This is a genomic window from Agrilactobacillus fermenti (genome assembly GCF_021030645.1).
GTDB classification, from domain to species: Bacteria; Bacillota; Bacilli; order Lactobacillales; family Lactobacillaceae; genus Agrilactobacillus; species Agrilactobacillus fermenti.
This window is the reverse complement of record NZ_JACGCJ010000003.1, coordinates 1-55,651: the sequence shown is the minus strand read 5'-3', so window position 1 is coordinate 55,651 and position 55,651 is coordinate 1. Positions and strand designations below refer to the sequence as shown.

Here is a 55,651-nt window from a genome sequence, read left to right as displayed (position 1 = left end):
CGCTGGATTAATCACAAGTGGGTTAATTGCACACTTTAGACAAAAGCCGTTAATGATCATGTTGTTTTCACTCGCCACTTTGGTACTTATCAGCTTATATTTCTGGCATTTTATCGGTCTACTTTTCCTGAGTACCTTTGGCCTTGGCTTTTCCAATTCTGCTTTAAGAGTAGTGACAAATACTGCTCTAATGAAAATCGTTAAGCCGCCCTTTATGGGCCGTGTGACTTCTTTGTGGAATGGACTCGCTCAGTTTATGAATATCTTTGCCTCTACAACAATGGGGCTCACTAATGATAAATTTGGTGCTAACTTTGGCTTCTTATGTATGAGTTTCATTATGAGCCTTGGCATCATTGCAAGCGTCCTCACTTTAAAAGCCAAAAGAACGACCGAACCGTAATATTCAATATCCCTGACTTTGCTGGTAAAAAGCGATAGAAAATGCCACAACTAAAAAGGCAATCACGCTGATCAAAATAATTTTCCGTAATTTACGGCCCAATGGATTATCCGGATTCAACTGAATCCCAAAGCCAAAATGTTTGGGAATCCATAAAGGCGTTTTTTGTTTTTTCATAGGCTACACCTGAGATTGACGCATATGCTTGGCTAAACGGACCACAATTTCCGTTAAAATGAATAAAGAGCCTACTGAAAAAAGAACCAACCAACCGGCTAGTTTCAAAGTCATTTGCCGATTCCAAAAGAACAACGCAACCAGAGCCAAATTCGTTAATAAACCATAAGCGGCACTAAATTTTTGAGCGATCAACCAGCTTCTAGGATCTGCTTGCGCCGCTGGTGTTCGGAATCCAACATGATTATGTCCACTATCATGATATTTGGGCGTATGTATCAAGCGAAAGAACATGACAACGACTAGAAAGACAGCAACACTACGATATAACCACATTATAATCACCTCATAATTCATAAACTTGATTTTTCAGTGCTCATTCTACACGTTTCTAATAAAATTGCCATCGAAATTTTTCAATAAGCTATTTATTACGTTATTACGCCTATTTACGGTTGAACTGCGTTTCAAGAATTAATTGAAGCGTTTTCGGTTTCATTCTGTTGTCGCACACGGATACTTAAGCGCCTATAATAGATGGTAAATTAATTAGAAAGGTATGAGGTTGTGCGAGAAATCAAATTACCCTGGTTACTAGCAGGCGCCCTTTTGAGTAGTACGGGTATGAGTTTTATCTGGCCACTAACCAGCGTTTACCTCCATAATCGCCTAGGCATCAACTTAACTCTGGTGGGTCTTGTACTACTCTTTAATTCTTTGGCAAGTGTGATTGGTGATTACCTTGGCGGTTATCTTTATGATCATTACAACCCTTATCGCTTGCTTCTAAGTGGTATTTTACTGACGATGTCCAGCTTATTAGCCTTAGTCTTTTGGCATAACTGGCCTATTTTTGGGGTATTACTTTTTACATTAGGTTTAGGTCAAGGCTGGAACCTGACGCTAGTCAATGCGATTGGAACCAGTATTCATAACCATGATGGCCGTTATGTATTTAATATGCTTTATTTTGCCCAAAATCTTGGGGCCGTCCTAGGTGCCTCATTGGTCGGCTACGTTTATAGCTTTGGGGTGACCTGGTTATTCATCATTGCCTTGGTCCTTTTTATTTTTTTCTACTTAATTGTCGCCATCACTTATCGCCCCATCGCGCATATACAGCGACATCATGCTAAGTCCAATACAAAAAAACCAGTTGTAGCCTTGCCCAAGGGGAATCACTGGTTGGTGCTAACCTTTTTGATTGCATTGCTGTTGATTTGGATCATGTACCAACAATGGGTCTCAAATCTTTCGGTTTATATGACGACATTACATATTCCATTAAGTAAATACAGTTTGTTGTGGACGTTAAACGCTGGCTTGATCGTCATCATTCAATTACTGCTAAATTGGCTAGGCCATCATTTTCAAAATTTATTTATCCAAATCGAATTCGGTATCTTTATGGTTGCCCTTTCCTTCGGCAGTTTGATTTTTGCCAAGGGTTATTCAAGTTTTGTACTCGCCATGATTATTTTGACCATTGGGGAAGCCACTGCCTTTCCAGCCATTCCAGCACTTGTTAACTTACTGACACCCACGGCCAGTAAGGGAAAATATCAGGGTCTGCTAAACGCTTTCGGTGCTGCTGGCCGGGCATTAGGACCCTTATTAGGTGGCATCATTATCGAACACTTTTCTTATATGCATCTGTTTATCATTGCCCTTAGTACCATTATGTTCGTTTGGCTTGGTATCTTTTTGGTCTGGCATCTCGTCCAGCACCACTTGACCTATTACGATCACCTCAAGGTGCCATAATTTTTAGATATAACGGATAGGTGGCTTTTCTGCTGGTCACGACAATTATTTTGATCTTATTGCGTCGCTTTACACACAATTTAAATTTAGACACCGCAATTCACTTGGCCTTTTATTATATTTTTAGCTGAGTGTGACACAAGGATTTTCAACCATCACTTAGTTGGCCGTCCTTAATTGTCAATCGTGGTGCTGAGATCAGCTGAAGTATGGTTGCTTGATGGGTCACTAAAATAATAAGATGTGTCAATTTCAACTGGTTCAACTGATCTACAAAGACCGGAATCGAAGTGCTATCTATGCCACTAAAGACCTCATCTAACAATAACACCTGTGCATTGGCCGCAATGGCCGCAATTAGGGCCAGTTTTTTGATCATGCCTTGTGAATAAGTCCTTATTTGATCATCTAAAAATCGGCTCAAATGAACTTGTTGACACAACTGCCAAATATTGGTCTGATACTTTGCGGGCTGATGCCGTACCTTATAAATCAATTCTAAAAATTCTTTACCCGTTAGCTGCTGATATATGAATGGCTCATGCGGTACTAGATAAATATCATTGCTAGTATTTGTAAAAATAATTTTACCAGTGTCAGCCACCACGTCTTGCATTAGTAATCTAAATAACGTTGTCTTGCCAATACCGTTAGGCCCATTCAATAGAAATAGACCTGTATCCGGGAAAGACCAACTACAGCGATTTAAGATTTTTGTATGGCCTAACGTCAAGGAAACGGCTTCTAAGCGAATCATAATCGTCACCTACTTCCTTTTTCTGCTCAAATTCCGCGCCATAATTACTGGGAAGTGTCCCTGTCGGCTTAACGTCCAAAGTAACGAATAAAGTCTGATCAAATAAAGGCTAACCAAGACCAGCCCCACCCCGTTTTGATTTTGAAATAATTGTACTTGGTTTAAAGCCAGTACCATCGCACCGCCCAAACTTAAAACACCAAATAAAATCATGTGTCGATGAGATAAATTCAGATATTTATTAATCATTAAAAATACAATGATTATTGCATCACTGATAAGCAAAAACAATCCAATGGCGCCCAAAAATATCGGTTGCGTCAGGGACTGGAATTGACTCAATGCTAAAACCATACTAAACATAATCGGTAGTCTTATAAGCTGACTAATTCGACTGCGAATGCGGGAGATATCCCGATTTATGCATTGATTATTTGATGGCAGTACTTGTAAATACGGACTAGTTAAGATTTGAGTACCTAACTGCCCCAGCATCATGATCAACGCCAAAGTTATCATAATTAAAATAATCGAAGCACTTGGCAACAAGCCCACCACAAAAGCAACTATACTTATAACTTCAAAATAACGTACGATTATCCCGGCAATGACTTTATTTAAAAGAAAAGTGAAGTTGGAAACATTGGCCAGCAGTAAAATTTCAGGCGCATTAAATCCGAGGATTTGTTCCACATAAGTATCTTTATGATTCCAAATTAATAGTCCAGTAATTGTTATAAAAGTAAAAACCAGTTTTCCCGATAAACTCGCCATACTGTGCGTCATCATAAACATACCGGTCATTAACAAGAGCGTTTTAAGCATATACCTGCGCCGCGCGCCAAGCTTGCCTATAAACATTTCCTTCAAGTAAACATAAAACAATGTGTTTTGGACAGTTTTAAATCGGTTGAGTAGCCACCGATCTAAAAATATGGGCTGATTTGCGATCACAAAATTTCGTTGTTTGTAGCTACTTACCTGGTTTGCTAAGACATAGCTAAGACTGACTATTACCAACAAGAAAACTAAAATCTTGAAACTATCAACTAGATTTGGTTCGAAAGCATTTCGAATTACAAGAGCGCCAGGATACCAAGCATTAACAGCTATAACAACTGATTGTCCACTTAACAGCAGCGCTTTGACAGCACCAGCAAAATGAAGCCTGTTATTTGTAATAAACGGCTCAATATTTTTAGCAATAAACGAGCTGATTTTGATAACTAACACAAGTAAAACAAAGCCTAGGCCGAAAATACCATATCTTAGCCAAAAATGTTTAACGTTTACGAATACGGCAATTTCATGAACCATCATAAAGAAGAACAGTAAAATAAAATGGAAAAGAATGCCTTGAATGGCAATCAAAATCGTGACAAACACGGGCGTTTTCAAAGCCATACTTGCGCCAACAATTGTCAGCAGCTCACTAAGAAAGGTGTTAAAGAGTGCGTACTCAATAAAGTAAATCAAGCGTAAATACTCGCCTTGAACTTTGGACAGTTTTAAAAGCGACTTTAAAAAATTTAATTCATTATCACTAATTTGCTGATAAGCAATTTGACGCTCAAAGTAAGGTGTCAAAATATAAAAAATCGTAAAATAGCCGATCCAGCTGGTAAATATTGTGAATTGTAAAATTTGATGTTCTAAAAACATGAAGCCAAAGCCGAGTAACCATGAAACACCCAGCCCAACTATCCGCAAGCCTAATCGATATAAGTTGAAATATTTGGACTGATCCGTAAGTGTCATTAAATGAAAATTCTGCCAAACAGATCGATAATCGTTTCGCCATTTATATTTTAGCCACAGACCTAAACTCATAACGACTACCTCACAGTCAAATTGAGTCTTGTGAGCTCTTTCATTAACCTGCTTCTAAGCTAAGTGTAAGACGTTAGCTTTTTTAAAACAATTAAGACCTTCTTTAAAATAAAATTCTGTATAGCTGCATATAAAAAGTCGGGACAAAACTAACATCTTGTCTCCGACTTCTATTAGTTACAAATAGCTTAATTTCAAATGCACGCTATATGCTTATCGCCTAACCATGAATTCCGTAAGCATTAAGGCGATCGGCATTTTTTATATCACGTTCTTGTCCGAAGCTATTATGAATCTTTTTGCCCACTGCCTGGCGTTTCATGGCCTTTTTGAACGGTATAAACCTTCGCACCAGTACCAGCTAAGTGGCCGTCCTGAGCAATCAGATATTCTGGCCGAATGGGTTTGTTTTCTAAAAAGGCTTCTAAAATCTCCCGCGTTCCAGCAGCATAACGAGCCTGCGCTGACAAGGTCGTCCCAGACATATGTGGGGTCATTGCCTCGTTAGGCATTGTCCGCCAAGGATGGTCTTTAGGTGCAGGTTGTGGATACCAGACGTCGCCAGAATAACCACCTAACTGTCCAGATTTCAATGCCCGCACAATGGCGTCGCGATCAACTTCTTCACCACGGCTATTGTTCACAATGTAGGCGCCACGTTTCATCGTATTGATGACGTCATCATTAAATAAATGGTAAGTTTGGGCATGTAGCGGTACCGCCAAGACAGCTGCATCAACGATCTTAACCATTTCATGCACATCAGGATAATAAGTTAAACCTAAACTTTGTTCAACGTCTGCTGGTAACTGATGCCGCTGGTTATAAACTAACTTTACACCAAAAGGTTTTAGCCGTTCCAAAACAGCGCGACCAATTCGGCCAGCGCCAATCACACCAACCGTCATGCCTTCGATATCATAAGCCCGTGAAGCGGCATCAGCAATATTCCACCCGCCATCACGCACGATATCATGCGCAGGGATAAAGTTACGTACTAACGCCAATAATTGCATCACTTCAGCTTCAGCGACACTGATACTATTGCTATAAGTCACTTCAGCCACAGTTACATTGTGCTCATTGGCTGCGTTTAAGTCCACATGATCCGACCCGATTCCAGCGGTGATCGCCAACTTTAAATTTTTAGCCTTATCCAGGCGTTCAGCGGTTAAGTACGCTGGCCAAAATGGCTGTGAAATCACGACATCAGCTGTCGGCAGCTCTTTTTCAAAAACCGAATCTGGTCCTTCTTTGTCCGAAGTGACCACATATTCGATGCCTTGAGATTCCAAATATTTTCTTAAACCTAACCCACCGGAAACACTGCCCAACAGTTCACCAGGCTTAAAATCAATATTTTCTGGTGTGGGTACTGATGATCCATCTGGATAATGGGTAATCTTGGGAATATCGTCCCGCACATATTTTGGCGGAAAACCCGTTACAGGATCTGGATATAAAACTGCTAATACTTTTGTCATAAAACGATCCCCCTTTGACTAGCTGTATCAAGATACACCTAAATTCTAGCACAAAAGTAATCGTTTTCAATTATTGTAAACTTAATAAAATATCATACGGCTATCACTCGCATACTATCTGAATCCAAATATGATAAAAAGTATGACTGAAATGATTAATGCCGCTAAACCTACGATCAGCATACCAATTCCAAACCAACGATATTTTTTATTCGTACGTAAATACTCATCAGCATCACCAAATGTATTGCCAGCAAGAAGATGTAACCATTTACCATGATAAATTTTAAACCCAATTACAAGAAATAAGAGTGCTATCCCAATTAATATTAATTCGCCCATAATTAATCGCTTCTTTATTGGTTATCAATTGACATCATTTGAATATATTTTTTTCAACTTTTCAACTCGATTGTAGCACAAAAAAACAGCCGTCAATTGACAACTGCTCTACTAACCTCACACGCAAACAAACAAAATGATCCCAAAAATAATTAATAACCCATAAACATACTTTACCATCTGTTAATCAAAAATGATTTCATATGTAGCAGTAAAAAGGTCAAAAGTACATATTTTATAACCAAATAATCTCATTTATAAAACCCCTTTCATTCTATACTAAAAACAACGATGCATCGTGAAATGCTACAAACACAGGCTTTCTGTGTCCTTTATCAATCAATAGGCTGCTTAAAAAGTATAGACTGACAATTTAATAAATTCATAGTTTGAGTGTCACAAATAATGACAGCGTTTTACAGGTCATTATATATAAGGGGGCTTTTTGTTGGATACAACAACTCAACATACTTCAAAGAAGAAAAAATTTAGTAAACTCAGTTCATTAATCGCTTTTGCTTCTGGGAATATTGGTGGCTCAGCTGTTTATATGACCTTTGGTACTTACTTCATGTTATATATTACCAGCGCTATGTTCACTGGCGTATCTAAAGCCGAAACAAACAAATTAATTGCTATGATTACCACATTAATCGCCATTATTCGGGTTGCTGAAATATTTTTTGATCCGATCATTGGTAATATCGTCGACAATACCAATACCAGAATCGGTAAATTTAAACCTTGGTTAATCGGTGCTGGGATTGCTTCTTCAATTCTACTTGTTGTTTTATTTACAGGTATTTTTGGCTTGTCTCGAGTAAACTTTACCCTATTTACCATACTTTTTATCATTACTTTTATTGCCTTTGATATATTTTACTCTTTTCGGGATGTTTCATATTGGGGCATGGTGCCAGCCTTAACTGAAGATAGTCGTGAACGTTCCCTCTACACCGCTGCAGCCAACTTTACTAGCTTTGGCCAAAACATTGTCACAATGATTATTGTTCCGATTGTAACTTATTTTACCTTTTTGTTTACAGGTAAAAGTAATGAAGGCCAACCAGGTTGGACTGTTTTTGCAATAATCATTGCCGCTGCGGCGATTATCTTCTCATTAACTGTTGCTTTTGGTACTCACGAAAAACAAAGTGCCGTTCGTCAAATCACTAAGAAAAAAACAAGTCTTAAAGAACTCGTCCATGCGCTAACCCATAATGATCAGATGTTATGGACTGCATTACCCTATTTAGTATACGGCTTTGGAAATGCTGCGACGGCAGGTTTAATGTTTTACATGTTCAAATATGTCGTAGGCCGCCCCGATCTATTTTGGATAACCGGAGCGATTCCAACCATTGCTGGCTTTTTTACCTCACCACTTTTCCCAGTTATCAATAAATGGGTTAGCCGCAAAACCATCTATGCTGTCAGTATGTGCAGTATGATATTAGCGTATGTTCTTTTAATCATCTCCACAGACAGTTTGCCAATGGTTATCACCGCTATGGTCTTATATTACGTCCCTCAAGGATTCATCTTCATGGCAGTCATCTTAACTCTAACCGACACTATTGAATATGGTCAATTGAAAAACGGTACGCGTAATGAAGCAGTTACTCTAGCAATCCGGCCCATGTTGGACAAATTATCCAGTGCCATCAGCACTGAGATCATTGGTTTGGTTGCTGTAGCCGCTGGCATGACTGGTACTGCGACGGCAGCTTCCATGACATCTAGTGGAATTTCCTTATTCAAGTTAGTTGCTTTCTGGGCTGGCTTGTTACTACACATATTGGCACTAATTATTTATGTATTAAAAGTAAAAGTTTCTGAAAAACGTCATGCTGAAATTGTTATCGAATTGCAAAATAAATTGGCTAATGAAGGTATCACTGAAGTAAGCAGTAAAGAGGGCCCAATCGTCTCAGTTACACCAACCACCATTGAGACGACTGTTTGTGCCCCTGTTAGTGGTGTTGTTGAAAAGCTTAGCAACATTACTGACGAGATGAATCATACTGGTATTGTTGGCAAAGGTATTGGTATCAAACCAACAGAAGGTAAAATTTATGCGCCTTTTGACGGTCGTTTACTCCTATTGTTTACAACCAAACAGGTGATTGGCCTCCGTGCCAGTAATGGCCTAGAAATTTTAATTCACATAGGCTTAGGGACTGTTAATATGCGAGGACAAGGCTTCATCACTCATTTCGATGAGCTGCAGACTTTTAAAAAAGGTGACTTATTAATAGAATTTGACCGGGATAAGATTGAACAAAGTGGGTACAAAGATGATGTGATTGTTTTACTAACAAAAACGAGTCAAATTCAAACCATAACATACACTGATCAAGCGGTGGTCCAAACGGGTGACGAATTACTGAAAACTCGTTACAAGCTTAATTCGAAGACAACAGAAAATAAGTTTAAATAAATTTCTTAAACTGTTGTGGTGTGACTCGATAAACTTTTTTGAACTGATGAATAAATTGAGAAGTGTCTTGGAACCCCACGGCTAAACTGATATGTTTTACTTCCCATTCTGGTTTAGCCAACAACAGTTCACGAGCTTTCTGCAAGCGATAATTGGTTAAGTATTGTAATGGCGTGATGTGATAAATTTGTTTAAAAATCCGATTCTGATAAGTAATAGAGTACTGAGTCACGGCAGCTAAGGCCTGATTGGTAATATGCTGAGCATAATGCTGATTGATATACTCAATAATTGGCATGGTAATCTCTTTATTCTGCCGATTAAAAGCCTTTAAAGCTTCATTTTGTTTCAACAGCATTACGAAGCGATAAATCTCAGTAGATTGATCCAGAATTGCCGCAATACTGTGCTGATTAAAAGCCTCGAACTTTTGCATCGGAAATGCCAGCAACTCTGCAGAAGGTTTAGGCACGTAAAGATACTTAGTGACCCCTAAATAAGTAATCAAACTTCTCGCTAAAGTCCCATCAAAAGTAAAAAATGCTGTTTGCCAAGTCTGCCTAGAATTTTGTGACATATAGCGGTGGGGTACACCTTTCAACAAAAATATGCCTTGATCTGGTGCTAAGACGATCTTTTGATTTTCAACTTCAACGACACCAGTCCCTACCTCAGACTGTAACCAATGAAAAGCATAATAACCGTTTTTCCGAATCATCGGACCTTGCTGCCAGTGATAACCAATACTATCGCAATACAAGGGAAAATCCTGAGTTGGTCTATTAAAAGCGATCCGCATAAATACTACCCCATTCACTATTATGTTGTCAGCAATAAGATTAAGCTCATTTGTTAACGCTGCCAATTTATGATTCCTAAACTATTATACAATTATAATTAACTTGCTTGACTGATTCTTAATTACAAAGGAGTTTCAAAAATGTCTCAACAAAATCAACACCAGCCGAATCTCAAGTGGCTGGATGATCCTCAAGTCTTTCGTGTTAATGCTCTTCCAGCTCATAGCGATCATTGCTGGTACCGCTCCAGCCAAGAAGCGGCTGCCCAACAAAGCAGTTTTCGAAAGAGTCTAAATGGTCATTGGCAATTTAACTATGCCAAAGACCCTCGTCAAATCAGCCAGAATTTTGCCGAAGTGACTTTTGACAGCTCTAATTGGGATGATATCCAAGTCCCAGGGCTGATTGAATTTGCTGGTTATCACAAATTTCATTATATCAACACTTTATATCCCTGGGAGGGCCATCACTTCCGTCGGCCAGCTTTTACCACCGCTTCCAAACAAGATGCCCAAGGTCAATTTAGTCAAGCGCCAGATAATCCCGTCGGTCAATATCGTAAGCATTTTCACGTCCCTGTTGCTTGGCAGAACCAGACTGTGCGCGTCCGCTTTGAAGGGGTTCAGACTGCTATGTATCTTTGGCTCAACGGACATTTTCTAGGGTATGCTGAAGATAGTTTCAGTCCTCACGAATTCGATTTAACGCCCTATTTAGCCAAGGATGACAATGTTTTGGCGGTAGCTGTATTCAATGCCAGCACTGCCAGCTATTTAGAAGACCAAGATATGTTTCGCTTCTTTGGTATTTTCCGGGACGTGACTTTGCTAGCACAACCTCAGGTCCACTTGGAAGATATTAGCCTACGCCCTGTCCCATCATCCGATTTACAAAGTGGTACACTTACGATACAAGCTCAAACTGTGGGCACTTTAGCAGGTGTCACCGCTGCTGTAGCGGTTAAAGATGCCACGGGAAAGTCACTCTGGCAGACAGTCACATCTTTGGATCAAATTCAATCTGGTATTTTAGCACAAACAACTTTCCAACAAATTCGGTTGTGGTCCAATGATGAGCCTTATTTATATCAACTGCAAATTACGCTGCATGATGCCACCGGACACGTTCTAGAAGTAATTCCCATGGTCTTTGGTTTTCGTCGAATTGAAATCAATTCTAATAAAGTTATGCTGCTCAATGGTCAACGTCTAATTATTAAAGGCGTCAATCGTCATGAATGGAATGCGACTTCTGGCCGGGTGATCACCTCCGCCAACATGGATCAGGATATAGCCATCATGAAAGCTAACAATATCAATGCCGTCCGGACTAGTCACTACCCCAATCACTTGACCTGGTATGATCGTTGTGATCAGCAGGGCATCTATGTAATGGCAGAAAATAATCTAGAAAGTCATGGCACTTGGCAAAAATTAGGTGTTGTAGAACCTTCAGATAATGTTCCTGGCAACCTATCTCAGTGGCAAGCAGCGGTTTTGGATCGTGCTCAAAACAATTACCAATGGCTCAAGAATCACACTAGTATTCTATGGTGGTCTTTGGGTAATGAATCTTATGCCGGTACAGACATTGCTGCCATGGAAACTTATTATAAGCAGCAAGATCCCAGTCGCTTGGTTCACTATGAAGGTGTCTTCCACCGACCTGAATTTAAAAATCGTATTTCCGATTTGGAAAGTCGCATGTACGCTAGTCCTGATGAAATTGAGACCTATTTGCAAAATAACCCATCAAAGCCTTTTATTCTCTGCGAGTACATGCATAGCATGGGTAATTCTGTAGGTGGCCTTCAAAATTACATGATTTTATTGACTAAATATCCGATGTTCCAAGGTGGATTCATTTGGGATTTTATCGATCAAGCCATTGCGGTAAAAGATGAAATCAGTGGTCAAACCGTTTTCCGTTATGGCGGTGACTTTGATGACCGACCATCAGATTATGCGTTTTCTGGTGATGGTCTATTGTTCGCCGATCGAACTGAAAAACCAGCTATGCAGGAGGTACGTTATTATTATGGCAAATTCTAAACCTTTACAGATTATTTATGGCGATGGCACCTTGGGTGTAACCGGACCCAATTGTCATTATATTTTTAACTACAGTCGTGGGGGTCTGGAATCTTTGGTCTATGCCGGTAAAGAATGGTTGTACCGAGAACCAAAACCAACTTTTTGGCGGGCTAGTACAGATAATGATCGCGGCAATGGCTTTCCTCAAAAAGCATCACAGTGGCTGGGTGCGGAACTATTCAGTGTCGTCAAGGAGATTGCCTTACAAGTTAACCAAAAGCCCATCTCCTTACCTTTGGCACCCGCGAATAACCGCTATACTGCCCAAGAGTTTGCTGAAGAAATCCAAATTAGTTTTACTTACAAAACGTCGACCGTACCAACAACCCAAGTAACCGTCACTTATACTGTACGATCCACAGGACAGCTCCATGTTCAAGCCCACTACCACGGTAACCACCAATTACCGGAATTGCCACGCTTTGGTTTGGAATTTGTCATGCCCACTTTAGCCACTGGCTTTAAATATGCCGGCTTATCTGGTGAAACTTATCCCGATCGCATGGCTGGCGGTGTTTCTGGTACTTATCAGATTCAAGGCTTGCCTGTTACGCCGTATTTAGTACCTCAAGATAATGGGATTCACATGGCCAGCCATTGGCTCCAAATCAGCCGACAATCTACTAAAGATAACAGTGACCTCAATCGGATACCCTTTCAACTGAAATTTAGTCAAGGGCAAAAACCTTTTGCTTTTAGCGCCTTACCATACACCGCTTTAGAATTAGAAAATGCCAGTCATCAAGAAGATCTGCCTTTGCCTCGGCGTACCGTCGTTACCATTTTAGGTGCCGTTCGGGGTGTGGGGGGAATTGATAGTTGGGGTGCTGACGTGGCTCCGGCTTATAGAATTCCTGGTGATCAAGATATTATCTTTGATTTCAATATCGCAGGCGTTTGATATTTTCGACTACTGTAAAAATTTTAAAATCTACCAAAGAGGCTAATATCTTCGGACTGATCCGAAAGTATTAGCCTCTTTGGTACCCCAAAATAACCCACATAATTGACAATTGCAAAAACAACCTCACGCGCGGACAAACAAAATGAGCCCAAAAACAATCAATAATCCATAAATATACTTTACCATTTGTTGATTATTAATTTTATAAGTCAACCAATTGCCTAACCAAATGGTGAATACTAACAATGGTAGACAAATCAACAGAATTTTAACCACTTCCAAGCTCCAAAAGCCAGATACCACATGACTGAAAACGACAATGACACCAACGCATAAGAAATGTGCCTGTAAAATGCCACGTAGTTCTTTAACCGGCCATTTCTTCAGCGCGCCATACACCACAATCGGCACCCCGTGACTATTATAGGCGCTGCCGAGAATACCTGAGATCAGCCCTGCCAAATAATCCCAAGCATCAGCTTGCAAATGTGGTTTACTTTGATGCTGACGCAAAACTTTAATCAAACTATAAGTACCATAAAGTACAAGGAAAATACTTAAGCCCCGCATGATCCAACTGGTTTTCACATAGGTGATCAGTAAAATGCCTACTGGTACACCGAAAATTGAACCGGTCACTAGGCGCCGCACCACCGCAAAATTGATATGTTCCCGATACCTAATTGTTGCGGGTAAAGCGACTAATAATCCCAGCGCCCCGATCAACGCAATCGATGTTTTCAAATCAAAACTAATCAAGGCTAAAAGCGGCATGGTCACCAGTGCTTCACCAAATCCAAAAACAGTACGCATCAAAGCCCCAAACAAAACGATCAAAACAACTAATGCAATCTCCATGTCAAAAACCTCAATCTATTTATACTTAGTTATACTATATCGTTTTGAGTGTGTTTGATGCAAAAACTCAACCTTTATTCCTGGGCAAACTTAACGAGCACCCGGCCTTTTTTCCTGGCAGTCGCGACTTGTCTGAATTTCTGTATATGGCAAGATCCGGTCAATAAAGGGCTGCAATTGCTTTTTGGCAATCAGTTCTAGTATTTGTTGATAACCACTGGGAGCTAATGGTCGATTTGAAAACTGAACCTGAATATCTGGCCTTTGGGCTATATAATCATTGATTGCTGAAGAAAATAAAATACCATTTGTTTTCAAAAATACCTCACTTTGGTGTAACAAAGACTGGACACCTGTTGTATCAAAAATTACGTCCGCTGTTTTCCAAGGTTAACGTGTCTGGATCAGTAACTACCTGTGCCTTTTTTACATAAATACTGACAGTTGCTTGCTCATTTTCATTTTTCAGAATAATTCTGCCTTTCATTTTTTTAATCATCAAATCTGACATATAGAGACCCAAACTGAAGTGCTCTTTTCCATCTTGTTGTTTGTTGACACGAAATGGTATAAATTTTTGCTTCAAATAATCATTAGAGAACAGTGAGCCTGTGTTGCTAATAGTAATCGCAACTTCTGATGTAAACTCAACGACTGAACATATAATCTTTCCCTCTTGATCAACATGTTCAACAGCATTTTTAAGAATATTTTGCACAATTCTTGTAAACATCATTGTATCAACGTAAGCAGCTACTGGACTGTCATTATAGCCAACTTCAATATTTATTTTTTAGATTCAAACAATCCTGAGAATTCTGCGAATACTTCGTGTAAAAAATCGTTTATATCAACTTTCTTACAATTCAAAGTATAGCTATCCATGTTTAATCGCGCCATTTTAAGCAATTCCGTTAATAATTGATCCACTTTAGAAACTTCCGATGTAATAACGGCACACGTTCTTTTTATTTCTGTATTTTCCGACAAAAGTTCAAGCATTTCAGTTTCAGCATTGATCACAGTTAGTGGTGTTCGAACATCATGAGCAATTGAAGAAAATAGATGTTTTTGAACGACTGCTTTCTGTTGAGAGTCGTCTAGCAAATTCTTCAATTCTATTCTCATTTGATTTACTTGCCTAGATAATTCACCAAATTCATTATCTAAGAAAGTAGGCAAGGGTTGTGATAAATCACCCGCTTCAATGTTTGCCAAGTGAGATTCGATGATTCTAAATTTCCACCGAATATTTTTGTACAACTTAGACGTAAAAAAACTAAGGAAGACAATAAAGAAAATAAATGGACTTGCCACTATAAAATACTGAAATAATATATTCAAATAATCCACGAATGGATTTCCAGTCGAAAAAGCTGGATAAATCATCATCACTTTGACACTTGGATTCTGATCAAGCTTTTCAAAAACATATACCTTGTGATTTTCCACAAATGAGTTTGTCTCGCTAGATATCTTGGTTAACCTAATTTTAGATTTTGGAAAATCGCTACTTTTAACCACTTTTCTGCCATCAATTAAAATTAAATATTGAAATTTCGAATCTTTTTCCTGTAACATGCTGGTTCTTGTCGATAATAGATTAGGAATTTCTTTTTTTACATTATTTAAAAAATTCGGTGCATAAATTTTATCATAATAATTTCTAGGAAAAATCGACAACCACAGGAACCACCCAATCAGAACCATTGCAATTGATAATACTGTTGAAATAACTACTTTCACTACTAGCAAGCTAAATGATCGTTTAAGTGAATAGTTATTTCTCATATTTTGGCTCCCAAATATATCCTAGTCCATATTTAGTTTGTATATAAGTAAATTCGTCATCACACTCAGCTAATTTAGCTCTGATTTTTTTAATATGTTCAATAACTGTACTGATATCACTTTCACTATTAAATCCCCAAACAGTTTCAAAAATTTGGTCTTTACTAATGACATTTCCAATATTACTAATCAATTTTTCTACAACCAAGTATTCTTTTTTTGGAAACATGACAACCATATCGTTAATAATAATTTGTTTTTTTTCTTTATTTAAAACAACATTTTGTGTTCTAATCCTTTTCTTAAGCTCATGGTTTCTGTTTTCTCTTCTTAAGTGACTATCAATCTTTGCTTTAAGTTGTTTTAAGCTAAACGGCTTCGTAATGTAATCATCACCACCACTTTCTAGGCCCTGAATAATATCTTCTTCAAGGCCTAAAGCACTTATAAAAATAATTGGGTACGAAACGGCATCACGGATACGTTCACAAATATCAATACCGTTAATATCAGGCAACATGACATCTAGCAGCATTAGGTCAAAAAGGGAAATATCAATGCCATCCAGTTCTTGAAACGAATGGACAATCGTTATGATGTAGCCGCTCATTTCTAAATATTGCCTCACTAATTTCGTAATTTGGATATCATCGTCAACATAAATAATCCTGGTCATCTAAACACACCCACTTCTTAGTAATTAGATTCTACCAAACACATCCCCACAAATCAGCTCTAAATTAATGGTTTTTAGTTTATAAAAACTTTATGGTTCACTGTTAAATTAATCTACATAATCAAGTAAGGAGTAAAAATCAAATGGAACTCATACTAAAAACGGTTAATTTAACAAAAAGATTCGGTACCCAAGTTGCTGTTGCTGCCCTTTCTATCAATGTTAGAAAAAATTCGATCTATGGCTTGGTAGGCCCAAACGGTGCTGGAAAATCGACCATTTTAAAAATGCTTACAGGTAGTATCAAACCAACCAATGGAAATATCTGTTTTATCACTGAAACGCACCATAAACTAAAAATTGGCGCATTAATTGAAACACCGGCACTATACAAAAACCTAACAGCCGAAGAGAATCTCTTAGTTCTGGTAAAATTATTAGGGCTTAAAAAGAGTCAAATACACAAGGTCCTACGTTTAGTAGACTTAGAAAACACAGGAAGAAAGACCGTTGCCAAATTCTCTTTAGGCATGAAACAACGTCTAGGTATTGCCTCGGCACTTATCGGTGAACCGAATTTACTAATTTTAGATGAACCAACGAATGGTTTAGATCCACTTAACATAAAAAAACTCAGAGACTTAATTAAGTCTCTGCCTAGCCTAGGCATCACTGTGATCATTTCTAGTCATAATTTAAATGAAATCCAACATATAACAAATGATATCTGTATTTTAAATGGCGGTCTGCTGAAATATGAGGGAAAACTACCAGATAATACCAACTTAGAAGATTTCTTCCTAACAACACTAAACTCAAAGCACACTGGAGCAATCTAAAATGATAGATTATATTATTGCTGAATACTACAAAGGAAAAAGATCTTTCAGTCATTTCTTTCCAGTGTTTTTCCCACTGCTCATTACTCTTCTATGTATCCCATTTTCACGATTTATGTATTTTGATACTAATTTATTTGTGCCATTAACATATAATTGGTGGCCGGCACTTTTTTTGCCAATGGGCTTAACAATTTTAAGCTATCAAACTGTTCAAAGAGAAAAAGAAGCACATACTTACAATTATATTTATTTGTTAAAGCAAAATATCTTTTGGCGCGCAAAAATCGTTACTTTAGTCATCTACTCATTTGTTGCTAATAGCTTGGTAGCTATTTTGACTATAATTCTAGAGCATATCATCTATGATTCAGAAAACATCATCACAGGTCCCGTTTTACTAACATCGCTCATTCTCTGGCTTACAACATTATTCATCATCCCGCTCTCCCTTCTGATTTCACAGTTAACCATGCCTATTCTTTCAGTTATTACGAATTTGATAGGACTGGTTGCTGCTGCTTTCACGATTACAAAGGCATATTGGTATCTTAATCCCTGGAGCTGGTCATTACGTCTAATTACGCCGATTATTAAAACTAATCCCAATGGTACCCTAATGCAAAAAGGCGATCTCCTTGATACACCTACAATAATTCCACCTAGTCTTTGCCTTGCAACTATTGTTTTTTTCATACTTTACGCAAGTGTACCGTTAATTTTATCTAGAACACGGGGGAAAATTGATTAGATGATATGTTCATTACTTAGTGCAGAATGGCTTAAAACCAAAAGATCAGTTTTTAAATTAATGCTATTCAGTGCACCAATTTTATTCAATTTATTCATTTTTAGTTACCTTTTTTTATCACAGCAAAAGGTCTCCATAAACCATTTTTGCTTTAATTATTTTGCAGTTATAAACTTTCTACTCCCATTTATGCTTAGTTTTACCTTAGCTTTATTAAGCCAAATTGAACAAGATGCAAATCAATTTAACAATATTTTAGGTTTAAACCGACATTATTATCTCCTATTATCGGCAAAATTTGCTTTTTCATTTTTAACCATTAGTGGTTCATTCTTATTCAATATCAGTCTCACGATCATATTACTTAAAATCGCTTTTAATGTGCCAATAGCTTTTTATGTCAGTGGTTTTAGTTACAGTTTTACATTAATTTGGTGTGCTTTTATGACTTGGTTTGTTCTATGCTTCTTCTTAAGTATTTTATGTCGTTTTATTACAATGTTTTTCTTTGGATTAGCCACCTCATTACTAACTGCTATTATTGGTCTTACAGCATTAGGCAACGATATTTGGCCATTTTTTCCATTTACGTGGGGAAGCCGCCTTATTTCAATCAGTTACTTTGATTTAATCGTGCTTTTCAATGAACATATCTTTTTGGGCTTTTTATACCTCGTGTCTCCTCTAATTATCTTTTTTATTTTACTTTTTTCTTGTGTATCCATTCTCAGAAAATAATCATAAAAAAACTACTCACTACCTTGACACGAATCAAGTTAGTGAGCAGCTTTTAATTATGATTGAAAATATACGCTTTGCTGAATGTGCTTTAGCGTCAATGCTTGGGTATCTTTGAAATTAATATTGGCTGCTGATAATACTTGCGGGTCCCCAATGCCAACTGAAACTTCACCGGCAGCATTGATAGCAGCAATACCAGCAATAGCATCTTCAATACCGATCACTTGCGTTGGCGGTAAATGAATGATTTCGGCAGCACGAATAAATATTTCAGGGTCTGGTTTACCTTGATGCAGCGTATTGGGATCCACAATACCGTCAAAGCGATCCGCTATACCTAATTTATCTAAGATAAAGGGCGCATTCTTAGAAGCAGAAGCAATCGACAATAAATAGTGCGCCTGTTGCAATTCATCTAAAAATTGAAGTATGCCCGGTAAAATATCAGCGGGCGTCAATTGTTGGATCAGCGCCTGGTAATTATCATTTTTCTGTTGTGCCAACGCTTCTTTTTGCGCCTGCGTGTAATCTTGTTCGTGACCACCGGTACGTAAAATAAGCTCTAGTGAGTCCATTCGACTAACGCCGCGCAAACCATTAGCCAAAGTCTCAGACCAAGGTGTGCCGACCGCATCAGCCGTCTTATGCCACGCCTGGGCATGGAATCGAGCAGTATCTGTGATTACCCCGTCTAAATCAAATGCAAAACCTTTAATTGTTTTGAAGTCAGCCATTAGTCAGCCTCCTTAGCGATTAATTTCATTGGTTTACCAGCTAAATCTACGGTAATTGGTTCGCCCTGGAGTAACGTTAACTGACTGCCAGTTTTAGTCACTGATACTTGAATCAAACGGCCACGGAATAAAATTCGAAATTCATAGCCCGTCCATTGTTGCGGTAAAAATGGTGCAAAGTGTAATTGCCCCTGACGGACACGCATGCCTGCAAAACCTTGAACAATGGCAAGCCAACTGCCAGTCATACTGGTAATATGCAGGCCGTCATCCGTATCATTATTATAATTATCTAGATCCAAGCGCGCAGTGCGAGCATACATCTCTACAGCTTTGGCTTCATCGTGGAGATCAGCAGCTAAAATAGCATGAACGGACGGTGACAAACTAGATTCATGGACCGTTAATGGTTCATAGAAATCAAAATTTTTGCGCTTCGTTTCAGTATCAAAATCATCAATAAAATACCAAATTCCTTGGAGCACGTCAGCTTGTTTAATGTACGGTGACCGCAGTATTTTATCCCAAGACCAGTGCTGATTGATTGGGCGCTGTTCCCGCGGAATGGTAGATACTGGTTGAAGATCTTTATCAAAGAAATCATCATTTTGAATGAACACGCCAGTCTCAGTATCCACGCCCAAATACATGCGATCAACAATATCCCGCCAATGTGCTTGTTCCGTTTCACTAACTGCCAATTCTGTTTGCTTCTCAGCCGATACTTTCGGTAACTGCGCCAAGGTATATTTTAATGTCCATTGGGCTAAGAAGTTGGTATACCAATTGTTATTGACATTATTCTCATACTCATTTGGCCCGGTCACACCATGAATCACATATTTTCCGCGCCGTTTGGAATAATGTACCCGATCGGCCCAAAAACGGGAAATAGCCACTAAGACATCAACACCTTTTGCCTTAAGGTAAGTTTCATCACCAGTATATTTGGTGTAATTATAGATTGCATAAGCAATCGTCCCGTTACGGTGGATCTCCTCAAAAGTGATCTCCCATTCATTATGATTTTCAATGCCATTGAAAGTCACCATTGGATATAGTGCACCCTTTAATCCTTGCTGTTTGGCATTATGAAAAGCACCTGATAGTTGGTCATATCGGTATTGTAACAGGTGGCGAGCGACACTAGGATCCGCAATGCCCAAGTAAACTGGTAAAGCAAATCCTTCTGTATCCCAGTATGTTGCACCACCGTATTTTTCACCAGTAAAGCCTTTGGGACCGATATTCAACCGCGCATCTTCACCATAATAGGTAGCAAACAGCTGAAATAGATTAAAACGAATGCCTTGTTGCGCAGCGTCATCTCCGCTGATCTGCACATCTGACTTAGCCCAACGTTGCGCCCACTGCTCAGCTGAAGCGGCCAATAGCGCCGCAAAACTCTGACTGGCTACTGTCTTCAAAAGTTCTGCGGCTCGAGTTTTCAACTGCTCTCGCGTATAATCTCGTGAAGTCGTGACGATCGTCTTTTTAACTAATGTCGCCTGACCTTGACTAGCGAGCTCACCAACAAAACGATTGCTTACAGATACACCATTATCTGTCCCAGTTTGAGGGGCTAAACCTTGACAATCATTTGCCATTAAGACCCCCAGCACAAATTGTGGTGTGCCAAAATCATTCGGAATGGTCTCGGTTTGCAAATAACCTTGGGTAGCTTGAGCTTGTAATTCTTGAACAGTCCAAAAGTGCGTGCCATAGTTCGCATCTTCATTTGATACATCTGCATCCAGTACTGAATTGATCTCTAAATGAACAGCCGCTTGGCTCAAATTAGTCACTTGAATACGCTGTGCCGCCAATTCTTTAGTCGCAATACTTAAAAACCTTTCAAATTGAAAAGCTAATTTCACATCGTTACGGATCAAAGTGAAGCGTCGCGTCAATAGCCCTTGGCGCATATCCAAATCTAATTGAAAATCAGTAATCGTATCCTTAGCTAAATCTAAGGGTTCGCCGTTCACCAAAATTTCAACTTTGATAAAATTAACGGCATTGATCACCTTTCCGAAGTATTCAGGATAGCCATTTTTCCACCAGCCAACCCGGGTTTTGTCTGGATACCAGATGCCACCGATATAAATACCTGGTAAACTGTCCCCGCTATATTGTTCTTCGAAAAAACCGCGCATGCCCATATAGCCGTTCCCTAAGCTCGTCATGGATTCTTGTAATCGGCGTTGCGCTGGATCAAACTGACTGGTTCTAATGTGCCAAGGATCAATATCAAAGATTCTTTGCATTTCATACCCCTCCTTTCATCATTGCTTGTTTAAGCTGTAATAACAGCTTCTGTATCTTTATCAAAGAAATGCGCTTTACTCATTTCAAAAGCCATCTGAACATTTTCACCAGGTTTATGGTAATCACGTGCATTCACTTGAGCGACAAATTCGGTTTCGCCAGTCTTGGAATACAACATAGAATCCGTACCTAAGAATTCAGAAACTTCTACCCGCGCGTTCACAACGGCATCTTGCATGGCTTCAAGTGCTACTTCTTCCGTATGAATATCTTCTGGGCGAATACCTACGACCAATTCTTTGTCATTATAACCTTGAGCCACCAAGGTTTTTAGCCAACCTTCAGGTACCGCCACGGTCAAGCCTTTCCCGTTACTAACGATGCCATCATGCAATCTGGCTTCAAAGAAGTTCATGGATGGGGAGCCCATGAAGCCAGCAACGAATTTATTGACTGGCTTATTGTATAATTCATCAGGCGTCCCAACTTGTTGGATCTTACCGTCATTCATGATTACAATGCGGTCAGCCATCGTCATCGCTTCAACTTGATCATGGGTCACATAGATCATATTAGTTCCCAAACGTTGGTGCAGTTGGGCAATTTCTGTCCGCATTTGAACCCGAAGTTTGGCGTCCAAGTTAGAAAGCGGCTCGTCTAACAAGAACAGACTGGCATCACGTACGATTGCACGGCCTAAAGCCACCCGTTGCCGTTGTCCCCCGGATAAAGCGCCAGGTTTACGTTGCAAGTAATCTGTTAAGCCTAAAATTTCAGCCGCCTCATCGACGCGTTTTTTAATCTCCGGTTTAGCCATCTTACGAATTTTTAGCCCAAAGGCCATATTATCAAACACAGTCATTTGGGGGTACAACGCATAATTTTGAAAAACCATCGCGATATTGCGATCTTTAGGATGGACTTTGTTCATGACTTTGCCATCCATCTTTAGATCACCCTTGGTAATGTCCTCCAAACCGGCAATCATCCGTAATGTGGTTGATTTTCCACAGCCGGATGGTCCAACAAACACAACAAACTCATTGTCAGCCATATCTAAATTGAAATCAGTTACAGAATCCTGATCATTGCCAGGATATCTTTTATAAACGTGTTCTAATTGAATCTGCATATTAAACGCTCCTCGTCATATAAGCCGCTGAGACAAAACTAACAGTTTGTTTTCAGCTACCTGTCAATTAAACGTGTTCCAAAAGGCAATGTCCTCACCTAACAACGACTCACTCAAATGGAAAAGCTCACCATTTATCGTGATTCTTGTTAGTGCTCGGCCACTGACCGCCTTTTGTCTCACTCTCATATTAGCCCTAATCAACTTTGATCAACTTGTTGGCACAAAAGGCTGACAGTGACATACTGCATAGCAACAGCAGAAAAATTACCCGAAGTTCTATATTGACCCCCAGTAACAAAATCATAATGACGGTCACTAAGAAAAACCGCAATGGCTGTTTCAACCAAAGATGTAACGGTGCAACATCATATTGAGCGGCCAACACTAGATCGAGCCAAACCATCAACAACAGGATTGCTCCCGCAATTAAGGCAGCGGATAAAAAGACCTGATCTTTAGCGATTTTGAAGAATTGGACCCATAGTGTCCCGACTAATGCGGCAATCAGATTGAAACGCCACTGCTTCAGCGATCGTAAAAAACTCTGCCAAGTCTCTTTAAAATAGGTATTGTGATCCATTGCTTGCCAGTGTATGACACTTGCAAAAACACCCTGACTCGCAGGCATCAAAAAGTTCATGGCACTGAGTAAAACAAGCATCAGTGTAACTAAAGCAACTGGCCCACTGGGTAAAGCTAGCCAAAAGACTAACAAAATCCAAAATGGCAGCGTTACCGCAAACCAAACCAAGTTAATGGAGACCAATGCCGTCAGCCAATTACCGATAGCTAATAATCGTTGCCCAAATTTAGATTGTAAATTAAGCACGGGAAAGACCTCCTTGAATTTTGGCTTGCTTAAACGCGCTCGCCCAGCCAAACTTGTTGCCTAATGCAAGCAGCTTTTGCTTAAACGCGTTCGCAACACCAGCTTCGTCACCTAACTACGAATCTCTTGAATGGCAATCGCCATTCAGCGTGATTCTTGTTAGTGCTCTGAAGCTAACCGGTGTTGCTCACGCTCTGCTCTGCTATTTGACTGCGCCGTCGGTGACGCCTTTGATAATATAACGTTGTGCGAAGGCGTAAAAGATAATGACTGGCAGGATAGAGAGTGCTAGTCCGGCTAGGGCTAAATGCCATTGTTTGGTGTATTGACCAAAGAAGAAGAACATCTGCAATGGAATGGTGTACTGGTGCTGCGGTAAGACAAGTGACGGCAACAGATAGTCATTCCAAATGGCAATAATATTCAAAATACCAACAGTGGTCGTAATTGGTGTTAACATGGGAAAAATAATTTTGAAGAAAGTCTGAAATTTATTGGCACCTTCTAGTTCAGCTGATTCATCCATTGAAACAGGAATAGAGGCAATCGTGCCTTGGTACAAGAAAATCGACAGACTAGATTGAAAGCCAAGGTACATGATGATCAGACCCCACATATTTAACATGTGTACGCGGCCAAAGTTAGCTGTTAAAGGAATCATGACAGTTTGGAAGGGAATCAACATGGCTGACACGAATAACATCAAGATGCCACCAGATAATTTACTTTTATTTCGTTGTAGGGCAAAGGCTGCCATTGATGAAAAAATAATAATCAAAATGACCCCTACGACCGTAATGATCAATGAATTACCCAAAGAACGCATAAAATCTAAAGCTTTAAATGAATCCTGGTAGTTAGCGCCGGTGGCCGGATGCGGCAAGCCCAACACAGAAGCAAAGATGCCTTTTGGTGTTTTAAATGAGTTCGTCAAAATTAAATAAAATGGAAAGATCCACAACAAGCCTAATAGAAGGCCGACAAGTAGTGTTAAAAATTTTTTCATTATAAGTCAACCTCCCGTTTGCGATTGTAGTAGACCTGAACCAAGGATATCGCCCCGACAATGATGAAGAAGATCAATGCCTTAGCTTCGGCCTTAGCAAAATCATTTTCAGAATAGGCCGTATTGACAATATTCATGGCTAACATTTCCGTCGACTTATAGGGTCCCCCATTCGTCAAAGACAAGTTGGGATCGTAAAGTTTAAACCCATTGGATAATGTCAAGAACATGCTGACGGTAAATGCTGGCGCAATCATTGGAAAAGTAATATTCCAGAACCGCTGCCAAGCAGAAGCCCCATCAATTTCAGCGGCTTCAATAACTTCAGTGGGAATATTTTGCAAATAGGCAATGTAGATGATCATAATATAGCCACTCATCTGCCAAATCGTGACAATTACTAAGCCCCAAAAACCAGTTGTTTGGTTGGTCAGCCAACCGGATAAACCGATGGCATCAAAGACTTGAGTAAAAATAAATTGCCAGATGAAACCAAGAATCAACCCACCAATCAAATTAGGCATGAAAAAGATCGTTCTTAATAAATTATTGCCCTTAAATTTACGGGTCACAAGTAATGCTAATGACAAGCCAATCACGTTGAGTAAAATTACGGTGACGACCACAAATTTCACTGTAAACCACAAGGCGGCTAAGAAGCCGCTGTCGTGGAAGATCGCCATGTAATTTTTAAATCCTAATATCGTTGTGTAAGTTAACCCATCCCAGTTCGTGAAAGAATAGAAAATTCCCATAATAGCTGGAATAAACACAACTAATAGTAAGGCAACGAGGGTTGGCATGACAAAAAGCCAAAATGATAAACTACGATTTTTCATCATTATCCCCCTCTTAGAGATAAATCCAGAGTTAAGTTAAGTTATGATTATTTTGTGCTTTGCTGTTGTTTCCAGCCGTCAACGGCGTTCTTAACTGTCTTATTCCAGCTCTGTTTACCAGCTAAATAACGTTGTAAGTTTGGTTGTAACGTATTTGGATCCCATGACGTGCCGGTATATGCAGGAAAGACCCAACCAGTCGTCTGTTTCTTTTGGGAATAATCAAAGACAACTTGTGATAATGGATCAGCCATCTTGAAGTTATCATAGCCCTTGTAAGCTGGAACAAAGTGCAATTTATTAACGACATCTTTCTTGCCGGCATCAGAAGTATAGAGCCAAGCTAAAAAGTCTTCTGCAGCTTTTTGTTCTTTATTAGATTTCTTCTTATTGACAGCCCAGTATAGCGAAGTGCCCACTGGTAATTTACCTTCTTCACCCTTAACTGGAATAGGGATCATGGAAATTTCATTTTGCGCAAAGTTCTTATCGATCTGTTCGACCGTTGGATAGATCCAGTCCCCTTGTTGAATCATAGCTGCTTTACCTTGAGAGAAGTACTGGTTGACTTGTTGTGAATAATCCATCTGCATCACTGGTTTAATCGAATATTGTTTTTGCAAATCGATCATTTGTTTCATTTCTTCATTCGCCGTAAATTTCATACTCTTGGAATCATACATTTTTTTGGCATTGCCATTAAATTCTTGACCCAGATATAAGTTGGCTAAGTGGTCAGACAAAACCCAACTTTCCTTGCCAGGTAAAGCAAAGACACCTTTAATGCCTAATTCAGATTTCTTACTATCTAAGGTTTGTACGGCATTTTGTAGATCTGCATAAGTTTTAATACTGTTTGGATCAATCCCAGCTTTTTGGAAAACTGTCTTATTGATCACAAAACCGTAACCTTCAATATTGAATGGTACCCCAAGTGTTTGGCCATTACGTTTGACTGCGGAAGTTGTGCCCGCTAAAGCTGCTTTAGCAATCTTTGTATTCGACAGATCAGCTGCTTGTGCTGAGAATTGTTTGGCATCTGCTGGGCCAGCCAAACTAAAAATCGTTGGCGCATTTCCGGAAGAAATTCGTGTCTTCAACACGGGATTATAATCTGTACCCCCACCAATTGAGGAGACGGTGATTTTAACGTTAGGATGTGACTTCTCATATTCTTTGGCAATTTGTTTCAATTGCTTATTAACTTCGACTTTCCCTTGTAAAATCGAAATCGTTGTTTTGCCATTATCATTACTGGAACCAGAGCTACTACCACCGCTACATGCTGCTAATAAAGTCGTTGCTACAGTTGCCATGGCCACAACTGCAATTTTTTTCCAACCTAGTTTCATAAGTTAGAGCCTCCCTAACAAATTAAGTATTTTATGACACTTATTATTATGGACCTTTGAAAGCGATTGCACAATCAGAAATGTGAATGTTACCGGTAACAAAAATAAGTTCTCATGCAATTGTTCATAATTGCACTGGTTATATGATACCCATTGCAGTTTTTTGATCTGACAGCCGGCCTACATGGGTTGTAAAATCAGTGGTTGTCCTTCAAATTGAACTTTGCCCTGCTCGATCACCATATCCCTTTGCGTCAATAAATCTCGATAGGTGCCTGGTGCTAATGTCGTCTCTAATTGACCAACAAAAGGTCTTAAAGCAAAAAAGCCAATGAGTTTTTGTTCTGCCTTTTCATAACGCACATTGAGTACACGATCGTTTTCAGCCGTTACAAAATAGGCCCCTGATCTCAGTAAAGGCTGATGTTTTAATTGACTTAATTGTTGCATAAACTGAGTCAGATCGATTTTGGCATCGGTTGCACTTAAATCGATCTTGTCAGAATCAAACAAAGACGGCAAATGCTGTGCGCCAAATTCTTGACCGGCATAGATCAAAAAGCTGCCCTTTTCAAAATATTTGAACGCTAAAGCATTGATCAAAGTCGTATCATCGTGAATATAACTTGTGGCCCGTTCATTATCATGATTCTCTAAGAAACGCATCTTGACATAATTTTTGGGATACGTAATATCTAGCCGTTCCAGCAGCCGAGCATATTCCGCCAAACTGATGTTGCCTGCCAAAGCCGCTTTAAATGCTTCAATCGCATCATATTCATAGGTCATATCAAAGGCTTGGTAGATCTCACTATCGGAAGCTGCGTCAAAACCCATGTCCCGAACGATTTTAATGAATTCTGGATGATTAGTTTCTGCCAACCAGATCGTATCTGGATTCGCCGTATTGATCACTTGCCGCGCTTTCAGCCAAAAAGCCAGCGGCACTAATGGCGCAACATCACAGCGAAAGCCATCCACATACTGCCGCCACAATTTCAAAGTCTCAATTTGATAATCCCACAGTACTTTTTGCCGATAATCTAAATCCACCACATCAGACCAATCAGCAATACGATTACCCATTTTACCGGCGGCTGTCCGGTAAAACCATTCTGGATGTGTTTGTGCCAGCACCGAATCTGGCGCGGTATGATTGTAGACGACATCTAACAAGACACGCATATCTAAATCATGTGCTCGTTTGACGAAGGCCTCAAGATCTGTAAAAGTACCGATAGCTGGGTCAATTTGACGATAGTCACGAATTGCATAAGGTGACCCTAAGGCACCCTTAGCAGCGACTTGCCCGGTCGGTTGAATTGGCATCAGCCAAACAATATCCGTTCCCAAAGCTTTAATTCTAGGCAAGTCTGCCATAGCCGCTGATAAAGTCCCAGCAGGCGTATGATTCCGAACAAAGATTGAATAAATGACAGCATTACGTAAACGTATATCTGTATCTAAAGCCATTATTTGATATCCTCCAAGGCCACCGCAAGACAACTTACTGGTGCCATTTTTATTTTTTGACCATCGATTATAGCTTCACCCCGTTGCAGCCAAATCTCTTTAGCCACACTAGGTAATGTCACTTCATGGGCATCCCCCGACAAATTAGCCACCACAGCAATTTGCTGCTGCCCACACTGACGGCGGTAAGCATAGACATCTTTGGGCACCATCATAAAGTATTGCGCCCCCTGAACAAAAATCTTTTGCTGTCTCAACTGTAAAAGCTGTTGATAAAAGTGTAATAAACTATGGGGCATTTTTGACTCAGTCACCACATCAGCCGTTCCTTCAGTCGTTACCCCGATTTTCCAGGGCCGCGTTTGCGAAAAGCCGTGATATTCTCCCGGCGCCCAATGCATTGCACCACGAGCAGTCATTTTATGCACCCGATTCAAATGAGCTAAGAATTCAGTTGGCGATAAAGACATGCGTGGATCTTGCATGATCCAGTTCAATGAAACGATATCCTCAAAATCATTTAAGTTATCAAATACTTCTCCTGCTTGACCTAATTCCTCGCCATAGTAAATGATGGGAATACCGCGTTGGAGATACATCGCCATCGCCATGGCTGCTAAATAGTCATTTTTATCCCCAAACATGGGATAGCGATCGACTGTACGCGCCATATCGTGATTATTCCAATACAAAACTGGTGGTGCTGGCACCTGAGCACTAATCGCCGCAAATTGCTGCTGCATTTCCAAGACATCAATTTCTTTGCGCTGGACGCGAAAAGGCAAATCCCGATCTTCAACAATCGGTCGGTCTACCAGCGTTCGAAATGTTACAGCAGCATCACAGCGAGATCTAGTTGGATCCGTGTACTGAGCCAGTAAAGTCGTGTCTGCTGAAGCAGCTTCACCTAAAATAAATAAATCAGGCTGTTTGCGTTTCAAAGCACTTACAAAAGCTTCTAAGTATTGATTCACTTCTGGAAGATTAGCTACATAAAACTCCGCCACTGTCAATTGATCTTCTAATCCGGGATAATCCTGATCTAAAGCCGCCTTAGCAATATGAATAAAAGCATCTAACCGTAACCCATCAATGCCCTTATCAACCCAAAATTCAGCGATTTCTAACATGGCCTGGCGAACTTCTGGATTTCGCCAGTTTAAGTCAGGCATTTGCTGATTAAACAAATGAAAATAATATTGCTGCGTTTGGGGTTCTTTTTGCCAAACGGAACCACCAAAAAAAGAAGCCCAATTATTTGGTTCACGATCACCTTGACCATCTGCCCAAATATAGTAATCACGAAACGGGCTATCTCTTGACCGACAAGCATCTAAAAACCAAGGATGCTGATCAGAAGTATGATTTAACACGAAGTCCAAAATCAAATACATACCGCGCTGATGGACAGCTGCGACCAGTGCTTCAAAATCAGCCATTGTCCCAAACATAGGATCAATAGCAAAATAATTTGAAACGTCGTAGCCATTATCTCTTTGTGGTGAAACAAAAATTGGATTAAGCCAAAGTGTCGTGACGCCTAATGTTTTGAGATAATCTAGTTTGGCAATAATACCTTGAAGATCACCGACACCATCCTGGTCGTAATCATAAAAACTTTTAGGATATATCTGATAAATAACTTGATTCTGATGCCAATCAACGGCCAACGCAGTTTCCTCCCTTTATTGAATCATTATAATTATCATTAAAAAAAGTAAATTATCACACCAAACAATGTTATAAATTTACTTTATAGAATCAAACTGAATAATTCAATTTTTAACTGCGTGTTATCGGTAACAAAATATTAAGGCACCATAACAGCTGTCATTCATCGAGTCGACCCGCCAAGCTTCAAACGCGGCTTTAACAAACAATCTTCTAAAGATTGTTCTGGATGGTTGATTTTAGCCAGTAGCATATCGGCACAACGTGTCCCCAAATCAAGCATTGGCTGTTCGATCGTAGTCAACTTTGGTGTCGCAACCTGATCTAGAAAGACGCCATCAAACCCAATGACACCATAATTGTTGCCGACTGATCCAGTCACTTCTAAAATACCCTTTTCAACACCAAAAGCCAAACGATCACTGGCACAAACAAAACAAGTATTGGCTGGGATCGTTGCTAATTGGGTTTGAATATAGTGCATGGCAATACGGCTATGATTATTAAACCGCTTAATTTCTGGCACCATGCCCTGTGCTTGCATCACATGAGTGTACCCTTTTTCCCGGGACAGTTCATAAGGTTCCTGCACAGCCATGCCGATAAAAATAATATGCTCGTAATGGCGACTGAACGCATACTGAGTCGCCATCTGTGTACCCAATTCATTATTGGTATCTACAAAATTAAAGTGCCAGCGGTTTTCCCCAAAAGTAACGAAGGGCAGTTCTAACCGGGATAGCCACTCGTGATCCTTGGCTCGCATCCCGGTGATCAAATAACCATCGCTGCCTCCAATATCCAAATGACGGTCTGTCATTAATTGTAAAGAATACTGCTGTTTCGCCAAACGTTCCGCTAGACCTACCATTAGCTTCATATAATAAGGTTCCGTAATATCAATATCTTCTAAAATAAAAAACTTAATAATTTGTGTACGATTGCGAACAAGAGCCTTAGCTGCAACATTGGGCCGGTAGTCCAATTGATGCATCACTTTAAAAATGTTGATCTTAAGTTCATCCCGCACCTGCTCTGGATGATTGATAGCCCTAGAAACCGTCATCTTAGAAACGTGAGCCGCCTTCGCAATATCTTCTAGTGTTGTCACCATTTTACCTCCCTAAGCTGCTAATTATTGTGTCCACACCGATGATCGTTCAATGATCCGGTGGGGAATGATCAAGTTACTGACGAATGTTTCAGCATGGTCTTGAATGGCTAATCTAGCCACCTCTTCACCTAATTTTACCGGGAAAACTTCCACCGAAGTTAGCATCGGCCGTGCGACGCGGGCAAAAATAGAATTATTGAAACTAATTTGCGAAATATGGCGTTTCAGATCTAGCGGCACCAAAGCCTGTTGAACCGCCAAAGCCTGCATGTCATCAGTTGTGATCAATGCCGTGATCTCAGGTTTCAAGGCCATGATGTGACGCAATTGTGTTTGCAGCTGCTCATAATCATCATTGATTTGAAACGCATGCTGGGGTAGACCACTTTGTTGCATTGCCCGTTGATAACCCAATAAGCGATCCGCTTGAACCATCTGGGATAAATCACTATATAAGAAACCGATCGCCCGATGACCTTGCTTTAAAAGATACGTGGTCACATCTGTGCCAGCGAGGATATTATCGTTGTCCACATAAGGCATAGCTTGGCTATTTTCAAAGGGTTTACCCAAGATAACATAACGTAACCCCAATTGTTGCAATATTTGCAAAATAGGATCGTTTTTTTGTGAATACAGCAAGATAAACTGTCGAATTTTATTTTGCTGGGCCATCATTGTGATCGTTTGTTGTAATTCTTGAATATCATCACCCGTCGCAACTGCCGTTAAATAGTTATTTTGACTGCAAATATGATTGATACCTTGAATCAAAGCCACAAAAAATGGATTTGAAAAAACCATTGCTTGCGTGGCTGGCAGGATTACACCAAGCGTCATCGTATGCTGTAAGGCCAAATTACGCGCATTCGAATTTGGTACGTAACGCAATTTTTGCATTGCTCGTAAAACTTTTTTCTGTGTGGCCGTGCTAATCGCCGGATTATGATTTAACACTCGAGATACCGTAGATGCCGAAACATTAGCCAAACGGGCGACATCTTTCAAAGTTGTCATCTGCTTTACCCCCATATCTTAAAGGTAAGCATAAAACAAGTCAGTCATTAATACAACCGATTTCATAAGCTTAATCATATGAAAAAAGCTAGCAATCGATTCGCAGCTTACGGCTAACAACCAGTCGCCAAATACTAATTAAATCAGCTGCCAAACAAAGCACCATCGAAACCGCAAAAGCTAGCCGCATCCCAGTCAGAAAGACAGCGGGCTGATTCGGTAAATAAGTGGTTACTTGCCGACCCGCAGCCAGACTCATGCCCCAAAAACGTCCAAAAAATAATAACCGGGCACACATAAAAATCAAATAAATACGACCCATTCTGCTTGATTCACTGGAACTTTCAAGCCTTTAGAAATTTGCGGCATCGCAATATTAACAATGCTAGCATCTAAATTAGACATAAAAGAAAACAGCCCGATTGCGACCAAGATCACCCACCGATATTGATGTGTTTCAGTTACTGTTCCAAGAGTATTAGCCATTATTTCATCCCCCACTTATTTATCAGTTCATATTATATAGAGATTTGTAAAATATACATGAACTTTAACTTGTCTATACGGATAATTAGGCAAAAAAATAAGCCCAAGAATAACGATCTATTCTTGAACTTATTTTTACTGTGGCCTATTTTGTTTTTCAACCAAACTTCCTGGTATCACAGAATTATTTTTTCGATGATTTTTTAGCTGTTTTACCAATCTTGCGAATATGCTTAAAATTAACGATTGTCTTGTACTTCAGGTCTTCAGCAATGGTGCGTTGCTCAGGCTCATAGTCATCGATCGTCACTAAAGCAGAATTCGTATAGACTTTAGAAACTGTTCCTTTAAATGACAGCGGAACATCTACACTCTTGCGTACTGTTACTTTATCGCCAATAGAAAACTTTGGGGTTTCTTTTGTTTCGTCATCCATTTGGTAGCCTCCTCTTACTCATATGATAAAAGGAAAACAAATAATAGTAAACTTTTTTGCCATAATTAGTGTCGCACTGGCTCAACATTAATACGCACAGGTGCATTCAAGTCGATACTCTCTGAATAAGCCCGTAACAGGTGCACACGCATTTGCATCTTAGCTTCTTTTTTTGACATATTGTGACAAATGCGTTTCTCAGCAATCGCCTTGCCAAGATTATTTTTAAATAACCCTGTCACTTCATAATCTTGGATCCGTTCACCGAATAACATTGCGATACCTCCTCCGAATTTTTATCCACGAGAGATATTTATAACACCTTTTTGAAGCAAACACAATAGTATTTTCTTTTAACTTTATATTTGTGCTTTAATGCCTCAAAGAAATGGAGAATACAATCATTTTTAACATTAAAAACACTTTTTTAAAATTGTCATCACCATAATGGAACCAATTTTATAATTAATTTAAGCTTAAATTTCAATTTGAATTTCTTAATAATAATCGGTAAGATAAATATTAACTCTTAATTCTATCAATAACGGAAGTGACCTGAATGGATGATGTTTTAGATGCAAGAACGGGCTTGAAAGATACACTACCAACTGTCTTTGGCTATATCGGTATTGGTCTTGCTTTTGGTATTGTTGGCAAGGCTTCTGGTTTAAGTCCTCTATTGGTAGCGTTAATGTCAGCCATCACATACGGTGGCTCGGCACAATTTGTAATGGTTAGTATGTTGGTTTCTCACAGTACCCTGCTTTCAATTATCTTAGCAGTCTTTTTGGTAAACGCGCGAATGATCCTCATGAGTATGACTGTAGCGCCTTATTTCCGGCAAGAACGTACATGGCATGTTGTTTTGATAGGCAGTCTTTTAACTGATGAGACGTTTGCACTCAGTATGAATAAATTAAATCGAACTCAAAATACACTTTCTTTCCCGTGGTTCAATACTGCCAATCTCACCGCCTATTTTACGTGGATCATTGCCTCTTTGATTGGCGCATTGCTGGGTAATTTCATTACTGATCCCAAACGATTTGGTTTAGATTTTGCCTTAGTCGCTATGTTTATTGGTTTATTATATCTTCAAATTATCGCGGATCAGAGTATGAAAAAAGCTTTACAACTGACGGTCGTGCTAGTCACTTGTATTCTGATGTATATCGGTCTGATTTTTATACCAAGTAATTTCTTAGTTTTAGTAGTGACGCTGTTAAGTTGTGGCTTAGGGATGGTGATCAAGCATGTCCTCTTTTGAATTTACCTTTTGGACGATTGTTGGTTGTGGCCTTGTGACCTGGCTATCACGTATTATCTCATTTATTCTGTTGAAAAAATTTAGATTGCCAACCAGTGTCATTGAATTTTTAAGTTTTGTACCCATCGTGATCATGTCTGCCTTATGGTTTGAAAGCCTATTTCATCAAAATCTAGGTCATTTGCCCCAAGTAGATGTGGGCAATATGCTGGCTTCTTTACCCGCCATTTTAACTGCAATTCTGACTAAAAATCTATTGTGGATCGTCATTATTGGTATCTTATCCTTGGCATTGATCCGTTTGGTAATCTAATGAAACAATCCGAACTATCTGTTTCAAAATTAAACAAATATAATCAGATAGCCAAAAGTAGCATACATTAACAGTTATATATCACTTATCATTCGTAAAAATCGCTATATTAACTATGTGCCCAGCACAAATAAAAAACTCAAACACAAGCTAAAAAATGGCTGTTCAACGGATCCTCCCCCCCCGCTGGACAGCCATTTGGCATTGCTATCTTTTAATCACCATGACATTATTTATAAGCTTTATAGCCTAAATATGCCGCTAAACCAAAAGCTGTCAAAGCGATCAATGTGCGTAATAAACGAACATTAACATGACGAACAATAATTGGACCGGTATAACCGCCAACCAGTAATCCAGCACCTAAAGGTAAAACCAATAGCCAGTCAATATGTGATTTAAAAATAAAAATAATCGTTGCCACAAAATTACCGGCAAACGCGATCACGTTTTTCATCGCGTTGATCACTGCAAAACGTTCAGTCGTAATAATAGATAGGATGGCTAGGAAAATAACACCACCAGCTGCCCCAAAATAGCCTGTATAAGCCCCTACAATAAAAATACCGATCATACTTAAGGTGTTAGCCCAACGACCACGCTTCGCGGCCACGGGTGCTGACGTTGCCAAAGAGGTGGACTTATTTTTTTGACGTCCAGAAAGCAATAATAGCAGTCCCGCCACAAAAATAAAAAAGGGTACTACTTTTTCAAACGAGGCAGCTGGCGCAATCAGCAACAACCAACTGCCAAACATACTACCAGCGATGGCAATAATGACTAGTGATACTAATTGACGCCAATGTCCTTTCAATTCACGTAAAGAAGATACCGTTGAGCCAATACCTGAAAATATCAATGCGGTCGTGTTCGTTACATTAGCAATCACAGGTGGTACCCCCACCATCAATAATGCCGGGTAAGAAGCCAACGATGCCAAGCCGGCGATTGAAGCTAACAGACCGGCAATGAATCCGGCCAAAATCAAAAATAAAAATGTTCCTAAAAGTGTCATCAATTTTGCTCCCTAATATCTCAATTTCAAACTTGCAATTAGATTTGTTTATTTTGCGCCAAAAATAGCACCCTTACTTAAACAGGGAATCACTTAAATGGGCCGTCTTTTATCTTACTATTTTTTCAAGGAATCCGCTCTAAAATCCATTGGACAATCTTTGTTTGTTGCCAAATTTGTGGGATCACTTTTTCTTCTGGAATATCCAAAGTGTCGTGAGACAACCACCAACGTTTTAATTCCGCTTCACCAAATTCAGCAATTTTAGCGCGGCCTTGGTGTCGCTGGACAGTTTCTTCAAAAGGCAAATCATAGTAATAGGCCTGTGTATGATCTGCTGAACGCACAAGTTGGCACAACATCTGTCCATAAACCTCCTTAGAAAGGATACCCTCAATGATCGTATTTTGACAATGTGCGAGCCCATAAGCAGCTATCTCTTGTATTAAGTTAATCGACAAATTGCCAGCACGATCATTGGTCGCTAACATCTCGCGTCGAACGACATCTTGGGAAATCAATAATGTCTTTGAACCCAGATGCTTTTGTATCAACTTGGCAGTGGTTGTTTTCCCACTCGCAGAATTGCCACGTATAATAATTAGATTTGCCATTCATCATCATCCTTTGCATTTGAGTATAGCAAAAAGCACCACACTTTTATATCTAAAGTGATCGATTGAATAGACATAAGGTTAAAGCCTTTTGATGAAATAGAGTTATTATTTACTTATACGTCTTGCATGTCCATACCTCGTAATTTTTAGAAGTCCTTTGTACCTAATTGTACAAAAAAACACTTTCCAAAGATTGGAAAGTGCCAAGAGCGTTGATATAAAAGATATTAACGTTTTGAAAATTGTGATGCTTTACGAGCTTTCTTAAGACCTGGTTTCTTACGTTCTTTCATACGAGGGTCACGAGTTAACATGCCTGCACGTTTCAAAGGACCACGAAAATCAGGATCAACATCTAGTAAAGCACGAGCAATCCCATGACGGGTTGCACCAGCTTGACCAGAGAAACCGCCACCTTGAACATTTACAAAAATGTCATAACTACCAGCAGTTTCAGTGATGTCTAAAGGCTGTTTCATATCAGCAATTAAATTTGAATATGGAATATAATCTTCAACGTTGCGATTGTTCATAACGATCTTGCCTGAACCAGGAACAAGACGAACACGAGCAACTGAATCTTTACGACGGCCTGTGCCAGAATAAGATACTTGAGCCACTACAATTCCTCCTTAATTAAATTAATTTAGTGATGTCTAAAGTTTCGGGTTTTTGAGCTTCATGTTTGTGTTCAGCATCTGCATAAACATGTAACTTTAAGAATTGTTGGTGACCCAAGCTATTCTTTGGTAACATCCCTTTGATTGACATTTCAACTAAACGAACTGGATTATTTGTTAACAATTCACCAGCAGTTGTGGTCTTTAAACCACCTGGATGATTACTGTGGTGTTGATACAATTTGTCAGTAAATTTACGGCCAGTTAATTTTAACTTAGAAGCATTGATAACGATCACGTTATCGCCTGTATCCATGTTAGGTGTGAATGTTGGTTTATTTTTACCACGTAAAATTGAAGCCACAACAGCAGATAAACGCCCTAAAGCGATATCAGTTGCATCTACAACATACCATTTACGTTCAATTTCGCTTGGTTTAGCCATATACGTTGTACGCACGATTATTTTCCTCCATTTTTCGAGTCGATGTTTGACACTCAATAAGTTCCGGGGCTTATCGTGGGGCAAACAATACCGTTTACTAGTCTACCTAAAATTGATAACTTAGTCAATGCTTTTTCCCGTTAATAGTAGACTTTTTTCAAATACAAGCCACTAGCTGGTGCTGTGCTCCGTGCTTGCTGCCGGTCTTTAACTGCATATAAACGTAAGAAGTCGTGGACATCGCGGCGGCCATTACCGATTTCTAATAAGGTTGCTACCAAAATACGCACCATATTATATAAAAAGCCATTGCCATAAAACTCAAAGTGCAATTGATTTGACTCAGGAACATCCAGCATCGTTGCTTCATAAATCGTCCGAACTTTATACTTGATCACACCACCGGAAGCTGCAAAGCTTGTGAAATCATGTGTTCCCTGCACATCTGCTAGTGCGGTTTGAATCCGGGTTAAGTCCAGCGGATATGGATAATGTCCGGCATAGTGTCGCGTAAAGGGATTGGTGTAACGTCCCCGATCCACTTTGTAGAGATACCGTTTACCTTGTGTACTAAACCGGGCATGAAAATCTTCACTGACAATTTCACTTTTCAAGATCTCGGTATCTAGTGGCATTAAAGAATTTAGTGCGCGCAACATATTGACCGCCGGAATATTTCCCGGGTAATCAAAATGAACAACTTGGCCGAGCGCATGGACCCCTGAATCAGTTCGCCCCGAACCATGGACAGTCACGGCTTGTCCTTTAGTCATTTTGAACAAAGCCCGTTCCAACACGCCTTGCACTGTCCGCTGATTAGGCTGACGCTGAAAGCCTGCAAAATCAGTGCCATCATATGCTAGTGTTAATTTATAACGTGTCATAAAGCACTCCTAGTTTCGTAAAATAAATAATAGGCCCGTCAAAAGTAGCATGACTGCCCAGGCTATATTATCGCGGCGAGCCCAGGTTAATTTCCGATAACGTGTCCGCTCACCTTCACCGCTATAACCTCTTGACTCCATTGCTGTCCCTAAATCACCTGCACGTGAAAAAGTATTGACGAATAATGGAATCAATACCGGAATCATCGCTTTGATTCGTTTGATCAATCCACCATCGCTAAAATCAACACCGCGAGCACGCTGGGCGTTCATAATGGTGATCGTTTCGTCCATCAATGTTGGCACAAAGCGAAGTGCCAATGAAATCATTAAGGCAATCTGATCAATGGGAAAATGTATTCTTTTCAAAGGACTCAATAAAGATTCAATCGCATCGGCAATCATCAATGGCGCTGTCGTCAACATTAATAATGTGGACATCAAAATGATCATCATAAATCTCAAAAATACGTAAATACTGCTTCTGATGCCATATTGACTTAATGCGAACGGTCCAAATGACCAATAAATATGACCACCCCGAGTAAGAAATAACTGAAAAAAGACGGTGATCAGAATTAACAGAAATAACGGACGTACACCGTTGAAAAAGAATTTCTGATTAATACCGGAGCTAAAAATCACACCAAAGGTAAAAGCTAGCAACAAAGCATAACTTAAGACATTATTAGCGAAAAATATAATAACAATAAAATAAAAACTAATGCTGATTTTGGTGCGGGGATCGAGTCGATGTAACCAAGTATCTCCAGGTAAATAACGCCCTAAGATCATCTTATTCATGTTTGACGCTCCCTTTTCCAAAATACGTCGTTAATGCTTGAACTAAATCTGCTTCTGTTAACGGCAGTGAAGGTAGTTTGAGCCCTCTTTGACGTAAACTTAGCGCAAAACTAGTTGCTTGCGGTACCCCTAATTGGTGTTGTTGAATAAATGTTTCATCAAAGAAAACATCTTCAGGATGACCTGTCCGGATTAATTGCCCTTGTTCCAAGACATAGACTTGCTCTGCAAAATTAGCGACATCTTCCATTTGATGTGTTACCAAAATAATTGTAATGCCTTGTTCCTGATGTAACTGTGCAAATAAAGCCATCATGTCTTTGCGGCTTTGGGGATCTAACCCTGCCGTAGGTTCATCTAGAACCAAGACTTCTGGTTGCAATGCTAAGACACCAGCAATTGCTACTCGCCGCATTTGTCCACCTGATAAATCAAAGGGTGAAATATTAAACAGTTCATCACTTAAGCCAACTTTAGCTAACATTTGATGTGCTAAATCTAAACTGTCTGATTCGGAAACGCCAAAATTTTGCGGTCCAAACGCAATATCTTTGCCAACTGTTTCTTCAAAAAGCTGATGTTCCGCAAATTGAAAAACAATCCCCACACGGTGTCTAATTTCCTTTAGCCGCTTATTGTTCGTCTGAGCCGTTATTTCACGATCCTCGATTTTTACCTTACCCGTTGTGGGCTTCAATAAAGCGTTCAGATGCTGCAGTAAAGTAGACTTACCACTACCGGTATGTCCAATAATAGCCGCGTATGTGCCCTGTTTGATTGTCAAATTGATGTTTTTTAAACCAACACTCGCAATTGGAGTATTTGCATCATATATATAACTCACATTTTGGAATTCAATGTCCATAGTGCTTCTATCAACTCACTTGAATTTAAGTATCCGTCTGGTAGCTTCAATCCTTGATGTATCAAGGCCTGTTTAATTCGTTGCGTAAATGGTGCATCTAAGCCGATCTTTTTTAACAGTTTGGGCTGCGAAAAAACCTTAGAAGGCGTCCCGCTGGCAATAAGCTCACCATTGTTTAATACTAATACACGGTCGGCTAATGCCGCTTCTTCCAAATCATGCGTCACAGAAAGGATCGTATTATGTCGCCGTGCTTGTAGTTGTTGGACAGTGGCGATAACTTGCTTCCGGCCATCAGGATCCAACATGCTGGTGGCTTCATCAAGAATAATAATATCAGGTGCCATCGCAATGATTCCGGCTAGGGCAACTCGTTGTTTTTGACCACCTGATAAATGTGCCGGTTCTTGGCGTTCATATGCCAACATGTCCACAGCCGCCAAGGCGTCATGCACCCGTTGATGCATTTCAGCATAAGGCATCGCACGATTTTCAAGTCCAAAAGCGACATCATCTGCTACAGTTGCCCCAACGAACTGGTTATCAGGATTTTGAAAAACAATGCCAATTTTACGGCGAATGTCCCAGACAGTTGCTTCAGCCAAAGTTACACCCTGAACGATAACTCGACCCTTTGTAGGCGCTAAAATACCGTTTAAATTTTTCGTCAATGTACTTTTGCCACTGCCGTTATGACCAACGATGGCTACCCATTCACCGGCTTCAATTTGAAAATTTATATCTTTAAGAATATAATCTGTTGCCTCACTCGAGTATTTGAAATAAAGATTTTGTACTTCTAAACTATTCATATTAACAAGATATCCCTTTAAGCTTTTACAGTGATTTAGTTAATAATATCATAAAACCCACTGTTGCCGTAAAAATATGCATAAAAAAATCATTCCTGTGAAACATCAAAAGATGCTTTCGAACTAGACTAGGTTGCCCATCATCATAACGTCCTATCACAATTGGAATGATCCATTTATATTATTTAATTGAATACCTTAGACGAATTCAATAATTGCCATTGGCGCACCGTCACCACGGCGAGGTTGTGTCTTTAAGATACGTGTGTATCCGCCTTGACGATCAGTATAACGAGGTGCAATGTCACTGAACAGTTTTTGTAAAGCGGATTGAACGATGACTGAGTCTTCCTCTTCACGAATATCAGCAACTTCGTCACGAACGAAACTTGCAGCCAAACGACGAGCATGCAAGTCACCACGTTTACCTAAAGTGATCATTTTTTCAACAGATTTGCGAATTTCTTTGGCACGCGTTTCTGTTGTTTCAATGCGTTCATTGATAATTAAATCAGTTGTTAAGTCACGTAACAAAGCTTTACGTTGTGAAGAATTACGACCTAATTTACGGTAACCCATGTAGTGAACCCTCCTTTGAAATTAATCTTCCTGTTTGAGTGAAAGTCCCAAGTCAGAGAGCTTGTTTTTAACTTCTTCAAGCGACTTTCTACCCAAATTACGTACCTTCATCATGTCAGCTTCAGTCTTGTTTGTAAGTTCCTGAACTGTATTAATACCAGCACGTTTCAAACAATTATATGAACGAACAGACAAATCAAGTTCTTCGATTGTCATCTCGAGCATTTTCTCTTTATGAGTTTCTTCCTTTTCAACCATGACTTCTGTATTTTTAGCTTCATCAGTTAAATTAACAAAAATATCAAGATGATCCGTCAGAATTTTAGCGGCTAAACTAATAGCCTCTCTAGGATTGATGGAACCATTTGTCCAAACGTCCAGCGTTAATTTATCAAAGTCATTACGCTTACCAACACGCGTACTCTCAACTTGATAGTTAACGCGTTCAATCGGGGTAAAAATAGAATCGACTGGCAAAACACCAATTGGCATATCATCCGACTTATTCTGATCAGCCGGAACATAGCCGCGACCTTGTTTAACCATCATTCGAACGTGAAAATGGCCACCTTCAGCTACAGTACAAATATATTGTTCAGGATTTAGCACTTCAATATCGCTATCGGTGATAATGTCCCCTGCAGTTACTTTTGCTGGGCCTTCAACATCGATCTCAACTGTCCGCTCTTCTTCACTATGTGATTTTAAAGCCAGCTTCTTGATATTCAAGATAATTTGTGTGACATCTTCAAGAACACCATCGATTGTTGAAAACTCATGCAAAACACCATCGATTTGGATACTTGAAACAGCCGCACCTGGTAATGAAGATAACAAAATTCTTCTAAGTGAATTACCAAGTGTCGTGCCATATCCACGTTCTAAAGGTTCGATAACAAATTTTCCATAATTTGTACTTTCATCAACCTTAGCAATAGTTGGCTTTTCAAATTCGATCATTCTTGTCAGTACCCCTTTCAAAATGAGTGGCGTTAATTAGATATACGTTCAGAAATAATATTGACAATCTATAACCGCACCCAACTAAACACGACGACGTTTTGGTGGACGAGAACCATTATGGGGTACTGGTGTAACGTCACGAATAGCCGTAACTTCTAAACCAGTAGCTTGAAGAGAACGAATTGCTGCTTCACGACCTGAACCAGGACCTTTAACTGCAACTTCAACTGACTTCATGCCATGCTCCATAGATTCTTTAGCAGCAGCTTCAGCAGCCATTTGTGCAGCAAATGGTGTTGATTTACGGCTACCCTTAAATCCAAGCGCACCTGCAGAAGACCATGCAACAGCGTTTCCTTGAGGGTCAGTAATCATTACTAAGGTATTATTAAATGTAGAATGGATGTGTGCTACGCCAGATTCAATATTCTTGCGTACACGACGCTTACGAGATGATTTTCTTGTTGCCATTAACGGAATTTCCCTCCTTTATGCTTATTTCTTCTTACCGGCGATAGAAACCTTAGGGCCTTTACGTGTCCGGGCATTATTCTTCGTGTTTTGACCACGAACTGGTAAGCCACGACGATGACGCATGCCACGGTAAGATCCAATTTCTTGAAGCCGTTTAATGTCTAAATTAACTGCACGGCGCAAGTCGCCTTCGACACGATAATTATCAACTTCTGCACGGATTTTATCTTCTTGATCTGGTGTTAAATCACTTGTACGAACATCTTCAGACACACCAGCACTAGCTAAAATCTTTTGTGCCGTTGTGTTTCCGATACCGTAAATGTAAGTTAACGCGATCACAATACGTTTATCTTTTGGTAAATCAATACCTGCAATACGAGCCATATTGCCACCTCCTATTTATTGATGATTAGCCTTGGCGTTGTTTGTGCTTTGGATTAGCAGAGCAAATAACCATAACGCGGCCTTTTCTTTTGATCACTTTACAATGTTCACACATTGGTTTTACAGATGGTCTTACTTTCATGCTGCATCCTCCTTAAATAAATTGAAGCTTAATTACTTGAAACGATATGTGATTCGACCTTTTGTCAAATCATAAGGTGACAGTTCAACAGTTACACGATCTCCAGGTAAAATACGAATATAGTGCATTCTGATTTTACCAGAAACATGCGCAAGAATCGTTGCACCATTTTCTAATTCGACTTTAAACATTGCGTTTGGTAAAGTGTCGATCACTTTACCTTCGACTTCGATTACATCATCTTTAGCCAAGTGGAATCCTCCTTAAAACTGAACGCATAAAAATGGCGAGAGCCTTTGCACTCACCGTCGTGTCATACCGAGTAAGTATACCATATTACAAATCAAATGCAACTGGTATGCCTGCTGGCACGCTACTTGGTAAGGTTTGCCAATACTTTAGAAATATCTTTAAACACATCCGAGATATCTTGTTGGCCATTGATGGTATAAAGTAAGTCACGTGATTTATAAAAGTCGATCAACGGTGTATTCATCTTAATGTTAACATCTAATCTATTCTTAACGGTTTCAGGCTTGTCGTCTTCCCGTTGATAGAATTCATGTCCACCGCAGCGATCACAAGTACCTTCAACTTTTGGAGGATTGTAGATCTTATGATAAGTTGCCCCACAAGTCTTGCAAATAAATCTGCCTGAAAGCCGATCAACTAAGATCTTAGGATCAACATCAATATTGATGACAGCATCCAGTGGCTTGTGTAATTCTTCAGTAATCGTTTCTAATGCGTTAGCTTGGTCAATGTTTCTTGGAAAACCATCAAGCATATAACCAACCTTTGTATCCTCTTGACTCAATCGTTCCTTAACGATTGCATTGGTAATTTCATCAGGAACCAAGTTGCCTTGGTCCATAAACGATTTAGCTTTCATACCAACTTCAGTTTGATTAGCGATTGCATCGCGAAACATATCACCTGTTGAAATATGCGGAATTTCATAAGTATCTACAATTCTTTCAGCTTGTGTACCTTTGCCGGCACCAGGTAGACCCATTAAAATTAAATTCATATAAATCTCCTTAGCTCCTAATAAACCCTACGTATTCACGTTTCATCAATAAACCACTCAATTGCCGGTTCATTTCAATAGCTGCCTGAACGACAATTAAGAGACTTGTCCCACCTAGACCGATTGATTGAGGCAATCCCCAAATATTCGATGCTAACTGTGGTAACAACGCAATAACCCCAAGGAAAATAGAACCTACTGTTGACAACTTCATCAACATTGAAGAAATATATTTCTCGGTCTCTTTACCAGGCCAAACACTTGGAATATAACTGCCTTGCTTTTGCAAGTTTTCAGCAACCTTCTCAGGGTTAACTTGTACAAACGCATAGAAGAACGTAAATAATACAATGAGAACCGTATAGATGATTGCACCAGTTGTCGTCTGCATGCTAAAAACATTTTGCAAAACTTGGAACCAGTGATCTTCACTGTGGTTATTTTGAAACGCCATCAAAATAGTGGATGGGGTCACGATAAACGAACTAGCAAAGATAACTGGGATAACACCTGCAACGTTGATTTTTAGTGGTAGAAAGCTTTCACTACCGCCACCAACGACACGACGTGTATATCTAATCGGAATCTTACGATTAGCCTGTTGTACATAAGTTACAAATTGTGTAATAGCCAAAACTAAAATTACTAAGACCACAAGGAATATATAGCCTTTCCATTGATTACCCTTACCTGCATTAACGACTTGATCACGGAACAACTGATAGGAGCCGCTTGGTAATCGCGCGATAATACCGGCAAAAATAATCATGGTAATACCATTACCTAAACCTCGATCTGTAATTTGTTCGCCCATCCAAGTTAGTAACATTGTACCACCAGTCAAAATGATACCGATAATGACAAATGTTTTTGGCCCTGGATTTTTAACTAGCCCAATGCCACTTAGTGCATTAAAGCCAGCCGTGATCCCAATTGATTGTACGAAAGCAAGTACGATTGTTAAGTACCGAGTAGCTTGGTTCAACTTTCGTCGACCAACCTCCCCTTGTTTACTCCATTCGACAAACTTAGGGACAATATCCATTTGCAACAATTGAATGACGATCTGAGCGGTGATATATGGTGAGACACCCATTGAGAAGATGGAATAGTTCGTCAAACCGCCACCACTAACTGTATCTAACAATGAGATCAGGCCGGTTTGTCCAATCGAGTTCAAAGCCTTCGCATTTACGCCGGGCACCGTCACTTGGGAACCTAGACGATAAATGATTAAAATGCCCAGAGTAAAAAGAATTCGATTACGAATTTCTTTTACTTTGAAAGCATCTCTCAATGTTTTGAACAATTAAATCACCTCAATAGTGCCGCCAGCAGCTTCAACTGCTTCTTTGGCAGCTTGAGAGAATTGATTTACTTTAATGTTCAATTTGGTATTCAATTCACCCTTAGCAAGTAACTTAACACCTGATTTAGTATTTTTAACTACGCCAGATTCTTTTAAAACAGCTGGTGTAACTTCAGTACCTTCATCAAAGCGATTTAAGTCATGCAAATTAACTACTGCATATTCCTTATGGTTAATATTGTTGAACCCACGTTTTGGCATACGTCTGTATAAAGGCATTTGACCACCTTCAAAACCAAGACGTGTTTTACCACCGGAACGTGCCAATAAACCTTTTTGACCACGGCCAGCAGTTTTACCAGTACCAGATGAAGTACCACGACCAACACGCTTACGGTTATGACGTGAACCTTCGCTTGCTTTTAATTCGTGTAGTTTCATTGAGTGCACCTCCTTGTATTTATTAGTCTTCGATTGCTTCAACGCTAACAAGATGTGCGATCTTTAAAACAGCGCCTCTTGTTGCGGCATTATCAGGTTTTACAACACTGCTGCTCACACGGCCAAGGCCTAATTCCTTAACAATTTTACGTTGCGCTGGGATACGGTGAGCGGCACTGCGTCTCAATGTAATCTTTAATTGAGCCATCTGTTATGAGCCTCCTAGCCTTCTAAACTTTCGACAGAAATGCCACGAAGTGCTGCAACTTCGGATGCTGTCTTCAATGATTTCAAAGCTTCCATCGTTGCACGAATAACATTAATTGGTGTGTTGCGGCCAAGTGATTTACTTGTAACATCAGCAACACCGCCTAATTCCATGATGGCACGAACTGCACCACCAGCGGCAACACCAGAACCAGCTTCAGCAGGTTTTAACATAATCCGACCAGCACCAAAACGGCCAATAACTTCATGAGGAATTGTTGTACCAACCATTGGTACTTCAACTAAACTCTTCTTAGCAGCATCTGCAGCTTTACGAATTGCTTCTGGAACTTCTTGAGCTTTACCAGTACCAAAGCCAACGTGACCGTTCTTATCGCCAACAATAACGATTGCAGCGAAACGCAAGCGACGACCACCTTTAACAACTTTGGTAACCCGGTTGATAGAAACAACGCGATCTTCTAAATCTAAATGTGTTGGATCAATGAATGATGCCATTTACCAGTTACCTCCTTGTTAGAATTCTAATCCATTTTCTCTAGCAGCATCAGCTAAAGCTTTTACACGACCATGATACAAGTACCCACCACGATCAAATACGACAGCTTTTAAGCCTTTTGCTTCAGCACGTTTAGCGATTAATTCACCAACGGCTTGTGCTTGTTCAGTTTTGTTACCACTAGCAGTTAATTCTTTGTCTAATGTGGAGGCACTGACTAGCGTCACACCCGCTACGTCATCAATTAATTGCGCGTAGATGTGTTTGTTAGAACGGAATACGTTCAAGCGTGGGCGCTCAGCAGTACCAGAAATCTTGTTACGAACACGCATATGACGCTTTTGACGTGTCTTGTTTTTATCTGGTTTCGTAATCAAATATTTTCACCTCTATAAGTATAGTCAGCGCTAAGCTGCGTTATTTACCAGTTTTACCTTCTTTACGGCGTACATATTCGTCAACATAACGAATACCTTTACCTTTATAAGGTTCTGGTGGACGCACACCGCGGATCTTTGCAGCAAATTCTCCAATGACTTGTTTGCTGATACCACTCAAATTAATCTCAGTATTGGAAGGTACTTCGATTGCAACACCTTCTGGTGCTTCCATTTCTACTGGATGAGAGTAGCCAACATTAAGTACGAGTTTTTTGCCTTGTAATTGGGCACGGTAGCCGACACCAACAAGTGTTAATTTCTTAGTGTAACCTTCTGTTACGCCTAAAACCATATTATTCAAATTGGCACGCATAGTACCGTGTAAAGCTTTATAAGAATCATCTGGACGGTCCAGTTTGATTTCTTGTCCTTCTTGAGTGATTGTAATAGCTGGATCAAAATGACGTGTTAATTGACCTTTTGGCCCTTTAACTGTGTAATTCTCACCATCTTTAGTTACCGTAACACCTTCAGGAATATTAATTACTTTATAACCAATACGACTCACTTAATCTGCACCTCCTTGATTACCAAATGTATGCAAGTACTTCGCCGCCGACGTTCTTTTGACGGGCTTCTTTATCAGTGATAATACCGTTAGATGTTGAAATAACAGCAATTCCTAAACCATTTAATACTTTAGGAACATCATCAGCTTTAACATAATTTCTTAAACCTGGACGTGAAATACGTTTCAAACCAGTAATCACACGTTGATTATCTTTGCCATATTTTAAGAAAATACGGATGATGCCTTGCTTGTCATCGTCAATGACTTCAAAATCACGAATAAAACCTTCACGTTTTAAAATTTCTGTGATTGCAGTTTTTACTTTAGAAGCAGGAACATCTAAAGAATCATGTCTGACCATGTTCGCATTACGAATGCGTGTTAAGTAATCAGCAATCGGATCAGTTAAAGACATGTTGCGTTTCCTCCTTTAATTTAATTTATTTTACCAACTTGCTTTTTTCATGCCAGGGATTTGGCCTTCATGAGCTAATTCACGTAAGCAAATACGGCATAATTTAAATTTACGATAAACAGAATGAGGACGACCGCAACGTTCACAACGTGTATATTCTTGAGTTGAATATTTAGCAGGTCTCTTATTCTTTGCAATGAGAGATTTCTTTGCCAATGTTAAACCTCCTTATTTAGCGAAAGGCATGCCAACTTGTTTCAGAAGTTCCAAGCCTTCTTCGTCTGTATTCGCTGTTGTCACAATGACGACGTCCAACCCACGAACACGATCAACTTGATCATAATCAATTTCTGGGAAAATTAACTGTTCTTTGATACCTAATGTATAGTTACCACGGCCATCAAATGATTTTGGACTAATACCATGAAAATCACGTACACCTGGTAAAGATACATTGATCAATTTATCTAAGAAATCCCACATGCGTTCGCCACGTAATGTGACTTTAGCACCAATAGCCATACCTTCACGGAGACGGAAGCCGGCAATAGATTTTTTAGCTTTGGTGATTAATGGTTTTTGACCAGAAATTAAAGTTAATTCGTCAACGGCTTTATCAAGGTTCTTTGAATTAGATACTGCATCACCAACACCCATGTTTAAAACGATTTTTTCAATCTTAGGTGTTTGCATCACAGATGTATAGTTAAACTTTTCCATCAATGCTGGTGTAATTTCTTTTGTATATTTTACTTTCAAACGGTTTTCCATTCGTTTATTTTCCTCCTTTCAGAATTAGTTATCGATCTGTTCACCAGAGCGTTTTGCATAGCGAACTTTTTTACCATCAACGATCTTGTGACCGATTCTTGAAGGTTTGTTATCTTTAGGATCTAATAATTGTACGTTTGAAACATGAATCGCAGCTTCAACGTCAACAATGCCACCTGAAGGATTTTCATTTGTTGGTTTTTGGTGTTTTTTGATCATATTGACACCTTCAACTACAACGCGATCTTTCTTTGGTAAAACCTTAGTGACAGTGCCTTCTTTACCTTTATCTTTACCGCTAATTACACGGACTTTATCGCCGGTTTTTACAAACATCTATTTCGACACCTCCAAATCCTTTCAAGGTCTACTATTAAAGTACTTCTGGAGCTAATGACACAATCTTCATGAAGTCATTTTCACGAAGTTCACGAGCAACAGGGCCAAAAATACGAGTACCACGTGGGCTCTTATCTGGATTAATAATAACTGCTGCATTTTCATCAAAACGGATGTATGAACCATCTGTCCGGCGTGCACCTGAGCGTGTACGGACGATAACAGCTTTCACAACGTCACCCTTTTTGACAACGCCACCTGGTGTTGCTTGTTTAACAGTTGCAACGATTACATCACCAATGTTCGCAGTTTTGCGGTTTGAACCACCAAGTACTTTGATTGTAAGGATTTCACGAGCGCCAGAATTATCGGCAACTTTTAATCGGCTTTCTTGTTGAATCAATTGTGCAGCCTCCCTTCAATTAGATTATAAAGTAACAGATTTCTCAACAATTTCCAGTAAACGGAAGCGTTTGAGTTTAGACAGCGGACGAGTTTCCATGATGCGGACAATATCGCCAACTTTTGCTTCATTATTTTCATCATGTGCATAATACTTCTTAGAATAACGGACACGTTTCTTGTATACAGGATGTGCCTTGTAAGTTTCAACAACAACAGTGATTGTCTTATCAGTCTTGTCTGAAACTACACGACCTTGATATACTTTACGTTCATTACGAGTGTTTTCTGATTCGCTCAAATTGTGTCGCTCCTTTCGTTGTTTACTTGTTGAGTTCTTGTTGTCTTAAAACAGTTTTGATCCGCGCAATATTCTTGCGAACTTGTTTAAGACGTGCTGTATTTTCTAATTGACCTGTCGCTTGTTGAAAATGTAAGTTGAATAATTCTTCTTTATATTCTTTTTCTTTGGCAAGCATTTCGTCAGTGGTTAATTCTTTAATATCTTTAGCCTTCATCTGATTCGCCACCTACTTCCTCACGCTTAACAAACTTAGTCCGAATCGGCAACTTGTTAGAAGCCAAGCGTAATGCTTCACGAGCAGTTTCTTCAGGCACACCAGCAATTTCGAAAAGAATCTTTTCGCGTTTTACTGGTGCAACCCACCCTGCGGGTGCACCTTTACCGGAACCCATACGTACACCTACACCTTTTGCAGTGTATGATTTATGAGGGAAAATTCTAATCCAAATCTTACCACCACGTTTTGTGTATCGAGTCATGGCAATACGTGCAGCTTCGATTTGACGGTTAGAAATCCAATGAGATTCTAACGCTTGTAAGCCGTATTCACCGAAGTTTACTTCTTTACCGCCTTTAGCAGCGCCGCGCATTTTACCACGGAACTCACGACGATGTTTGACACGTTTTGGTACGAGCATTATTATTTTCCTCCTTCCGTTTTGTTTGTTGCTGGTTTATCAGGTAGTACTTCACCCCGATAGATCCAGGTCTTAACACCTAACTGACCATAAGTTGTTGTAGCTTCTTGCCAAGAATAATCGATATCAGCTCTTAAAGTGTGCAATGGTACTGTACCTTCTGTATGCCATTCTTTACGGGCAATATCTGCACCATTTAAACGACCAGAGATCTGAATCTTAATGCCCTTAGCACCAGCACGCATTGTACGTTGGATAGCTTGACGTTGCGCACGACGGAAAGCAACACGAGCTTCCAATTGACGTGCAACACCTTCGCCAACAAGCTTAGCGTCAAGGTCAGGTTTTTTGATTTCAATGATATTAATGTGAACTTTACGTCCCGTCAAGTTATTCAATTCTTTCCGAAGATTTTCAACTTCAGAACCACCTTTACCAATAACCATTCCTGGTTTAGCAGTGTGAATTGAAATATTAACGCGGTTAGCGGCACGTTCGATTTCAACTTCAGAAACAGAAGCATCAACTAATCGTTTATTGATATATTTACGGATTCTTAAATCTTCATGAAGAAAAGTTGCGAAATCCTTTTCAGCGTACCATTTGGCATCCCAATCTTTAATGACGCCGACGCGGAAACCAATTGGATTAATCTTTTGTCCCAAGTTATTCCCTCCTTAATCTTCTTTTTCGGATACGACAACAGTAATATGACTTGTGCGTTTATTGATTGGAGATGCAGAACCTTTTGCCCGTGGGCGGAAACGTTTCAGTGTTGGGCCTTCATTGACGAAAGCTTCACTGACAAACAGGTTTTCAGCATCTAAATCATAGTTATGTTCAGCGTTAGCAATTGCTGATTTTAACACTTTAGCAACAACGGGTGAGGCACCACGAGGTGTAAACTGCAAAATAGCCAAGGCTTCAGCGACACTTCTTCCACGAATTGTATCAACGACAAGGCGAACCTTACGAGGAGCAATGCGGACAGTTTTAGCTGTAGCTGTTGCTGATGTTACTTGAGCTTGATCTGCCATTTATATTTCTCCTTTCCTAACGGGCTACCTTTGTCTTTTTATCATCAGTACCGTGACCACGGAACGTACGAGTTGGTACAAATTCACCGAGTTTATGACCTACCATATCCTCTTGAATATAAACCGGAACGTGTTTTCTCCCGTCATAAACAGCAATGGTATAACCAATAAAACTAGGGAAAATAGTAGAACGACGAGACCAAGTACGAATGACTTGTTTCTTTTCTTGATCGGCTTGAGCTTCAATCTTCTTTAGAAGATGCTCATCTGCGAAAGGTCCTTTTTTCAGGCTGCGACCCATTATGAAACCTCCTTTTAATAATTACGAACCAGATTATTTAGTACGATGACGTACGATAAATTTCTCGGATTTAGATTTACTATTACGTGTCTTCTTACCGAGCGTCTTCTTACCCCATGGTGACATAGGTGATGGACGACCGATTGGTGCTTTACCTTCACCACCACCATGTGGGTGATCGTTAGGGTTCATAACTGAACCACGAACTGTTGGCCGGAAACCCATCCAACGTTTACGTCCAGCTTTACCAATACTGATTAATTCATGTTGTTCATTACCAACTTCACCGACAGTTGCACGGGCTGCTGATAGAACCATCCGAACTTCACCAGATGATAAACGAACTAAAGTATATTTATCTTCGCGACCTAGAACTTGAGCTGAGGTGCCGGCAGAACGAACTAATTGTCCACCCTTACCTGGTTTCAATTCGATGTTATGAACTAATGTACCAACAGGGATATTAGCCAATGGTAATGCATTACCTGGTTTAATATCTGCTTCAACACCAGATTCAACAACATCGCCAACTTTTAAGTTCTTTGGTGCTAAGATATAAGACTTGACACCATCTGCATAGTGCAGTAATGCAATATTAGCTGAACGGTTTGGATCATATTCAATAGCTTTAACAAGTGCGTTAACGCCATCTTTTGTACGTTTGAAATCAATAATACGGTACTTTTGTTTATGACCACCACCACGATGACGAACAGTAATATGTCCGTGCGCGTTACGACCAGCCGTATGACTTTGTGACTCTAAAAGCGTCTTTTCAGGTTTTGTTTTCGTGATTTCTGCAAAATCTGAAGCGGTCATATTACGACGGCCGTTTGTGGTTGGTTTATATTTAATAATTCCCACGTGACGTCCCTCCTAAATAATTAATCTTCAAAAATCTTGATTGGTTCTGAATCTTCAGTTAAAGTAACAACGGCCTTGCGACGCTTATTTGTCAAGCCTTCATAGCGGCCCACGCGTTTCTTTTTAGGGTGAACATTCATGATGTTAACTTTTTCAACTTTAACGTTGAAAATTTCTTCAACGGCCTTACGAACGGCCACTTTATTAGCATCCACATCAACGTCGAAGGTATATTTGCGATCGTCCATAGCATTCATACTAGCTTCGGTAACGATTGGACGTTTAATGATATCTCTAGCTGTCATTATGCAAGTACCTCCTCAATTTGTTGTAATGCTTTCTTAGTTAGAACTAATTTGTCACTGTTTGCGACATCTAAAACATTGACTTGATCAGCAGCAAGTACTGAAACGCCCTCAATGTTGCGTGCAGACAATGCAACTGTATCGTTGCCAGCTTCAAGTGCTAGCAATAATTTCCCATCAAGTTTTAAGTTTGCTAAAGCTTGTGTAAATTCTTTTGTTTTTGGCTTTTGTAATGACAATTCATCAACGACAACCAAATCACCATCTAACACTTTCTGAGAAAGTACCGACTTAATTGCTAAGCGACGAACTTTTTTAGGTAGCTTGTAGCCGTACTTTCTTGGAGCTGGGCCAAAGACAATACCACCGCCACGCCATTGTGGTGAACGGATAGAGCCTTGTCGTGCACGACCTGTACCCTTTTGGCGCCATGGTTTACGACCACCACCACGAACAGCAGATCTGTTCTTCGTTGAGTGTGTCCCCTGACGTTTACCAGCACGTTGCATGATGATTGCATCATAGACAACGTTATCGTTTGGTTCAATGCCGAAAATTTCATCTTTCAAATCAACTGTTCCGTTTTCAGAACCATCTTGTTTGAATAATTTTACGCTTGTCATTATTTAGCCTCCCTTCGTTTAATTATTTAACTGTTTTCACGGCAGATCTGATCGTTACAAATGAATGTTTTGAACCAGGCACATTACCTTTAATCAAAATTGCATTTTTGTCAGTATCTACACGAACGATTTCAAGATTTTGCATTGTAACAGTGTTGTTACCCATCCGTCCTGGCAAAGGTTTACCTTTGAACACACGGTTAATGATAGAACCCATTGAACCAGCAACACGATGATAACGAGAGCCGTGGGTTTCAGGACCCCGAGATTGGTTATTTTTCTTAATGTTACCTTGGTAACCATGACCTTTAGAGACACCAGTTACGTCAACAACGTCGCCCGCTGCAAAGGTATCAACCTTAACTTCGTCTCCTACTTGATAATCCCCCAGCTCGACATTTCTGATTTCTCTAATGAAGCGCTTAGGGGCCGTGTTTGCTTTTGCTACATGACCTTTCGCAGGTTTGTTGGACAAGATCTCACGTTTGTCGTCAAATCCAAGTTGTACAGCTTCGTAACCGTCTGTTTCAACAGTTTTAACTTGAAGTACTACATTTGGTTCAGCTTCAATTACTGTAACTGGGATCAATTCGCCATTGTCAGTGAAGACTTGCGTCATACCTACCTTTTTGCCTAAGATTCCTTTTCTGGTCATGAGTACACCTCCATATAATGATATAGTTTATTAATTAAAGTTTGATTTCAATGTCAACACCGCTTGGTAAATCGAGTTTCATCAAAGCGTCAACTGTTTTTGGCGTTGGGTTGATGATGTCGATCAAGCGTTTATGTGTCCGCATTTCAAATTGTTCACGTGAATCTTTGTATTTATGTGGTGCACGAATGACCGTATACAAAGTTCTTTCTGTTGGCAATGGAATTGGCCCAGAAATACCTGCACCAGTTCTTTGAGCAGTTTGAACAATCTTATCAGCAGATTGGTCTAAAATACGATGCTCATATGCCTTTAAACGAATACGAATTTTTTGCTTTGCCATCTTGTTACCTCCTTCGTCTATTATCTTTAGTAGACTAGCTCGGTGAAAATTCCCCACACACCCATGGCAATGCATCCGGGTGTGTCGCAACCTTCCACGTCTTAACTAATTACTCTTTAATAAAAGAGCACACTGATCCTTAAAATCAGCACTTTTAATATTCTACTCGAATCCCACGGATAACGCAAGTTTTTTTTGATGACCGTAATATTTTGAGTTGACAAGACAGGGGTATATCGCTTAAATTTAATCCATTAACAAAGGAGCTGATTAAATGACCACACCTAAAGCACTGATCATCATCGATTACACCAATGATTTCGTTGCCGACCAGGGTAGTTTGACGACTGGTAAACCAGCGCAAGCCTTGGATGATTTTATCTCACAACGCGCTCAAACTTACTTAGATCAAAATAACTTTATTTTTTTGCCAACAGATGTGCACGTTCCTAATGATCCCTATCATCCAGAGAGTAAACTATTCCCACCGCATAATGTTCGCAATACTTGGGGGCGCGAACTTTTTGGCAAAACTGGTATTTGGTTCTCAGACCATCAAGCGGATGATCACGTTATTTTTCTTGATAAAACGCACTATAATGCTTTTGCAGGTACAAATCTAGATTTACTGTTGCGTGCGCGCCATATTTCAGAAATTGAACTTGTTGGCGTTGTTACCGATATTTGTATTTTGCACACGGCAGTTGGTGCTTATGATTTAAGTTATGATATCACCATTCCCGAGGCTGGCGTCGCCAGTTTCAATGCGGCGGGTCATCAATGGGCACTTACACATTTTAAAGATGTTTTGGGGGCAACGGTTATTGCCAATAGTTAAAGGCGTTCCGACATAAATTAGTGCAAATAAAAAAGAGGCTGGGACATAAGTCTTTTTATACAGCCTCAAACAAAAAATTCCTTAAGATCAAATCTCAAGGAATTTTTTGTTTTTATGTAGGCACGAAGTGCCTCTCAATGTTATTCTATAAGCGACAAAAC

Annotated in this window: 73 protein-coding genes and 1 pseudogene (1 of these 74 cut by a window edge); 11 read left to right on the top strand and 63 right to left on the bottom strand. The window is 39.7% G+C overall.

Going from position 1 to position 55,651, the window contains the following annotated elements:
* Window positions 1-403, top strand: partial view of an MFS transporter gene (locus FHQ08_RS01545; protein WP_230912626.1) — the end only. 809 nt of this gene lie to the left of the window's left edge; the window shows 403 of its 1,212 coding nt (coding positions 810-1,212); its start codon lies off the left edge, out of view; its stop codon occupies window positions 401-403.
* 3 nt (window positions 404-406) lie between these two features.
* Here the strand turns inward: FHQ08_RS01545 and FHQ08_RS01540 are convergent, their stop codons facing one another.
* Both FHQ08_RS01540 and FHQ08_RS01535 read right to left on the bottom strand, forming a co-directional pair.
* Complete coding sequence (locus tag FHQ08_RS01540) at window positions 407-580, bottom strand: hypothetical protein (protein ID WP_230912625.1); 174 nt, start codon at window positions 578-580, stop codon at window positions 407-409.
* A 3-nt stretch (window positions 581-583) separates the two neighbouring features.
* Window positions 584-916, bottom strand: coding sequence for an SdpI family protein (locus tag FHQ08_RS01535; RefSeq protein WP_230912624.1), 333 nt, complete (start codon window positions 914-916; stop codon window positions 584-586).
* A 231-nt stretch (window positions 917-1,147) separates the two neighbouring features.
* Here FHQ08_RS01535 and FHQ08_RS01530 point away from each other — a divergent pair, with 231 nt between their 5' ends.
* Window positions 1,148-2,344 carry an MDR family MFS transporter gene (locus tag FHQ08_RS01530; RefSeq protein WP_230912623.1) on the top strand — a complete coding sequence of 399 codons (1,197 nt, stop codon included), beginning with the start codon at window positions 1,148-1,150 and terminating at the stop codon, window positions 2,342-2,344.
* 148 nt (window positions 2,345-2,492) lie between these two features.
* Here the strand turns inward: FHQ08_RS01530 and FHQ08_RS01525 are convergent, their stop codons facing one another.
* The 4 genes from FHQ08_RS01525 to FHQ08_RS01510 form a co-directional block, all read right to left on the bottom strand.
* Window positions 2,493-3,101: an ABC transporter ATP-binding protein gene (locus FHQ08_RS01525; RefSeq protein WP_230912622.1), complete on the bottom strand. Its 609-nt coding sequence runs from the start codon at window positions 3,099-3,101 to the stop codon at window positions 2,493-2,495.
* A gap of 9 nt (window positions 3,102-3,110) precedes the next feature.
* Window positions 3,111-4,931, bottom strand: coding sequence for a hypothetical protein (locus tag FHQ08_RS01520; protein WP_230912621.1), 1,821 nt, complete (start codon window positions 4,929-4,931; stop codon window positions 3,111-3,113).
* A 287-nt stretch (window positions 4,932-5,218) separates the two neighbouring features.
* A complete protein-coding gene (locus FHQ08_RS01515) occupies window positions 5,219-6,415 on the bottom strand; it encodes an NAD-dependent formate dehydrogenase (protein WP_230912620.1) in 1,197 nt (398 codons plus the stop codon).
* A gap of 114 nt (window positions 6,416-6,529) precedes the next feature.
* Complete coding sequence (locus tag FHQ08_RS01510; RefSeq protein WP_230912619.1) at window positions 6,530-6,757, bottom strand: hypothetical protein; 228 nt, start codon at window positions 6,755-6,757, stop codon at window positions 6,530-6,532.
* Window positions 6,758-7,265: 508 nt separating this feature from the next.
* Between FHQ08_RS01510 and FHQ08_RS01505 the strand changes: the two genes are divergently transcribed.
* Complete coding sequence (locus tag FHQ08_RS01505) at window positions 7,266-9,197, top strand: glycoside-pentoside-hexuronide (GPH):cation symporter (protein ID WP_407929108.1); 1,932 nt, start codon at window positions 7,266-7,268, stop codon at window positions 9,195-9,197.
* On the opposite strand, the gene FHQ08_RS01500 is transcribed toward FHQ08_RS01505, so the two are convergent.
* The gene (locus tag FHQ08_RS01500) at window positions 9,190-9,996 is read right to left on the bottom strand and encodes an AraC family transcriptional regulator (RefSeq protein ID WP_230912617.1); all 807 of its coding nucleotides are present in this window, start codon (window positions 9,994-9,996) and stop codon (window positions 9,190-9,192) included. The two genes, FHQ08_RS01505 and FHQ08_RS01500, sit on opposite strands and share 8 nt — an antisense overlap.
* Before the next feature lie 141 nt (window positions 9,997-10,137).
* Here FHQ08_RS01500 and FHQ08_RS01495 point away from each other — a divergent pair, with 141 nt between their 5' ends.
* A complete protein-coding gene (locus FHQ08_RS01495) occupies window positions 10,138-12,048 on the top strand; it encodes a glycoside hydrolase family 2 TIM barrel-domain containing protein (protein WP_230912616.1) in 1,911 nt (636 codons plus the stop codon).
* Window positions 12,035-12,991 (top strand): beta-galactosidase small subunit, encoded by a 957-nt coding sequence (locus FHQ08_RS01490; RefSeq protein ID WP_230912615.1) that lies wholly within the window; start codon window positions 12,035-12,037, stop codon window positions 12,989-12,991. The genes FHQ08_RS01495 and FHQ08_RS01490 overlap by 14 nt, the downstream gene beginning before the upstream one ends.
* 126 nt (window positions 12,992-13,117) lie before the next feature.
* Here FHQ08_RS01490 and FHQ08_RS01485 read toward each other — a convergent pair whose 3' ends face one another.
* The 5 genes from FHQ08_RS01485 to FHQ08_RS01465 all read right to left on the bottom strand — a co-directional run bounded on the left by FHQ08_RS01485 (window position 13,118) and on the right by FHQ08_RS01465 (window position 16,319).
* On the bottom strand, window positions 13,118-13,852 hold the full coding sequence (locus FHQ08_RS01485; RefSeq protein WP_230912614.1) for a sulfite exporter TauE/SafE family protein: 735 nt from the start codon (window positions 13,850-13,852) through the stop codon (window positions 13,118-13,120).
* 90 nt (window positions 13,853-13,942) lie between these two features.
* Window positions 13,943-14,170, bottom strand: a complete 228-nt coding sequence (locus FHQ08_RS01480) for a hypothetical protein (protein ID WP_230912613.1) — start codon at window positions 14,168-14,170, stop codon at window positions 13,943-13,945.
* Between the two features lie 43 nt (window positions 14,171-14,213).
* Complete coding sequence (locus FHQ08_RS01475) at window positions 14,214-14,585, bottom strand: ATP-binding protein (protein WP_230912612.1); 372 nt, start codon at window positions 14,583-14,585, stop codon at window positions 14,214-14,216.
* Window positions 14,586-14,638: 53 nt separating this feature from the next.
* Entirely contained in the window at window positions 14,639-15,643 is a 1,005-nt protein-coding gene (locus tag FHQ08_RS01470) for a sensor histidine kinase (RefSeq protein ID WP_230912611.1), read from the bottom strand.
* Window positions 15,633-16,319: a response regulator transcription factor gene (locus FHQ08_RS01465; protein WP_230912610.1), complete on the bottom strand. Its 687-nt coding sequence runs from the start codon at window positions 16,317-16,319 to the stop codon at window positions 15,633-15,635. The genes FHQ08_RS01470 and FHQ08_RS01465 overlap by 11 nt, the downstream gene beginning before the upstream one ends.
* A gap of 143 nt (window positions 16,320-16,462) precedes the next feature.
* On the opposite strand from FHQ08_RS01465, the gene FHQ08_RS01460 reads away from it, so the two are divergent.
* From FHQ08_RS01460 to FHQ08_RS01450, 3 genes are read left to right on the top strand one after another with little or no spacing between them, the layout of a single operon-like run.
* A complete protein-coding gene (locus tag FHQ08_RS01460; protein WP_230912609.1) occupies window positions 16,463-17,158 on the top strand; it encodes an ATP-binding cassette domain-containing protein in 696 nt (231 codons plus the stop codon).
* Window position 17,159: 1 nt separating this feature from the next.
* On the top strand, window positions 17,160-17,909 hold the full coding sequence (locus tag FHQ08_RS01455) for a lantibiotic immunity ABC transporter MutE/EpiE family permease subunit (RefSeq protein ID WP_230912608.1): 750 nt from the start codon (window positions 17,160-17,162) through the stop codon (window positions 17,907-17,909).
* Window positions 17,910-18,647 (top strand): ABC transporter permease, encoded by a 738-nt coding sequence (locus FHQ08_RS01450; protein ID WP_269073831.1) that lies wholly within the window; start codon window positions 17,910-17,912, stop codon window positions 18,645-18,647. It begins immediately after the preceding gene.
* Window positions 18,648-18,703: 56 nt separating this feature from the next.
* Here the strand turns inward: FHQ08_RS01450 and pgmB are convergent, their stop codons facing one another.
* The 14 genes and pseudogenes from pgmB to FHQ08_RS01380 all read right to left on the bottom strand — a co-directional run bounded on the left by pgmB (window position 18,704) and on the right by FHQ08_RS01380 (window position 33,285).
* Window positions 18,704-19,384, bottom strand: a complete 681-nt coding sequence (gene pgmB, locus FHQ08_RS01445; RefSeq protein ID WP_230912606.1) for a beta-phosphoglucomutase — start codon at window positions 19,382-19,384, stop codon at window positions 18,704-18,706.
* Complete coding sequence (locus FHQ08_RS01440) at window positions 19,384-21,651, bottom strand: glycoside hydrolase family 65 protein (protein ID WP_230912605.1); 2,268 nt, start codon at window positions 21,649-21,651, stop codon at window positions 19,384-19,386. Before FHQ08_RS01440 ends, pgmB begins: the two co-directional genes overlap by 1 nt.
* A 29-nt stretch (window positions 21,652-21,680) precedes the next feature.
* Window positions 21,681-22,784, bottom strand: coding sequence for an ABC transporter ATP-binding protein (locus FHQ08_RS01435; protein WP_230912604.1), 1,104 nt, complete (start codon window positions 22,782-22,784; stop codon window positions 21,681-21,683).
* Between the two features lie 196 nt (window positions 22,785-22,980).
* Entirely contained in the window at window positions 22,981-23,616 is a 636-nt protein-coding gene (locus tag FHQ08_RS01430; RefSeq protein WP_230912603.1) for a hypothetical protein, read from the bottom strand.
* 202 nt (window positions 23,617-23,818) lie between these two features.
* The gene (locus FHQ08_RS01425; RefSeq protein WP_230912602.1) at window positions 23,819-24,622 is read right to left on the bottom strand and encodes a carbohydrate ABC transporter permease; all 804 of its coding nucleotides are present in this window, start codon (window positions 24,620-24,622) and stop codon (window positions 23,819-23,821) included.
* Window positions 24,622-25,461, bottom strand: coding sequence for a carbohydrate ABC transporter permease (locus tag FHQ08_RS01420; protein ID WP_230912601.1), 840 nt, complete (start codon window positions 25,459-25,461; stop codon window positions 24,622-24,624). The genes FHQ08_RS01425 and FHQ08_RS01420 overlap by 1 nt, the downstream gene beginning before the upstream one ends.
* Before the next feature lie 47 nt (window positions 25,462-25,508).
* Window positions 25,509-26,813, bottom strand: a complete 1,305-nt coding sequence (locus FHQ08_RS01415) for an ABC transporter substrate-binding protein (RefSeq protein ID WP_230912600.1) — start codon at window positions 26,811-26,813, stop codon at window positions 25,509-25,511.
* 180 nt (window positions 26,814-26,993) lie between these two features.
* Complete coding sequence (locus FHQ08_RS01410) at window positions 26,994-28,286, bottom strand: alpha-amylase family glycosyl hydrolase (protein ID WP_230912599.1); 1,293 nt, start codon at window positions 28,284-28,286, stop codon at window positions 26,994-26,996.
* A complete protein-coding gene (locus FHQ08_RS01405) occupies window positions 28,286-29,956 on the bottom strand; it encodes a glycoside hydrolase family 13 protein (protein WP_230912598.1) in 1,671 nt (556 codons plus the stop codon). The genes FHQ08_RS01410 and FHQ08_RS01405 overlap by 1 nt, the downstream gene beginning before the upstream one ends.
* Window positions 29,957-30,120: 164 nt before the next feature.
* The gene (locus FHQ08_RS01400; protein ID WP_407929106.1) at window positions 30,121-31,068 is read right to left on the bottom strand and encodes a LacI family DNA-binding transcriptional regulator; all 948 of its coding nucleotides are present in this window, start codon (window positions 31,066-31,068) and stop codon (window positions 30,121-30,123) included.
* Between the two features lie 24 nt (window positions 31,069-31,092).
* Entirely contained in the window at window positions 31,093-32,088 is a 996-nt protein-coding gene (locus tag FHQ08_RS01395) for a LacI family DNA-binding transcriptional regulator (RefSeq protein WP_230912596.1), read from the bottom strand.
* A 268-nt stretch (window positions 32,089-32,356) separates the two neighbouring features.
* Window positions 32,357-32,574: pseudogene (locus FHQ08_RS01390) on the bottom strand (MFS transporter); the annotation flags it as partial.
* 184 nt (window positions 32,575-32,758) lie between these two features.
* Window positions 32,759-33,010: a hypothetical protein gene (locus FHQ08_RS01385; protein ID WP_230912595.1), complete on the bottom strand. Its 252-nt coding sequence runs from the start codon at window positions 33,008-33,010 to the stop codon at window positions 32,759-32,761.
* 65 nt (window positions 33,011-33,075) lie between these two features.
* Entirely contained in the window at window positions 33,076-33,285 is a 210-nt protein-coding gene (locus FHQ08_RS01380) for a hypothetical protein (protein ID WP_230912594.1), read from the bottom strand.
* Between the two features lie 284 nt (window positions 33,286-33,569).
* On the opposite strand from FHQ08_RS01380, the gene FHQ08_RS01375 reads away from it, so the two are divergent.
* Window positions 33,570-34,277, top strand: coding sequence for an AzlC family ABC transporter permease (locus tag FHQ08_RS01375; protein WP_230912593.1), 708 nt, complete (start codon window positions 33,570-33,572; stop codon window positions 34,275-34,277).
* The gene (locus FHQ08_RS01370) at window positions 34,264-34,590 is read left to right on the top strand and encodes an AzlD domain-containing protein (protein ID WP_230912592.1); all 327 of its coding nucleotides are present in this window, start codon (window positions 34,264-34,266) and stop codon (window positions 34,588-34,590) included. Before FHQ08_RS01375 ends, FHQ08_RS01370 begins: the two co-directional genes overlap by 14 nt.
* A 229-nt stretch (window positions 34,591-34,819) precedes the next feature.
* Here FHQ08_RS01370 and FHQ08_RS01365 read toward each other — a convergent pair whose 3' ends face one another.
* The 37 genes from FHQ08_RS01365 to rpsJ form a co-directional block, all read right to left on the bottom strand.
* Window positions 34,820-35,605: a sulfite exporter TauE/SafE family protein gene (locus FHQ08_RS01365; protein ID WP_230912591.1), complete on the bottom strand. Its 786-nt coding sequence runs from the start codon at window positions 35,603-35,605 to the stop codon at window positions 34,820-34,822.
* Window positions 35,606-35,730: 125 nt separating this feature from the next.
* Window positions 35,731-36,219 (bottom strand): AAA family ATPase, encoded by a 489-nt coding sequence (locus tag FHQ08_RS01360; RefSeq protein ID WP_230912590.1) that lies wholly within the window; start codon window positions 36,217-36,219, stop codon window positions 35,731-35,733.
* Between the two features lie 230 nt (window positions 36,220-36,449).
* Complete coding sequence (gene rpsI / locus FHQ08_RS01355; RefSeq protein WP_230912589.1) at window positions 36,450-36,842, bottom strand: 30S ribosomal protein S9; 393 nt, start codon at window positions 36,840-36,842, stop codon at window positions 36,450-36,452.
* A gap of 16 nt (window positions 36,843-36,858) precedes the next feature.
* Window positions 36,859-37,302: a 50S ribosomal protein L13 gene (gene rplM / locus FHQ08_RS01350; RefSeq protein ID WP_230912588.1), complete on the bottom strand. Its 444-nt coding sequence runs from the start codon at window positions 37,300-37,302 to the stop codon at window positions 36,859-36,861.
* 125 nt (window positions 37,303-37,427) lie between these two features.
* On the bottom strand, window positions 37,428-38,171 hold the full coding sequence (truA, locus tag FHQ08_RS01345; RefSeq protein WP_230912587.1) for a tRNA pseudouridine(38-40) synthase TruA: 744 nt from the start codon (window positions 38,169-38,171) through the stop codon (window positions 37,428-37,430).
* A gap of 9 nt (window positions 38,172-38,180) precedes the next feature.
* Window positions 38,181-38,975: an energy-coupling factor transporter transmembrane component T family protein gene (locus tag FHQ08_RS01340; RefSeq protein WP_230912586.1), complete on the bottom strand. Its 795-nt coding sequence runs from the start codon at window positions 38,973-38,975 to the stop codon at window positions 38,181-38,183.
* Complete coding sequence (locus tag FHQ08_RS01335; RefSeq protein WP_230912585.1) at window positions 38,968-39,840, bottom strand: energy-coupling factor ABC transporter ATP-binding protein; 873 nt, start codon at window positions 39,838-39,840, stop codon at window positions 38,968-38,970. The genes FHQ08_RS01340 and FHQ08_RS01335 overlap by 8 nt, the downstream gene beginning before the upstream one ends.
* Window positions 39,816-40,652 carry an energy-coupling factor ABC transporter ATP-binding protein gene (locus tag FHQ08_RS01330; RefSeq protein ID WP_230912584.1) on the bottom strand — a complete coding sequence of 279 codons (837 nt, stop codon included), beginning with the start codon at window positions 40,650-40,652 and terminating at the stop codon, window positions 39,816-39,818. The genes FHQ08_RS01335 and FHQ08_RS01330 overlap by 25 nt, the downstream gene beginning before the upstream one ends.
* 198 nt (window positions 40,653-40,850) lie before the next feature.
* Window positions 40,851-41,231: a 50S ribosomal protein L17 gene (gene rplQ / locus FHQ08_RS01325; RefSeq protein WP_230912583.1), complete on the bottom strand. Its 381-nt coding sequence runs from the start codon at window positions 41,229-41,231 to the stop codon at window positions 40,851-40,853.
* A gap of 21 nt (window positions 41,232-41,252) precedes the next feature.
* Complete coding sequence (locus tag FHQ08_RS01320; protein ID WP_230912582.1) at window positions 41,253-42,191, bottom strand: DNA-directed RNA polymerase subunit alpha; 939 nt, start codon at window positions 42,189-42,191, stop codon at window positions 41,253-41,255.
* A gap of 84 nt (window positions 42,192-42,275) precedes the next feature.
* Window positions 42,276-42,665 (bottom strand): 30S ribosomal protein S11, encoded by a 390-nt coding sequence (rpsK, locus tag FHQ08_RS01315; RefSeq protein WP_230912581.1) that lies wholly within the window; start codon window positions 42,663-42,665, stop codon window positions 42,276-42,278.
* A gap of 24 nt (window positions 42,666-42,689) precedes the next feature.
* Entirely contained in the window at window positions 42,690-43,055 is a 366-nt protein-coding gene (gene rpsM / locus FHQ08_RS01310; RefSeq protein ID WP_230912580.1) for a 30S ribosomal protein S13, read from the bottom strand.
* A gap of 25 nt (window positions 43,056-43,080) precedes the next feature.
* Window positions 43,081-43,197 (bottom strand): 50S ribosomal protein L36, encoded by a 117-nt coding sequence (gene rpmJ, locus FHQ08_RS01305; RefSeq protein ID WP_057823560.1) that lies wholly within the window; start codon window positions 43,195-43,197, stop codon window positions 43,081-43,083.
* A gap of 32 nt (window positions 43,198-43,229) precedes the next feature.
* Window positions 43,230-43,448, bottom strand: a complete 219-nt coding sequence (infA, locus tag FHQ08_RS01300) for a translation initiation factor IF-1 (protein WP_035452983.1) — start codon at window positions 43,446-43,448, stop codon at window positions 43,230-43,232.
* Between the two features lie 122 nt (window positions 43,449-43,570).
* On the bottom strand, window positions 43,571-44,227 hold the full coding sequence (locus FHQ08_RS01295) for an adenylate kinase (RefSeq protein ID WP_230912579.1): 657 nt from the start codon (window positions 44,225-44,227) through the stop codon (window positions 43,571-43,573).
* Between the two features lie 10 nt (window positions 44,228-44,237).
* Window positions 44,238-45,536, bottom strand: a complete 1,299-nt coding sequence (secY, locus tag FHQ08_RS01290) for a preprotein translocase subunit SecY (protein WP_230912578.1) — start codon at window positions 45,534-45,536, stop codon at window positions 44,238-44,240.
* Window positions 45,537-45,977, bottom strand: a complete 441-nt coding sequence (gene rplO, locus FHQ08_RS01285; protein ID WP_230912577.1) for a 50S ribosomal protein L15 — start codon at window positions 45,975-45,977, stop codon at window positions 45,537-45,539.
* 22 nt (window positions 45,978-45,999) lie between these two features.
* Window positions 46,000-46,185 (bottom strand): 50S ribosomal protein L30, encoded by a 186-nt coding sequence (gene rpmD / locus FHQ08_RS01280; protein ID WP_230912576.1) that lies wholly within the window; start codon window positions 46,183-46,185, stop codon window positions 46,000-46,002.
* 14 nt (window positions 46,186-46,199) lie between these two features.
* Entirely contained in the window at window positions 46,200-46,703 is a 504-nt protein-coding gene (gene rpsE, locus FHQ08_RS01275; RefSeq protein ID WP_230912575.1) for a 30S ribosomal protein S5, read from the bottom strand.
* An 18-nt stretch (window positions 46,704-46,721) separates the two neighbouring features.
* Entirely contained in the window at window positions 46,722-47,081 is a 360-nt protein-coding gene (rplR, locus tag FHQ08_RS01270; protein WP_230912574.1) for a 50S ribosomal protein L18, read from the bottom strand.
* A 40-nt stretch (window positions 47,082-47,121) separates the two neighbouring features.
* Window positions 47,122-47,652, bottom strand: coding sequence for a 50S ribosomal protein L6 (rplF, locus tag FHQ08_RS01265; protein WP_230912573.1), 531 nt, complete (start codon window positions 47,650-47,652; stop codon window positions 47,122-47,124).
* A gap of 19 nt (window positions 47,653-47,671) precedes the next feature.
* Window positions 47,672-48,070, bottom strand: coding sequence for a 30S ribosomal protein S8 (rpsH, locus tag FHQ08_RS01260; RefSeq protein WP_230912572.1), 399 nt, complete (start codon window positions 48,068-48,070; stop codon window positions 47,672-47,674).
* 30 nt (window positions 48,071-48,100) lie between these two features.
* On the bottom strand, window positions 48,101-48,286 hold the full coding sequence (locus tag FHQ08_RS01255; RefSeq protein ID WP_230912571.1) for a type Z 30S ribosomal protein S14: 186 nt from the start codon (window positions 48,284-48,286) through the stop codon (window positions 48,101-48,103).
* Window positions 48,287-48,298: 12 nt separating this feature from the next.
* Window positions 48,299-48,841, bottom strand: a complete 543-nt coding sequence (rplE, locus tag FHQ08_RS01250) for a 50S ribosomal protein L5 (RefSeq protein ID WP_230912570.1) — start codon at window positions 48,839-48,841, stop codon at window positions 48,299-48,301.
* 24 nt (window positions 48,842-48,865) lie between these two features.
* Window positions 48,866-49,177 carry a 50S ribosomal protein L24 gene (gene rplX / locus FHQ08_RS01245; RefSeq protein ID WP_230912569.1) on the bottom strand — a complete coding sequence of 104 codons (312 nt, stop codon included), beginning with the start codon at window positions 49,175-49,177 and terminating at the stop codon, window positions 48,866-48,868.
* A gap of 37 nt (window positions 49,178-49,214) precedes the next feature.
* Window positions 49,215-49,583 (bottom strand): 50S ribosomal protein L14, encoded by a 369-nt coding sequence (gene rplN, locus FHQ08_RS01240; RefSeq protein ID WP_230912568.1) that lies wholly within the window; start codon window positions 49,581-49,583, stop codon window positions 49,215-49,217.
* A gap of 24 nt (window positions 49,584-49,607) precedes the next feature.
* Window positions 49,608-49,883 carry a 30S ribosomal protein S17 gene (gene rpsQ / locus FHQ08_RS01235; protein WP_230912567.1) on the bottom strand — a complete coding sequence of 92 codons (276 nt, stop codon included), beginning with the start codon at window positions 49,881-49,883 and terminating at the stop codon, window positions 49,608-49,610.
* A 22-nt stretch (window positions 49,884-49,905) separates the two neighbouring features.
* The gene (gene rpmC, locus FHQ08_RS01230) at window positions 49,906-50,100 is read right to left on the bottom strand and encodes a 50S ribosomal protein L29 (RefSeq protein ID WP_230912566.1); all 195 of its coding nucleotides are present in this window, start codon (window positions 50,098-50,100) and stop codon (window positions 49,906-49,908) included.
* Entirely contained in the window at window positions 50,090-50,524 is a 435-nt protein-coding gene (gene rplP / locus FHQ08_RS01225) for a 50S ribosomal protein L16 (RefSeq protein ID WP_230912565.1), read from the bottom strand. The genes rpmC and rplP overlap by 11 nt, the downstream gene beginning before the upstream one ends.
* A 2-nt stretch (window positions 50,525-50,526) precedes the next feature.
* Window positions 50,527-51,189: a 30S ribosomal protein S3 gene (gene rpsC / locus FHQ08_RS01220; RefSeq protein ID WP_230912564.1), complete on the bottom strand. Its 663-nt coding sequence runs from the start codon at window positions 51,187-51,189 to the stop codon at window positions 50,527-50,529.
* Window positions 51,190-51,201: 12 nt separating this feature from the next.
* Window positions 51,202-51,561 carry a 50S ribosomal protein L22 gene (gene rplV / locus FHQ08_RS01215; RefSeq protein ID WP_230912563.1) on the bottom strand — a complete coding sequence of 120 codons (360 nt, stop codon included), beginning with the start codon at window positions 51,559-51,561 and terminating at the stop codon, window positions 51,202-51,204.
* 16 nt (window positions 51,562-51,577) lie between these two features.
* Window positions 51,578-51,862 carry a 30S ribosomal protein S19 gene (rpsS, locus tag FHQ08_RS01210; RefSeq protein ID WP_230912562.1) on the bottom strand — a complete coding sequence of 95 codons (285 nt, stop codon included), beginning with the start codon at window positions 51,860-51,862 and terminating at the stop codon, window positions 51,578-51,580.
* 33 nt (window positions 51,863-51,895) lie between these two features.
* Window positions 51,896-52,726, bottom strand: coding sequence for a 50S ribosomal protein L2 (gene rplB, locus FHQ08_RS01205; RefSeq protein WP_230912561.1), 831 nt, complete (start codon window positions 52,724-52,726; stop codon window positions 51,896-51,898).
* A gap of 20 nt (window positions 52,727-52,746) precedes the next feature.
* A complete protein-coding gene (rplW, locus tag FHQ08_RS01200; protein ID WP_230912560.1) occupies window positions 52,747-53,031 on the bottom strand; it encodes a 50S ribosomal protein L23 in 285 nt (94 codons plus the stop codon).
* Window positions 53,031-53,654: a 50S ribosomal protein L4 gene (gene rplD, locus FHQ08_RS01195; protein ID WP_230912559.1), complete on the bottom strand. Its 624-nt coding sequence runs from the start codon at window positions 53,652-53,654 to the stop codon at window positions 53,031-53,033. The genes rplW and rplD overlap by 1 nt, the downstream gene beginning before the upstream one ends.
* A 22-nt stretch (window positions 53,655-53,676) precedes the next feature.
* Window positions 53,677-54,309: a 50S ribosomal protein L3 gene (gene rplC, locus FHQ08_RS01190; protein ID WP_230912558.1), complete on the bottom strand. Its 633-nt coding sequence runs from the start codon at window positions 54,307-54,309 to the stop codon at window positions 53,677-53,679.
* A 34-nt stretch (window positions 54,310-54,343) separates the two neighbouring features.
* A complete protein-coding gene (rpsJ, locus tag FHQ08_RS01185) occupies window positions 54,344-54,652 on the bottom strand; it encodes a 30S ribosomal protein S10 (protein WP_230912557.1) in 309 nt (102 codons plus the stop codon).
* Window positions 54,653-54,926: 274 nt separating this feature from the next.
* Between rpsJ and FHQ08_RS01180 the strand changes: the two genes are divergently transcribed.
* Window positions 54,927-55,490, top strand: a complete 564-nt coding sequence (locus FHQ08_RS01180) for a cysteine hydrolase family protein (RefSeq protein ID WP_230912556.1) — start codon at window positions 54,927-54,929, stop codon at window positions 55,488-55,490.
* Window positions 55,491-55,651: the final 161 nt, after the last annotated feature.

What these genes read in the sequence shown, in the direction of transcription:
- FHQ08_RS01500 (WP_230912617.1), bottom strand. Translation starts at nt 9,996, where the DNA reads ATGCGGATCGCTTTTAATAGACCAACTCAGGATTTTCCCTTGTATTGC.
- rpsM (WP_230912580.1), bottom strand. Translation starts at nt 43,055, where the DNA reads ATGGCTCGTATTGCAGGTATTGATTTACCAAAAGATAAACGTATTGTG.
- FHQ08_RS01180 (WP_230912556.1), top strand. Translation starts at nt 54,927, where the DNA reads ATGACCACACCTAAAGCACTGATCATCATCGATTACACCAATGATTTC.
- FHQ08_RS01385 (WP_230912595.1), bottom strand. Translation starts at nt 33,010, where the DNA reads ATGGATGACGAAACAAAAGAAACCCCAAAGTTTTCTATTGGCGATAAA.
- FHQ08_RS01520 (WP_230912621.1), bottom strand. Translation starts at nt 4,931, where the DNA reads ATGAGTTTAGGTCTGTGGCTAAAATATAAATGGCGAAACGATTATCGA.
- rplQ (WP_230912583.1), bottom strand. Translation starts at nt 41,231, where the DNA reads ATGGGTTACCGTAAATTAGGTCGTAATTCTTCACAACGTAAAGCTTTG.
- rpsK (WP_230912581.1), bottom strand. Translation starts at nt 42,665, where the DNA reads ATGGCAACAAGAAAATCATCTCGTAAGCGTCGTGTACGCAAGAATATT.
- FHQ08_RS01475 (WP_230912612.1), bottom strand. Translation starts at nt 14,585, where the DNA reads ATGTTTACAAGAATTGTGCAAAATATTCTTAAAAATGCTGTTGAACAT.
- rplE (WP_230912570.1), bottom strand. Translation starts at nt 48,841, where the DNA reads ATGGAAAACCGTTTGAAAGTAAAATATACAAAAGAAATTACACCAGCA.
- FHQ08_RS01470 (WP_230912611.1), bottom strand. Translation starts at nt 15,643, where the DNA reads ATGAGAAATAACTATTCACTTAAACGATCATTTAGCTTGCTAGTAGTG.
- FHQ08_RS01375 (WP_230912593.1), top strand. Translation starts at nt 33,570, where the DNA reads ATGGATGATGTTTTAGATGCAAGAACGGGCTTGAAAGATACACTACCA.
- rplO (WP_230912577.1), bottom strand. Translation starts at nt 45,977, where the DNA reads ATGAAACTACACGAATTAAAAGCAAGCGAAGGTTCACGTCATAACCGT.
- rpmJ (WP_057823560.1), bottom strand. Translation starts at nt 43,197, where the DNA reads ATGAAAGTAAGACCATCTGTAAAACCAATGTGTGAACATTGTAAAGTG.
- FHQ08_RS01395 (WP_230912596.1), bottom strand. Translation starts at nt 32,088, where the DNA reads ATGACAACTTTGAAAGATGTCGCCCGTTTGGCTAATGTTTCGGCATCT.
- rpsE (WP_230912575.1), bottom strand. Translation starts at nt 46,703, where the DNA reads ATGGCATCATTCATTGATCCAACACATTTAGATTTAGAAGATCGCGTT.
- FHQ08_RS01425 (WP_230912602.1), bottom strand. Translation starts at nt 24,622, where the DNA reads ATGAAAAAATTTTTAACACTACTTGTCGGCCTTCTATTAGGCTTGTTG.
- FHQ08_RS01370 (WP_230912592.1), top strand. Translation starts at nt 34,264, where the DNA reads ATGTCCTCTTTTGAATTTACCTTTTGGACGATTGTTGGTTGTGGCCTT.
- FHQ08_RS01510 (WP_230912619.1), bottom strand. Translation starts at nt 6,757, where the DNA reads ATGGGCGAATTAATATTAATTGGGATAGCACTCTTATTTCTTGTAATT.
- FHQ08_RS01295 (WP_230912579.1), bottom strand. Translation starts at nt 44,227, where the DNA reads ATGAATTTAATTTTAATGGGTCTACCTGGTGCCGGCAAAGGTACACAA.
- FHQ08_RS01485 (WP_230912614.1), bottom strand. Translation starts at nt 13,852, where the DNA reads ATGGAGATTGCATTAGTTGTTTTGATCGTTTTGTTTGGGGCTTTGATG.
- truA (WP_230912587.1), bottom strand. Translation starts at nt 38,171, where the DNA reads ATGACACGTTATAAATTAACACTAGCATATGATGGCACTGATTTTGCA.
- FHQ08_RS01335 (WP_230912585.1), bottom strand. Translation starts at nt 39,840, where the DNA reads ATGGACATTGAATTCCAAAATGTGAGTTATATATATGATGCAAATACT.
- rpsH (WP_230912572.1), bottom strand. Translation starts at nt 48,070, where the DNA reads ATGTCTTTAACTGATCCGATTGCTGATTACTTAACACGCATTCGTAAT.
- FHQ08_RS01440 (WP_230912605.1), bottom strand. Translation starts at nt 21,651, where the DNA reads ATGCAAAGAATCTTTGATATTGATCCTTGGCACATTAGAACCAGTCAG.
- pgmB (WP_230912606.1), bottom strand. Translation starts at nt 19,384, where the DNA reads ATGGCTGACTTCAAAACAATTAAAGGTTTTGCATTTGATTTAGACGGG.
- FHQ08_RS01495 (WP_230912616.1), top strand. Translation starts at nt 10,138, where the DNA reads ATGTCTCAACAAAATCAACACCAGCCGAATCTCAAGTGGCTGGATGAT.
- rplD (WP_230912559.1), bottom strand. Translation starts at nt 53,654, where the DNA reads ATGACAAGCGTAAAATTATTCAAACAAGATGGTTCTGAAAACGGAACA.
- FHQ08_RS01525 (WP_230912622.1), bottom strand. Translation starts at nt 3,101, where the DNA reads ATGATTCGCTTAGAAGCCGTTTCCTTGACGTTAGGCCATACAAAAATC.
- FHQ08_RS01360 (WP_230912590.1), bottom strand. Translation starts at nt 36,219, where the DNA reads ATGGCAAATCTAATTATTATACGTGGCAATTCTGCGAGTGGGAAAACA.
- FHQ08_RS01465 (WP_230912610.1), bottom strand. Translation starts at nt 16,319, where the DNA reads ATGACCAGGATTATTTATGTTGACGATGATATCCAAATTACGAAATTA.
- rplX (WP_230912569.1), bottom strand. Translation starts at nt 49,177, where the DNA reads ATGTTTGTAAAAACCGGCGATAAAGTCCGTGTAATTAGCGGTAAAGAT.
- FHQ08_RS01380 (WP_230912594.1), bottom strand. Translation starts at nt 33,285, where the DNA reads ATGTTATTCGGTGAACGGATCCAAGATTATGAAGTGACAGGGTTATTT.
- rplV (WP_230912563.1), bottom strand. Translation starts at nt 51,561, where the DNA reads ATGGCAGATCAAGCTCAAGTAACATCAGCAACAGCTACAGCTAAAACT.
- rpmD (WP_230912576.1), bottom strand. Translation starts at nt 46,185, where the DNA reads ATGGCTCAATTAAAGATTACATTGAGACGCAGTGCCGCTCACCGTATC.
- rpmC (WP_230912566.1), bottom strand. Translation starts at nt 50,100, where the DNA reads ATGAAGGCTAAAGATATTAAAGAATTAACCACTGACGAAATGCTTGCC.
- FHQ08_RS01535 (WP_230912624.1), bottom strand. Translation starts at nt 916, where the DNA reads ATGTGGTTATATCGTAGTGTTGCTGTCTTTCTAGTCGTTGTCATGTTC.
- rpsJ (WP_230912557.1), bottom strand. Translation starts at nt 54,652, where the DNA reads ATGGCAAAGCAAAAAATTCGTATTCGTTTAAAGGCATATGAGCATCGT.
- FHQ08_RS01320 (WP_230912582.1), bottom strand. Translation starts at nt 42,191, where the DNA reads ATGATCGAATTTGAAAAGCCAACTATTGCTAAGGTTGATGAAAGTACA.
- rpsS (WP_230912562.1), bottom strand. Translation starts at nt 51,862, where the DNA reads ATGGGTCGCAGCCTGAAAAAAGGACCTTTCGCAGATGAGCATCTTCTA.
- FHQ08_RS01540 (WP_230912625.1), bottom strand. Translation starts at nt 580, where the DNA reads ATGAAAAAACAAAAAACGCCTTTATGGATTCCCAAACATTTTGGCTTT.
- FHQ08_RS01490 (WP_230912615.1), top strand. Translation starts at nt 12,035, where the DNA reads ATGGCAAATTCTAAACCTTTACAGATTATTTATGGCGATGGCACCTTG.
- FHQ08_RS01365 (WP_230912591.1), bottom strand. Translation starts at nt 35,605, where the DNA reads ATGACACTTTTAGGAACATTTTTATTTTTGATTTTGGCCGGATTCATT.
- rplC (WP_230912558.1), bottom strand. Translation starts at nt 54,309, where the DNA reads ATGACCAGAAAAGGAATCTTAGGCAAAAAGGTAGGTATGACGCAAGTC.
- FHQ08_RS01410 (WP_230912599.1), bottom strand. Translation starts at nt 28,286, where the DNA reads ATGGCTTTAGATACAGATATACGTTTACGTAATGCTGTCATTTATTCA.
- FHQ08_RS01330 (WP_230912584.1), bottom strand. Translation starts at nt 40,652, where the DNA reads ATGAATAGTTTAGAAGTACAAAATCTTTATTTCAAATACTCGAGTGAG.
- rplP (WP_230912565.1), bottom strand. Translation starts at nt 50,524, where the DNA reads ATGCTCGTACCAAAACGTGTCAAACATCGTCGTGAGTTCCGTGGTAAA.
- FHQ08_RS01450 (WP_269073831.1), top strand. Translation starts at nt 17,910, where the DNA reads ATGATATGTTCATTACTTAGTGCAGAATGGCTTAAAACCAAAAGATCA.
- rplW (WP_230912560.1), bottom strand. Translation starts at nt 53,031, where the DNA reads ATGACAGCTAGAGATATCATTAAACGTCCAATCGTTACCGAAGCTAGT.
- FHQ08_RS01435 (WP_230912604.1), bottom strand. Translation starts at nt 22,784, where the DNA reads ATGCAGATTCAATTAGAACACGTTTATAAAAGATATCCTGGCAATGAT.
- FHQ08_RS01455 (WP_230912608.1), top strand. Translation starts at nt 17,160, where the DNA reads ATGATAGATTATATTATTGCTGAATACTACAAAGGAAAAAGATCTTTC.
- FHQ08_RS01420 (WP_230912601.1), bottom strand. Translation starts at nt 25,461, where the DNA reads ATGAAAAATCGTAGTTTATCATTTTGGCTTTTTGTCATGCCAACCCTC.
- FHQ08_RS01340 (WP_230912586.1), bottom strand. Translation starts at nt 38,975, where the DNA reads ATGAATAAGATGATCTTAGGGCGTTATTTACCTGGAGATACTTGGTTA.
- FHQ08_RS01415 (WP_230912600.1), bottom strand. Translation starts at nt 26,813, where the DNA reads ATGAAACTAGGTTGGAAAAAAATTGCAGTTGTGGCCATGGCAACTGTA.
- FHQ08_RS01460 (WP_230912609.1), top strand. Translation starts at nt 16,463, where the DNA reads ATGGAACTCATACTAAAAACGGTTAATTTAACAAAAAGATTCGGTACC.
- FHQ08_RS01515 (WP_230912620.1), bottom strand. Translation starts at nt 6,415, where the DNA reads ATGACAAAAGTATTAGCAGTTTTATATCCAGATCCTGTAACGGGTTTT.